Annotated in this window: 62 protein-coding genes and 1 pseudogene (1 of these 63 running past the window's edge); 27 read left to right on the forward strand and 36 right to left on the reverse strand. The window is 66.0% G+C overall.

The genetic code is table 11. The features are described 5' to 3' along the window. The 4 genes from NL1_RS21730 to NL1_RS21745 form a co-directional block, all read left to right on the forward strand. A partial coding sequence (locus NL1_RS21730) for an acyl-CoA dehydrogenase family protein (RefSeq protein WP_281180846.1) occupies positions 1-459 on the forward strand: 459 nt, incomplete at its 5' end. Then, positions 456-1,511: an acyl-CoA dehydrogenase family protein gene (locus NL1_RS21735; protein ID WP_067842249.1), complete on the forward strand. Its 1,056-nt coding sequence runs from the start codon at positions 456-458 to the stop codon at positions 1,509-1,511. The genes NL1_RS21730 and NL1_RS21735, both read left to right, overlap by 4 nt. Positions 1,512-2,034: 523 nt before the next feature. Then, a complete protein-coding gene (locus NL1_RS40280; RefSeq protein ID WP_174553452.1) occupies positions 2,035-2,199 on the forward strand; it encodes a helix-turn-helix transcriptional regulator in 165 nt (54 codons plus the stop codon). A gap of 81 nt (positions 2,200-2,280) precedes the next feature. Beyond that, positions 2,281-2,616 (forward strand): hypothetical protein, encoded by a 336-nt coding sequence (locus NL1_RS21745; RefSeq protein WP_067842255.1) that lies wholly within the window; start codon positions 2,281-2,283, stop codon positions 2,614-2,616. Position 2,617: 1 nt separating this feature from the next. Here NL1_RS21745 and NL1_RS21750 read toward each other — a convergent pair whose 3' ends face one another. Further along, positions 2,618-2,851 carry a DUF6953 family protein gene (locus NL1_RS21750; RefSeq protein WP_067842258.1) on the reverse strand — a complete coding sequence of 78 codons (234 nt, stop codon included), beginning with the start codon at positions 2,849-2,851 and terminating at the stop codon, positions 2,618-2,620. Positions 2,852-2,919: 68 nt separating this feature from the next. Between NL1_RS21750 and NL1_RS37780 the strand changes: the two genes are divergently transcribed. Continuing rightward, positions 2,920-3,381 carry a hypothetical protein gene (locus NL1_RS37780; protein WP_156094981.1) on the forward strand — a complete coding sequence of 154 codons (462 nt, stop codon included), beginning with the start codon at positions 2,920-2,922 and terminating at the stop codon, positions 3,379-3,381. Between the two features lie 59 nt (positions 3,382-3,440). Here the strand turns inward: NL1_RS37780 and NL1_RS21760 are convergent, their stop codons facing one another. The 5 genes from NL1_RS21760 to NL1_RS40285 all read right to left on the reverse strand — a co-directional run bounded on the left by NL1_RS21760 (position 3,441) and on the right by NL1_RS40285 (position 10,508). Next, positions 3,441-8,150 (reverse strand): tape measure protein, encoded by a 4,710-nt coding sequence (locus NL1_RS21760; protein ID WP_067842264.1) that lies wholly within the window; start codon positions 8,148-8,150, stop codon positions 3,441-3,443. Between the two features lie 261 nt (positions 8,151-8,411). After that, positions 8,412-8,741 (reverse strand): hypothetical protein, encoded by a 330-nt coding sequence (locus tag NL1_RS21765; protein ID WP_156094982.1) that lies wholly within the window; start codon positions 8,739-8,741, stop codon positions 8,412-8,414. Then, positions 8,738-8,905 (reverse strand): hypothetical protein, encoded by a 168-nt coding sequence (locus NL1_RS37785; protein WP_156094983.1) that lies wholly within the window; start codon positions 8,903-8,905, stop codon positions 8,738-8,740. Before NL1_RS37785 ends, NL1_RS21765 begins: the two co-directional genes overlap by 4 nt. 153 nt (positions 8,906-9,058) lie before the next feature. Beyond that, on the reverse strand, positions 9,059-9,976 hold the full coding sequence (locus NL1_RS21770) for a hypothetical protein (protein ID WP_067842277.1): 918 nt from the start codon (positions 9,974-9,976) through the stop codon (positions 9,059-9,061). A gap of 187 nt (positions 9,977-10,163) precedes the next feature. After that, complete coding sequence (locus NL1_RS40285) at positions 10,164-10,508, reverse strand: HNH endonuclease signature motif containing protein (protein WP_156094984.1); 345 nt, start codon at positions 10,506-10,508, stop codon at positions 10,164-10,166. 1,582 nt (positions 10,509-12,090) lie between these two features. Here NL1_RS40285 and NL1_RS21780 point away from each other — a divergent pair. Together NL1_RS21780 and NL1_RS21785 are read left to right on the forward strand one after the other, a co-directional pair. Further along, positions 12,091-12,786, forward strand: coding sequence for a hypothetical protein (locus NL1_RS21780; RefSeq protein ID WP_218024468.1), 696 nt, complete (start codon positions 12,091-12,093; stop codon positions 12,784-12,786). Next, positions 12,770-13,243, forward strand: coding sequence for an NUDIX domain-containing protein (locus NL1_RS21785; protein WP_067842283.1), 474 nt, complete (start codon positions 12,770-12,772; stop codon positions 13,241-13,243). The genes NL1_RS21780 and NL1_RS21785 overlap by 17 nt, the downstream gene beginning before the upstream one ends. Positions 13,244-13,739: 496 nt before the next feature. Here the strand turns inward: NL1_RS21785 and NL1_RS37790 are convergent, their stop codons facing one another. From NL1_RS37790 to NL1_RS21800, 3 genes are all read right to left on the reverse strand, one after another. Beyond that, positions 13,740-14,720, reverse strand: a complete 981-nt coding sequence (locus NL1_RS37790; protein WP_156094985.1) for a helix-turn-helix domain-containing protein — start codon at positions 14,718-14,720, stop codon at positions 13,740-13,742. 245 nt (positions 14,721-14,965) lie between these two features. Next, positions 14,966-15,406: a hypothetical protein gene (locus NL1_RS21795; RefSeq protein ID WP_067842289.1), complete on the reverse strand. Its 441-nt coding sequence runs from the start codon at positions 15,404-15,406 to the stop codon at positions 14,966-14,968. A gap of 77 nt (positions 15,407-15,483) precedes the next feature. Continuing rightward, positions 15,484-17,139 carry a recombinase family protein gene (locus tag NL1_RS21800; RefSeq protein ID WP_067842292.1) on the reverse strand — a complete coding sequence of 552 codons (1,656 nt, stop codon included), beginning with the start codon at positions 17,137-17,139 and terminating at the stop codon, positions 15,484-15,486. Between the two features lie 15 nt (positions 17,140-17,154). Between NL1_RS21800 and NL1_RS36755 the strand changes: the two are divergent. The 4 genes and pseudogenes from NL1_RS36755 to NL1_RS21825 form a co-directional block, all read left to right on the forward strand. After that, positions 17,155-17,717: pseudogene (locus NL1_RS36755) on the forward strand (MFS transporter); the annotation flags it as partial. 103 nt (positions 17,718-17,820) lie between these two features. Next, entirely contained in the window at positions 17,821-18,573 is a 753-nt protein-coding gene (locus NL1_RS21815) for a DUF427 domain-containing protein (protein WP_067842299.1), read from the forward strand. A 65-nt stretch (positions 18,574-18,638) separates the two neighbouring features. After that, entirely contained in the window at positions 18,639-18,854 is a 216-nt protein-coding gene (locus NL1_RS21820) for a type II toxin-antitoxin system VapB family antitoxin (protein ID WP_067842302.1), read from the forward strand. Then, positions 18,851-19,279 carry a PIN domain nuclease gene (locus NL1_RS21825; RefSeq protein ID WP_067842307.1) on the forward strand — a complete coding sequence of 143 codons (429 nt, stop codon included), beginning with the start codon at positions 18,851-18,853 and terminating at the stop codon, positions 19,277-19,279. The genes NL1_RS21820 and NL1_RS21825 overlap by 4 nt, the downstream gene beginning before the upstream one ends. 51 nt (positions 19,280-19,330) lie before the next feature. On the opposite strand, the gene NL1_RS21830 is transcribed toward NL1_RS21825, so the two are convergent. After that, entirely contained in the window at positions 19,331-20,248 is a 918-nt protein-coding gene (locus NL1_RS21830; protein ID WP_067842310.1) for an AraC family transcriptional regulator, read from the reverse strand. Between the two features lie 95 nt (positions 20,249-20,343). Between NL1_RS21830 and NL1_RS21835 the strand changes: the two genes are divergently transcribed. Further along, positions 20,344-21,393 carry a saccharopine dehydrogenase NADP-binding domain-containing protein gene (locus tag NL1_RS21835; RefSeq protein WP_067842313.1) on the forward strand — a complete coding sequence of 350 codons (1,050 nt, stop codon included), beginning with the start codon at positions 20,344-20,346 and terminating at the stop codon, positions 21,391-21,393. A 2-nt stretch (positions 21,394-21,395) separates the two neighbouring features. Here NL1_RS21835 and NL1_RS21840 read toward each other — a convergent pair whose 3' ends face one another. Continuing rightward, the gene (locus tag NL1_RS21840; RefSeq protein WP_067842316.1) at positions 21,396-22,220 is read right to left on the reverse strand and encodes an MBL fold metallo-hydrolase; all 825 of its coding nucleotides are present in this window, start codon (positions 22,218-22,220) and stop codon (positions 21,396-21,398) included. Positions 22,221-22,296: 76 nt separating this feature from the next. Here NL1_RS21840 and NL1_RS21845 point away from each other — a divergent pair, with 76 nt between their 5' ends. Next, entirely contained in the window at positions 22,297-22,671 is a 375-nt protein-coding gene (locus tag NL1_RS21845) for a winged helix-turn-helix transcriptional regulator (RefSeq protein WP_218024469.1), read from the forward strand. Further along, positions 22,668-23,078, forward strand: coding sequence for a cupin domain-containing protein (locus NL1_RS21850; protein WP_067842319.1), 411 nt, complete (start codon positions 22,668-22,670; stop codon positions 23,076-23,078). The genes NL1_RS21845 and NL1_RS21850 overlap by 4 nt, the downstream gene beginning before the upstream one ends. Before the next feature lie 84 nt (positions 23,079-23,162). Here NL1_RS21850 and NL1_RS21855 read toward each other — a convergent pair whose 3' ends face one another. Together NL1_RS21855 and NL1_RS21860 are read right to left on the reverse strand one after the other, a co-directional pair. Then, positions 23,163-23,495: a hypothetical protein gene (locus NL1_RS21855; protein ID WP_067842322.1), complete on the reverse strand. Its 333-nt coding sequence runs from the start codon at positions 23,493-23,495 to the stop codon at positions 23,163-23,165. Then, positions 23,495-24,715 (reverse strand): 3-ketosteroid-9-alpha-monooxygenase, oxygenase component, encoded by a 1,221-nt coding sequence (locus NL1_RS21860; RefSeq protein WP_067842325.1) that lies wholly within the window; start codon positions 24,713-24,715, stop codon positions 23,495-23,497. Before NL1_RS21860 ends, NL1_RS21855 begins: the two co-directional genes overlap by 1 nt. 195 nt (positions 24,716-24,910) lie before the next feature. Between NL1_RS21860 and hsaA the strand changes: the two genes are divergently transcribed. From hsaA to hsaB, 4 genes are read left to right on the forward strand one after another with little or no spacing between them, the layout of a single operon-like run. Continuing rightward, a complete protein-coding gene (gene hsaA / locus NL1_RS21865; protein WP_084510839.1) occupies positions 24,911-26,074 on the forward strand; it encodes a 3-hydroxy-9,10-secoandrosta-1,3,5(10)-triene-9,17-dione monooxygenase oxygenase subunit in 1,164 nt (387 codons plus the stop codon). Positions 26,075-26,078: 4 nt separating this feature from the next. Then, positions 26,079-26,960: a 4,5:9,10-diseco-3-hydroxy-5,9,17-trioxoandrosta-1(10),2-diene-4-oate hydrolase gene (gene hsaD, locus NL1_RS21870; protein ID WP_067842331.1), complete on the forward strand. Its 882-nt coding sequence runs from the start codon at positions 26,079-26,081 to the stop codon at positions 26,958-26,960. A 2-nt stretch (positions 26,961-26,962) separates the two neighbouring features. Further along, positions 26,963-27,868, forward strand: coding sequence for an iron-dependent extradiol dioxygenase HsaC (gene hsaC / locus NL1_RS21875; RefSeq protein ID WP_067842333.1), 906 nt, complete (start codon positions 26,963-26,965; stop codon positions 27,866-27,868). A 23-nt stretch (positions 27,869-27,891) separates the two neighbouring features. Then, positions 27,892-28,479, forward strand: coding sequence for a 3-hydroxy-9,10-secoandrosta-1,3,5(10)-triene-9,17-dione monooxygenase reductase subunit (hsaB, locus tag NL1_RS21880; RefSeq protein ID WP_067842336.1), 588 nt, complete (start codon positions 27,892-27,894; stop codon positions 28,477-28,479). Positions 28,480-28,622: 143 nt separating this feature from the next. Here hsaB and NL1_RS21885 read toward each other — a convergent pair whose 3' ends face one another. Continuing rightward, entirely contained in the window at positions 28,623-29,381 is a 759-nt protein-coding gene (locus NL1_RS21885) for an SDR family oxidoreductase (RefSeq protein ID WP_067842339.1), read from the reverse strand. Positions 29,382-29,518: 137 nt separating this feature from the next. On the opposite strand from NL1_RS21885, the gene NL1_RS21890 reads away from it, so the two are divergent. Further along, positions 29,519-30,082, forward strand: a complete 564-nt coding sequence (locus tag NL1_RS21890) for a YdeI/OmpD-associated family protein (RefSeq protein ID WP_084510840.1) — start codon at positions 29,519-29,521, stop codon at positions 30,080-30,082. 48 nt (positions 30,083-30,130) lie between these two features. On the opposite strand, the gene NL1_RS21895 is transcribed toward NL1_RS21890, so the two are convergent. The 3 genes from NL1_RS21895 to NL1_RS21905 form a co-directional block, all read right to left on the reverse strand. Continuing rightward, complete coding sequence (locus NL1_RS21895; RefSeq protein ID WP_218024470.1) at positions 30,131-30,400, reverse strand: PIN domain-containing protein; 270 nt, start codon at positions 30,398-30,400, stop codon at positions 30,131-30,133. Positions 30,401-30,524: 124 nt separating this feature from the next. After that, entirely contained in the window at positions 30,525-30,800 is a 276-nt protein-coding gene (locus tag NL1_RS21900) for a type II toxin-antitoxin system Phd/YefM family antitoxin (protein WP_067842346.1), read from the reverse strand. Between the two features lie 52 nt (positions 30,801-30,852). Then, entirely contained in the window at positions 30,853-31,416 is a 564-nt protein-coding gene (locus NL1_RS21905; RefSeq protein ID WP_067842349.1) for a TetR/AcrR family transcriptional regulator, read from the reverse strand. 136 nt (positions 31,417-31,552) lie between these two features. Here NL1_RS21905 and NL1_RS21910 point away from each other — a divergent pair, with 136 nt between their 5' ends. From NL1_RS21910 to NL1_RS21930, 5 genes are all read left to right on the forward strand, one after another. After that, positions 31,553-31,840, forward strand: a complete 288-nt coding sequence (locus NL1_RS21910) for an antibiotic biosynthesis monooxygenase (RefSeq protein WP_067842352.1) — start codon at positions 31,553-31,555, stop codon at positions 31,838-31,840. Positions 31,841-31,854: 14 nt separating this feature from the next. Next, the gene (locus NL1_RS21915; protein ID WP_067842354.1) at positions 31,855-32,433 is read left to right on the forward strand and encodes a DUF2867 domain-containing protein; all 579 of its coding nucleotides are present in this window, start codon (positions 31,855-31,857) and stop codon (positions 32,431-32,433) included. Positions 32,434-32,552: 119 nt separating this feature from the next. Next, positions 32,553-33,323: an SDR family NAD(P)-dependent oxidoreductase gene (locus tag NL1_RS21920; RefSeq protein ID WP_245673450.1), complete on the forward strand. Its 771-nt coding sequence runs from the start codon at positions 32,553-32,555 to the stop codon at positions 33,321-33,323. A gap of 145 nt (positions 33,324-33,468) precedes the next feature. Beyond that, on the forward strand, positions 33,469-34,125 hold the full coding sequence (locus NL1_RS21925) for an SRPBCC family protein (RefSeq protein ID WP_067842360.1): 657 nt from the start codon (positions 33,469-33,471) through the stop codon (positions 34,123-34,125). Then, positions 34,125-34,514 (forward strand): ArsR/SmtB family transcription factor, encoded by a 390-nt coding sequence (locus tag NL1_RS21930; RefSeq protein WP_067842363.1) that lies wholly within the window; start codon positions 34,125-34,127, stop codon positions 34,512-34,514. The genes NL1_RS21925 and NL1_RS21930 overlap by 1 nt, the downstream gene beginning before the upstream one ends. A 15-nt stretch (positions 34,515-34,529) precedes the next feature. Here the strand turns inward: NL1_RS21930 and NL1_RS21935 are convergent, their stop codons facing one another. The 6 genes from NL1_RS21935 to NL1_RS21960 form a co-directional block, all read right to left on the reverse strand. Continuing rightward, positions 34,530-34,676 carry a DUF1059 domain-containing protein gene (locus NL1_RS21935; RefSeq protein WP_084510846.1) on the reverse strand — a complete coding sequence of 49 codons (147 nt, stop codon included), beginning with the start codon at positions 34,674-34,676 and terminating at the stop codon, positions 34,530-34,532. 57 nt (positions 34,677-34,733) lie between these two features. Beyond that, positions 34,734-35,540: an SAM-dependent methyltransferase gene (locus tag NL1_RS21940; protein ID WP_067842371.1), complete on the reverse strand. Its 807-nt coding sequence runs from the start codon at positions 35,538-35,540 to the stop codon at positions 34,734-34,736. A gap of 198 nt (positions 35,541-35,738) precedes the next feature. Then, positions 35,739-36,776: a 4-hydroxy-2-oxovalerate aldolase gene (dmpG, locus tag NL1_RS21945; RefSeq protein ID WP_067842374.1), complete on the reverse strand. Its 1,038-nt coding sequence runs from the start codon at positions 36,774-36,776 to the stop codon at positions 35,739-35,741. Between the two features lie 12 nt (positions 36,777-36,788). Beyond that, positions 36,789-37,697 carry an acetaldehyde dehydrogenase (acetylating) gene (locus NL1_RS21950; protein ID WP_067842376.1) on the reverse strand — a complete coding sequence of 303 codons (909 nt, stop codon included), beginning with the start codon at positions 37,695-37,697 and terminating at the stop codon, positions 36,789-36,791. A gap of 60 nt (positions 37,698-37,757) precedes the next feature. Next, positions 37,758-38,543, reverse strand: coding sequence for a 2-keto-4-pentenoate hydratase (locus tag NL1_RS21955; protein ID WP_067842379.1), 786 nt, complete (start codon positions 38,541-38,543; stop codon positions 37,758-37,760). Position 38,544: 1 nt separating this feature from the next. Further along, positions 38,545-40,170, reverse strand: coding sequence for an FAD-binding protein (locus NL1_RS21960; RefSeq protein ID WP_067842382.1), 1,626 nt, complete (start codon positions 40,168-40,170; stop codon positions 38,545-38,547). A gap of 105 nt (positions 40,171-40,275) precedes the next feature. Here NL1_RS21960 and kstD point away from each other — a divergent pair, with 105 nt between their 5' ends. Together kstD and chsH3 are read left to right on the forward strand one after the other, a co-directional pair. Continuing rightward, on the forward strand, positions 40,276-42,000 hold the full coding sequence (gene kstD, locus NL1_RS21965) for a 3-oxosteroid 1-dehydrogenase (RefSeq protein ID WP_084510847.1): 1,725 nt from the start codon (positions 40,276-40,278) through the stop codon (positions 41,998-42,000). Between the two features lie 224 nt (positions 42,001-42,224). Further along, positions 42,225-43,085, forward strand: a complete 861-nt coding sequence (chsH3, locus tag NL1_RS21970; RefSeq protein ID WP_067842448.1) for an enoyl-CoA hydratase ChsH3 — start codon at positions 42,225-42,227, stop codon at positions 43,083-43,085. A gap of 151 nt (positions 43,086-43,236) precedes the next feature. Here chsH3 and NL1_RS21975 read toward each other — a convergent pair whose 3' ends face one another. From NL1_RS21975 to zapE, 7 genes are all read right to left on the reverse strand, one after another. Further along, positions 43,237-43,908 (reverse strand): class I SAM-dependent methyltransferase, encoded by a 672-nt coding sequence (locus NL1_RS21975; RefSeq protein ID WP_067842384.1) that lies wholly within the window; start codon positions 43,906-43,908, stop codon positions 43,237-43,239. Positions 43,909-43,941: 33 nt separating this feature from the next. Further along, a complete protein-coding gene (locus NL1_RS21980; protein WP_067842387.1) occupies positions 43,942-44,400 on the reverse strand; it encodes a hypothetical protein in 459 nt (152 codons plus the stop codon). Further along, a complete protein-coding gene (locus NL1_RS21985; RefSeq protein ID WP_067842390.1) occupies positions 44,397-45,680 on the reverse strand; it encodes a DUF58 domain-containing protein in 1,284 nt (427 codons plus the stop codon). The genes NL1_RS21980 and NL1_RS21985 overlap by 4 nt, the downstream gene beginning before the upstream one ends. After that, on the reverse strand, positions 45,677-46,639 hold the full coding sequence (locus NL1_RS21990; RefSeq protein WP_067842393.1) for an AAA family ATPase: 963 nt from the start codon (positions 46,637-46,639) through the stop codon (positions 45,677-45,679). Before NL1_RS21990 ends, NL1_RS21985 begins: the two co-directional genes overlap by 4 nt. Positions 46,640-46,667: 28 nt before the next feature. Beyond that, positions 46,668-47,162: a hypothetical protein gene (locus NL1_RS21995; protein WP_067842397.1), complete on the reverse strand. Its 495-nt coding sequence runs from the start codon at positions 47,160-47,162 to the stop codon at positions 46,668-46,670. After that, a complete protein-coding gene (locus tag NL1_RS22000) occupies positions 47,159-48,124 on the reverse strand; it encodes a DUF4129 domain-containing protein (RefSeq protein ID WP_245673451.1) in 966 nt (321 codons plus the stop codon). Before NL1_RS22000 ends, NL1_RS21995 begins: the two co-directional genes overlap by 4 nt. Before the next feature lie 136 nt (positions 48,125-48,260). Then, complete coding sequence (gene zapE / locus NL1_RS22005) at positions 48,261-49,205, reverse strand: cell division protein ZapE (protein WP_067842403.1); 945 nt, start codon at positions 49,203-49,205, stop codon at positions 48,261-48,263. Positions 49,206-49,284: 79 nt separating this feature from the next. On the opposite strand from zapE, the gene NL1_RS22010 reads away from it, so the two are divergent. After that, positions 49,285-49,863 (forward strand): TetR/AcrR family transcriptional regulator, encoded by a 579-nt coding sequence (locus NL1_RS22010; protein WP_084510848.1) that lies wholly within the window; start codon positions 49,285-49,287, stop codon positions 49,861-49,863. 291 nt (positions 49,864-50,154) lie between these two features. Here NL1_RS22010 and NL1_RS22015 read toward each other — a convergent pair whose 3' ends face one another. From NL1_RS22015 to NL1_RS22040, 6 genes are all read right to left on the reverse strand, one after another. Then, on the reverse strand, positions 50,155-50,592 hold the full coding sequence (locus NL1_RS22015; RefSeq protein ID WP_067842409.1) for an NUDIX hydrolase: 438 nt from the start codon (positions 50,590-50,592) through the stop codon (positions 50,155-50,157). A 69-nt stretch (positions 50,593-50,661) separates the two neighbouring features. Then, positions 50,662-51,840 (reverse strand): lipid-transfer protein, encoded by a 1,179-nt coding sequence (locus tag NL1_RS22020; RefSeq protein WP_067842412.1) that lies wholly within the window; start codon positions 51,838-51,840, stop codon positions 50,662-50,664. Further along, the gene (locus NL1_RS22025; RefSeq protein ID WP_067842451.1) at positions 51,833-52,237 is read right to left on the reverse strand and encodes a MaoC family dehydratase; all 405 of its coding nucleotides are present in this window, start codon (positions 52,235-52,237) and stop codon (positions 51,833-51,835) included. Before NL1_RS22025 ends, NL1_RS22020 begins: the two co-directional genes overlap by 8 nt. After that, the gene (locus NL1_RS22030; RefSeq protein ID WP_067842415.1) at positions 52,234-53,172 is read right to left on the reverse strand and encodes a bifunctional MaoC family dehydratase N-terminal/OB-fold nucleic acid binding domain-containing protein; all 939 of its coding nucleotides are present in this window, start codon (positions 53,170-53,172) and stop codon (positions 52,234-52,236) included. The genes NL1_RS22025 and NL1_RS22030 overlap by 4 nt, the downstream gene beginning before the upstream one ends. Positions 53,173-53,189: 17 nt before the next feature. Then, positions 53,190-54,428, reverse strand: a complete 1,239-nt coding sequence (locus tag NL1_RS22035; protein WP_067842418.1) for an acyl-CoA dehydrogenase family protein — start codon at positions 54,426-54,428, stop codon at positions 53,190-53,192. Continuing rightward, positions 54,413-55,058, reverse strand: partial view of an acyl-CoA dehydrogenase family protein gene (locus NL1_RS22040; protein WP_067842422.1) — the 3' portion only. 419 nt of this gene lie beyond the right edge of the window; 646 of the gene's 1,065 nt are visible here — the last part of the coding sequence; the start codon falls outside the window, past its right edge; the stop codon is at positions 54,413-54,415. Before NL1_RS22040 ends, NL1_RS22035 begins: the two co-directional genes overlap by 16 nt.

A 55,058-nucleotide genomic window follows, 5' to 3' on the forward strand; every position in this document is an offset into this window, starting at 1 on the left:
TTCGACACCGGCACGCTGGCCGCCGCAGCCCAGCTGCTCGGCGCGGGCCGCGCGCTGCTGCACGCGGCGACCGAATACGCCAAGCAGCGCAAGCAGTTCGGCAAGCCGATCGGCGAATTCCAAGCCGTAAAGCAGAAGCTCGCCGATGTGCTGATCGCACTCGACCTGGCCGAGCCGCTGCTCTACCGCGCCGCCCTCACCATGGGCGAGCCGACCCGCAGCCGCGACGTATCGGCCGCGATGCTGGCCTGCGGCGATGCCGCGCACACCGCCGCGCGCGCCGCGCTGCAGGTGCACGGCGCGATCGGCTACACCGCCGAGTACGACCTGTCGCTGTGGCTGACCAAGGTCACCGCACTGCGCGCCGCGTGGGGCGCGCCGGATCTGCACCGCGCCAGGATCGCTCGCGCCCTGCGCGACGAGGCCATCCGGGACCGAGCGCTGCGAGGCACCGCATGACCGCCGCCGAGCACCAGGAATTCGCCGCCTCGGTGCGCGCGCTGCTCACCAAGCACGCGGGCCGCGACGCCGTGCGCGCCGCGATGGACACCGAACTCGGGTACGACCCGAAACTCTGGCGGCTGCTCTGCGAGCAGATCGGCGTCGCGGCGCTGGCCATCCCCGAGGAGTACGGCGGCTTCGGTGCCTCGCTCGTCGAATCCCTGCTCGTGGTCGGTGAATTGGGCCGGACGCTGGCGGGAGTGCCGATGCTCGGTTCGGCCGTGCTCGGCGCGCATGCCGTGCTGCTCTCCGGTGACGAGGAAGCCTGCGCGCGACTGCTGCCCGGCGTCGCGGAAGGTGCGACGACGCTCGCGGTCTGCTGGGCGAGCGCGACCGGCTGGGACGAGCCCGGGGTCCACGCCGAGGGCGAGACCCTTTCCGGCACCGCGTATTACGTGCTCGACGGCGCGCAGGCCGATACCCTGATCGTGCTCGCCCCGACCGGGTTGTTCGAGGTCGAGGCCACCGCCGCGGGCATCACCCGCCGTCCGGTCGCGACCATGGACCCGACGCGCAAGCTCACCGAGATCGGCTTCGACGGTGTCGCCGCACGCAAGCTCGGTACGGCCGATCCGGTGGCCGTCGCGGCGCGGTTGCGGGAGATCGCGTGGGCCGCGGTGGCCGCCGAGCAGGTCGGCGCGGCCGAGCAGTGCCTCGAGATGACGGTCGAATACACCAAGTCCCGCGTGCAGTTCGGGCGTGTGATCGGCAGTTTCCAGGCGCTCAAGCACCGGATGGCCGATATGTACGTGCTGCTGGAGTCGGCCAAGTCCGCGTCCTATGCCGCCACCGCCGCGGTCGCCGCAGGCCTGCCCTCGGCCGCCGAGGACGTGTGGGCCGCCCGTGTGCAGTGCTCCGAGGCACTCACCGAGATCGTGTCCGAGACCGTGCAATTGCACGGCGGCATCGCCATCACCTGGGAGCACGACGCGCACCTGTTCTTCAAGCGCGCGCACGGCGACGCCCAGCTCTTCGGCACCCCGCACCGGCCACTGGCGCACACCAATTAGCTTGGGCACCAAAGGCCCCGGCGAGTCCTCCCCCGGACTCGCCGGGGCCTTTGGCATTCGCGGCCCTGGGCAGCTCCCACACCCTCTCCATACGGATCGCATAGGCACCGACTGTGTGAACCATGCGAACCGTCTGTGTCGTCGGTGGGCTATCTCACGGCAGCCCAAAGCGGTCTGGGCGGTCGCCTTCGCCAGCGTCATCGCCTTCATGGGCATCGGCCTGGTCGACCCGAGTCAAACAGAGCGACCCATAAGCGTGACACCCGAGCTCACGGACACCCACGGGGAAGGTAGGTCGGCTTCAAGGTGCCTGTAGCGTCGCGCCATGGCCGACATGAGGGACTGTTCGCCCTTCAGCGAGATATTCGCTCAGCTCGACAGGATCGAGCAGAAGCTAGACACCCTGCAACGCTCGGTGGACGCCGTGAGTCGACAGAGACCAGAGCACCGGCCGGAGCAACCCTCCCGGCGTGAACGGCCTGTCCGGCGAGAGCTGCCGACGATCGACCAACCAGGCGCATACATGACTCGAAGCGAAGTAGCCGAAATGGTCGGCTTTTCGACCAAGACCCTGGCCAACTGGGGTGCGGAAGGCAAAGGTCCAAAGTTCGTCCGGGTCGGTGGGGGTCATTGCCGCTACCGGCTGTCAGATGTCCTCGCGTGGCAGGAATCCCAACACGGGAGGTAGTTAGTACGTGCCAGCGCAACGCTTTTCGGCGCTAACATGCTCTGACGCGCTCCACAGGCACCGACGACTAGAGGACCCACCTTGACGAACCCAATCCTCCGCTACGCGCTCGATGGCCCCGACGACAACGACTTGGCATGCCCGAACTGTGGGTGGGCGTACACCCACATCGACAAAGTCAGGGCTGGGGTCAGGACTGAGGACGCCCCGATCACCTTCGTGGAACTTGACATCGTGGAAGGGCAGTTTGGGTTCAAGCCCCGACGGTACGAGGGAACCGAGACGCCTTCCGGTCGTCGGCAATGGCTGGAGATCGTTATCGACTGCGAGCAATGTGCTGGGGGGACGTTGGTCCTCGCCCAGCACAAGGGCGTCACGCAGACCCGGTACATCCCAGCCACGACTTCAACTGACTGACCTAGACCACACTCCATGCACGCTCGCTCCTGTCCCACTCGATCGAGCCAGCGTGCAACGTTCGGAACTCCGCGAGCACCTTCTTGTTGATCGCGGGGTTCCCGTTGTCGTTCTCGTACACCCACTCAGGCCCGAAGAGGGTTTCGATGTCAGAGACGATGTCCTCTTGATACTCAACCTGGTTCGCCTTGATTCGGTCGACCATCCACTGTGCGATCTCCACTGCTGTAGCCATCGGATGAGCATAGACCGGCGAAACGCAACGGTAGGCAGCGATTTCGTGAGGTCGATAGCATATACCGCGTGACACTGACTCAACCGTGGGCAACAGTCATCGCAGGACTCTTGGCAGTTATCGCAGCGTCGATCGCGTATGGCGGTGTGCTGGTGAACGTACGCCATCAGCGTCAGGCCGAAATACGGGCGAACCGGCTAGCACTGCTGAGCGAGACCGTAAGCATCACGGAAACACTTGCATTCGGCTTAAACCGTCGCCGCACAGCAATCAAGAACAATAGCAATCGAACGGATATCAATTTGAAGCTGTTCGATTGCTTTGAGCAATTGAACATAGTTATTGCAAGACTGGAAGTGTATGACCTGGGCGAGGTGGCGATATCCGCCGCAGGCTATTTGGCAACAATCAAGATGCCGCCGGATGCCGATAGCGACACTGAGAAGGCATACGAAGTTAAGCAAGCGGAGGCACGCGCGGAGCTTCGCGCTAAGTTGGCGATAGAACGCGCAAAGGTCGAGAAGCAATAGGTAGTTCGACTGGCCACGCCTGCCGGGGGGCAACCCCGGGAGGGTGCAGTCAATACGGACTACCTCCGGTAACTCTTCATAGCTTGTGCTTTCTGATGAGTCGTAAGAGCTCGGACGGCTTCATCAACACTGTCCGTCGTGATATTCACGTTCGGACGAGACATGATCATTTGCTCAATCTCCTGCTGAGACAGGCCGGATTGCGGTTGCCCAAGGGTCGCACCAGCGAACTGCCGGAGTTGCTCAGGGGAGTTGAAAATCGGCTCAGGCGAATTCGACAGGTTGATACCCATCTCACCCGGCATAAGCCAACCGCCGTTGTCGAAGACTTTCGGGCGAAGCATTTCGAACCAACTCGGGGCTTGCCCGTCCGGTCCGGGCGTAAAGCCCAATTGCTTCATAACCTCTTCAGGCGAGAAGGACGGCAGACCGGATAGAACATTGGTGTTCTCTCCGTCTTCCTTGTCCTCGTTCGCCAAGGCGATAGCCTTATCGGCCACACCCCACCAGCGAGAACCGCCGATCTTCTCCGGCAACTGCTCTTTGAAGGCGTCGAAAATGGCACCTACCGCGCTGGACGCGGCATTGGTGAGGACGTCGCGAATCGTGTTCGCGGAATCCTTACCCTTCCCCTTCTTGTTCGCCTCCTGCTGAGCACGAGAGAGCTCGGCATCCGCCTTCGCGCGATCCAAGTCCGAAGACATCGGATCGTCGTAGACAGCGTTCCGCCGCTCGTTCGCATCCTCTACGGCCGCGAACTTGTCGATACGCTCGGCCTCCTCCTCGCTGTATTGGCGAGAAAGCGCCGGAGCTTGCGGCGCGACACGCTGTCCGCCCTCTAGCTGGCCTTGCTTGTCCTTCTGCTCTTGCTTTTTGACGACGCGTGCCTGAGCGTCTTGCACGTCCAGGTCAGCAAGACGACGGTCGTTATCGTCGTACTTATCCTCTGTATCGGCGTAGACTTCGTCACGCTTTTTCTTGGCCTGGTCTACAGCGATAATCAGACGTTGTAGCTCGCGCTCATCCTCGGCGGTCCATTCGATGATTTTGCCGCCCCTCATCTGAGAGCTAATTCCCCGGATGAGCTCATTCGGCAAGTGGAAACGCTGAGCGAATTGCGAGTCGGTGGCGCGGGCTCGGCCTCCGCCGATGCCCGAGGTGCCGAAAGCTCCGCCGGACTCAATCGCCATACCGGCCAAAGTGGCCGCCATATGGTCCGCATTAACGCCGACCTGGAACCAGGTGCCCGAAGGCCCTAGACCGGGCTCTAGGCCCGCTGTAGTGCCTCCTAGAAGGCTTAGCGTGGTGTACAGGCGTTGAGTCGGCTCAACGATGCCCATCAAGATTTGATGGATGTATCCGACGAAGCCAGAGCAGTCGAAACCGCCTTCGGCGAGACTTTCGCCTCCCCAGACGTATTTCTTACCCTCCACGGCTCGAGCCGCTTCGATAGCGCGCTCGACACCGGCCGGAGTGCCGCCCTCCGCGAAGCGGAGGCCGCCAGCAAGCGCCCGAGCTCGAAGCCCGCGCATCTTGCCGTGCCCGCCGACCGCGTCCACCTCCGCAGAGGTCCAGACGTGCTCATTGTGCGACAGCAGCGCCGGAATGGAATCCGACGTAGGACCACCGGCCCCGGAGACGGCACCGAAGATCTCACCGCCGCCCGCGCGGGGGAGACGTGGCACCGGCAACGGCCCCTGAGCACTCGGGTTACCGAGCTGCTCCATACGAGCCGCCGCGTTCTGCGAATCCGCGAAGATCTTGAAACGCTTATCCGGGATCTTGGCGTCAATAAGCTGTTGAACCTTGTTCAACACTTCCTGAATATTGTCAGCCTTGATTTCGTAGACGGTTTCTTTACCGTCTACCTTCTCGATCTCGGCTCCCATCCGCTGCAATTCCGCGATGATCTCGGCGGAATTGGTCAGACGGGTGTCAATAGTGACACCCTCCGGATGGTTGTTCATCAGCGTTTGCATTAGCCGGAGCTTGGCGGTTGCTTCGTCAGCACCCTTCAGCTCCGCAAGGATCTCAATATCCTTCGGGACATACCCGACAGATTCCGCTAGGCCGGTTAGTTCGGCTTCGCTCAGACCGACCGCATTCGCCAACTGGCGGAGGACTTCAGTATTCCTCTGGAACACGGGTCCCATTTCGCCACCAGCGGCAGCGACAGACGCCGTTTCGTCACGGAGGTCTTTCAGGATGTCGCGGAGTTTCGAGCCATTTTCCGACGTGGTATTGATCCCGCCGTTCATGTCGATAAGCTCAGCGCCAATACCCTTGGAAGAATCCCAGCGCTTTTCAGCCGAAGAGATGACTCCTCGAATCGAATCGTTATACGACTGCATAGCGTCTTGCAGCTCGACCGGCTTACCGGCGAGAGCGTCAAGAGCCTTCTTCAGTGCGCTGACACGGTCGTCCGCATCCGCCGAAGTGCTCGACAGAACTTCGATGGATTCCTTCAGGGAACCAACGCCCGCTGTCGAGTTCCGCGACGCGTCCACCATGGCTTGCACTTCGGTACGAGCACTCTTGATCTGCTCCGCGACACGTCCACCAGCGGCGTCCGTTTGCTCCAGTGCGGTAACGAATTTGGTGTACTGCTCTCCGCCCGCGGCCACGATCTTGCCCAGGTCGTCTACTTCGAGCTTTTGAGCCCGGAGGACGGTCATCAGAGCGCGGTTCTCATCGATCGCGCGCTGGGTTACCTCGTAACCCCTGCGGGTCCCGTCGAAGAAATTGCCGCCGACGTTTCGCGTCGGGTCCCAGCTATTGAGTCGGTCGGTAAAGTTGATAAGGGACTCTCCGAACGAGTGTCCTTCTGCCGCGATCTTCCGAATACCGGACAACCGGGCCTCGACTAGATCACCGGCGGCTTGGATGGCCTTCGCATCGAGTGCGCCGTTCGTCTCGGCTAGCGCTGCCTGTAGCTTTCGCTGTGCCTTCTCCGAGGCGATCACCGAGGATGTGAACGCGTCCTGAACCGTCTTGGTTTTGTCGGCGTGGCCCCGGTACACCATGTATCCGGCGAAGGCTCCCGCCATGGCGAGAGCCCACGGACCACCGAGCATGTTGACGGTTCCGGCCACGGCCCTACCCAGGCCGGTAACGGCCGTGGTAGCTGCTGCCTGGATACGTCCGCCGAGTGCAGCAGCACCGGCAGCAGTCCGGAACATCGCACCCGTCAGCGCGTTGGAGCTGGCAGCAGCGGTAGTAGCCGCAGCAGACCAGCGTGTCAGCGCGCTAGTGGCCTGATTCGCCGCGTAGGTCTCCTGTGCCCAGGCCCGCGCACGTGCCAGACGTCCGCTGATCATGCCGGGTGTAGCTGCAACCTCTCGCCCAATGCTCGCGAGATACTCACGGATGGCAGCGTTGTGCATGACGAGCGCACGGGAGAGAGCCGTCTGAGCCGCAATCGTCGCCGGAGACAACAGGTTTCGGAACGCGGTCAGCGCTTCGAAACCGACATGTACGGCCTTCGTAGCAGCCATTGCAGCCACGTAAGCTGCAAGGCCCGCCGAGACGGCCCACGTGTTGTCCGCGAGGAAGCTCAACGCACGAGCGAAGTGCTCCACAAAGACGGCAGCGACAACGCCGGAGTCTCCCAGGATCGAAGCCATGGACCGGCCGATCGTGGAAGCGGCATCGCCTAGCTTCCGGAACGTATCGGTAAGCGTCTCGCCGATACCTTTGATCTCGGTATAGCCGTTCCCGCTGACCTCGCCACCGCGTAGCGAGTTGAAAAAGTCTTTGACGCCCGAAAGGTCTCGGGTCTTGATCGCATTCCAGAGACTGATCACAGCCTCACGGAAGCGCAATAGGTATTCGACCGGCTTCGAGTCTTCCGCGAAGCCGAAAGTCATATTCGCGCCGAGATACTTACCGTCTTTGAGGACGGAGAAGACACCCCGGATACCGTCGACGGCAAAACGAGCCTTGACGCCGAACTTTTCCCAGTTCGACGCCGCACCGGTGATAGATTCACCGTGGGTCTTGAACGCCGCACCCATCTCCGTGAGATTGGTTGCGAGGTATTGTGACGCACGTTCGACGTGCGGTTTGATTTTGTTAGCCCAATCCCGAATAGCTCCGAGAGAGCTTTTCATCATCGGGAGGAACGGGGAAAGCGCGGCTTCGCCGATTCGGCCTAGGGACGCCTGCATGTTTTTCCACGCGCCGCGAAGAGTCTTACCCGACTCGTCCGCAGCACCGCCGATATTCTCTTGAATAACTCGGCGGAAGGTCTCAGCGTCAACCGAACCCTTTTTAACCATCTTGCTCAGAGCGGCGGCGCTAACGCCGTACTCCTCTTGCAACCACTGGAAAATAGGGATACCACGGTCCGCAAGCATCGAAAGGTCATCGGTAAAGGCACGGCCGGAGCTCTGGACCTTGTTGAAGACGTAACCCATTTCGCCCAGCGAGGAACCGGCGATAGTCGACGTGTCCGCAATGAGCTTCAGGTAACCCGTAAGGTCTTCGCCTTGCTTGATACCCGCAGCAACAGCAGACGCAGCGGCCGTAGCCGCTTCACCAAGGCCGAACGCCGTGCCGTCGACAGCGGCTTTCGCGTTGGCCAGAATCTCCGTGATGGCCTGTGCGCTATGGCCCAGACCTGCAAGCTTTCCCTTTGCATCGTCAATAGCGACCATGCGGGAGAAGCCCTTATTCAGCGCGGTACCGATAGCCGCGCCAGCAACCAGACCGACACCAGCGGCAGCAGTCCGAAACACGCTGCCGATACCGGCCGCGAGGCTATTGCCCATGCTTTTGCCGGTCCGTGTCGCCTGTGGCTCTAGGCTCGATAGTGACTTTTGAACTTGGCGGGGAATCTCCGATGCTTCCGCAACTAGGCTGATGTACGCGGTAGCTAATTCTATTGCCACGTTTACAGCCCTCCTCTCTCGCCCTATGCGCGGGCACGGACCAAAGAGGCGGTAATCCTCGCGGTCACTGGGTATCGAATAGGTTTAATGCGCCCTGAAAGGGCAGAAATGGGAGATGTAGCGAGCGGCCTAAGATCTCGCTCACTTCCCTTCGAGCAAAGCCGCGTTAGCGAGTTGACTGAAGATCTCGGTCATTTTCGACACTGCGGCATCCTCGGGGATGCCGTGTTCAGCGAACAGTGCCATGAACGCGGGAAGAGTCACAACGGACATCAGGATGAACGCGGAACTTAATACTTCCTCGAACTGGCCGGATTCTTTCTCGGCAGCGAGCAGGGTTGAAACCTCGTGCGGCTTATCGAGAACATTCGTCCACAGCTTGAAGGCTCGCGCCTCCGCCGGTTCGCATGTAGCAGGCTCCAGGTGCTCCGAAACAAACTTTGCGACGCGCCTCTTGATATCGAAGATCACGCCAACCATCCCCGGCGCTTCATCCACGCCAGCGCGTGACTCTTCGAGCCAGGCTCGGTCTTAATGGTCTCTTCTTTCAGCCAGCCCCGGCGAATCGCTTCTAGCTCTCCCTTTTGCCGTCCCGTCAGGGTGGGTTCCTGATCAGCGCCGTCGTTGTTAGTCATTGCTCTTTGTCTTTCCGATTGGACTAATACCGGCCGGACTCATCAAGAATCTGGTTGATTCCCATAGCGTCGGCCGACGAATGAGGTCTATATGTCGTTTACGTGGTTCCGGATTGTCCTCTGGGGACGAAATCACCAGCGGATACTTTCGATTCACAAGACTCCGGCCTCGCGTAGGGCGATTTGAGTCACTGGGTGAACCTCGCCAGCGTGGAACGCGCGAATCAGCGCATCTCGCCCCGACGCCTGCTGTAGCCGTACAAACTTCCGGAACTCGTCACGGAAGAGCTGGGCTCGAACCTCTAGCCAGTCAGCCAGTTCGCGTGACTTCGGAATCCAGAGATCCAAATTGTTACGCACGACATAGACCAGGAATTCGTCTATCTCGGCAGGCCAGGGCACCGAAGCGGTAGAACGTGTCAATTCCGGGAATGCTTCGTCCAGGTTCTTGATTAGGCCATAATGGGCATAATGCCGTCCGCTAGCTTGCGATGTGTTACGTGCAGCTTCCTGCCATATCGACATACCTCCGTCAGCGGTCATAATCGCTAGCTGACCAGAGCGAATCCGTTGATACTCTTTACCGTAGTCGGCAATCTTCGCCCACTCGCGGCCCGATCCTGCCTCTATCGCTTCACGCGGGTTCGACGCATGGCCGATTTTTTCGACCGCTGTACGAACATCCGCCATCAAAGCGCCTAGCTTGTCATTCAGCGCCGCCAATGCATCGTCAAAGCCGCTACGGAAAATTGAGTCCAACTTGCGTTCGGCGTCTACCTTCAGCGCGTGGGCCGCTTGCTGTTGCGCGTCCAAGACGGCGGTGTTTGTCACACGATCAGCGATAGTCGACAGCCACGATTCGGGAACCGATCCGACTTCTAGGATTGCCTCGTTGTCGAGTTCCGGCGGTTGCTCCCGCCGCCGGAACTCGATCTCCTCGAGTAGCTCGACCGCAGCCTTACGAACATTCTCAGCCTCGTTGAAACCTTCGATGGCGGTCAGTACCTCCACAACCTCCGGCAGACGCCGGAACTGGTTCATGATCGGGGAGTTGTAGTTTTGAAATTCCATATTGCTTCCTCTCTGTTATAGATTGATACGGGCATGCGTAAGCCCCTCTCATTTGCTTTCTAAGCGACTTTTACGGGTTCCCGGTACTCCGGGGACCCCCTCCTCCCCCCTGCGTGCGTGTGAGGCCCGTTTAGTCTGAGTACTGACAATCGGTGTAGGGGGAGGGGTGTATAGCCAGGGTGCAGCGTCAGCGCTGCCGTCCCTTCGATCGGGCACTGTCCCTCGTGCCCTCTGGCACGGAGGAGGGGAGCCAAGAACGAGACGTCGGAAGTTTGTCTTCCCTCACCTCTGTTCGATTACCACGACGAGAGTTGCAATCTCTATGCGCTGCCTTCATCTCCCCGAGGAGATGTCCGCCCTTGGATCTGGGGATGATGTGATCGGCAGTCCATGACCGAGCATCGGTGTAAGGGAGGGATACGTCGATAGTCCCGCCACAGATATGGCACACCTGTGATCGGCTACGAAGCCGATCCCGAGCCTTACGGTATTGCCGGTCATCCAGACCGGGACGCCGCTTACGGCGTCTCATTCGGCCTTACGCGAATACGCCCAACGACGTCGAAACAGTTCGAAGGCTTCTTCGATGTTCGTTGTCCACGGCGTCGCGCCTCCATCTTCGATGGCTGCTAGATACGCCTGATGCTGTTCGGAGTTGTACCACTCATCGAACAATCGCCGTTGTTCCTCTGAGGTAGGCGTAGAGCGCCTACCGAACTCGTACTTACTCATCCATTCCTCTCAATTTTCGACTAGAAGAAGTCGAGTTCATCGGGTTGTACTGCTCGCACCATTCGGAGCGCGGCTCGGCAATTAGCCTGGTATCGCGCATCGTTGGCGCGCTTGCATTGGCGGCAGTGGCCGGAGCGGCATCTAGCGTTTGGGCCGTCTAGCGGGTGCCCCGCTCGACACATGCTCATTCGGAACACCTTTCTATTCGTTTTGACCGATCGGTCATTTGATGGCAAAAGAAAAGCAGCCCGTAGGCTGCGAAGTTCTAGGCGGGTACTCGGAGAGGACGGGGGTACCCACCTAAGGAGCGGGAGCCATCCAACAGAGAAGTTTCCGGATGTCTGCGACCGCACCAACGACACCGCGAGACGTTCGGTGCCGAGCTCTACCCCTCTATATGTATATAGGTGTAACAACACCTTGACTTTTCGACAAAAGACCAGGTGAACAGAAAGAGAGTGACGGAGCTCACATAAATTTCTTCGATCGTTGTCTCATCCCTCATATGTATATACCTTCGACAACACCCGGACTTCTCCGGTGTTTCCCCAGGTCGCTGAAAATGGTGTGACGTACTTCACTCAGACTTTTTTCGTGACCTGGGGTTTGGTAGACAACAAGGAACCTCCGACTTTGCAAAGTCGGAGGTTCCTCGCGGGTAATCGTCAGTTGCGGATATGCACTTGTGTCCGGCGCTCTGTGGACCGGCTCGGGCTACGCCGTAGGGCACGGCCCCCACTGGAGAAGGGTCGGTGACCCTGCCGCGAACTCATCGGTCGAACCGACCGCACGGCCCATCGTGAGATCTATCCCGAACGAGTCCGCGGGTACACCCAGCACTGCCGAGACCATCTGTCGGGCCGTGTCCGTCAGGCCACGCTTATCGGCCGCGATCGTCCATCTGTCCACGGCCGGAACGTGGACGATCCACGCCGAACCGGCGCAGTGAACCTTGGCCAAGTAATACGGCATCCCTACCCCTCTCGTAGTGGGCACGTGGCGCTGGGAAGTGTCGGATCGTCGGCCCATTCGACCAGCGCATCGTGAAAGCGCCGGAGCCGCACAAGCGGCAGAGTCCGGAACTTCGGTCCGGTACGTGGGAAGGGTTTCCGCTGTGGCAGTGTGCTGGACACGTCTCTTCACTCCCCTGAGTCGTTGGTCTCCAGCCGGTACCAGGAGTGTTCACCGGTACCGGCTGGTGAATACGACGGTATGGACAGGTCAGGGACGCCAGAACTTCGCCGGGAACGTTTTGCGGGACATTTGAAACGTCCAGTGTGTCCCCGTGGGACTCCTGGAAAGATGTGCGTATGACATCTCGACTTGAGTCCGCGATGCTTCGAGCCGGACTCGACTCAGCGGCTCTCGCTGCGATTGCGAGTGTGGACGTGAAGACCGTCAACCGATGGCTTGCCGGTCGAATTCCACACCGCCGCACCCGGCTTCGGATAGCCGAAGCACTCCAAGAGGTAGAGGAGACGCTTTGGCCTGCCGCACGCCCGGACCTGCAATCCGGGGCACCGGCTACCGCAGAGGTTATAGGCGCGTACGCCCACCGCGCCGACATCCCCAATGATCTATGGACTTCGTTGGTACACAGAGCAACTGAGCGAATCGACATCATCGGGTACGCCTACCCGTTCGTGTTCGAACTGTTGCCCAGAGCCTCCGAAATCATCGCTGCCAAGTGCCGCGCCGGATGTGAAGTCCGGCTAGGTTTCGCCGACCCGGACTGTGACCATGTCGCCGAACGTGACACCTTGGAACAGATGGGCGGAACCCTTCCAGGCCGGATACGCAACGCGCTGTCGATGCTGGGGCCGCTAGTCGACACCCCGGGTTGCGTTGTGGGACTTCACTCGTCCCACCTGTACAACTCGGTTTTCCGGTTCGATGACGAAATGATCGTCACCCCATATCTGTTCCGTGCCCGGGGCTACCAGCACACTGCCCTGTATCTGCGCCGGTTGTCACAACACGGGATCTTCGACTCCTTCGCCGACCAGTTCGAACAGCTCTGGGGCACTGTTACCCCGTACTCAACGACGCAAGGATTCTCCAATGGGCTCACGGCGTGACTGGTACCGCGATCCGAACGCACCCCGACCTAACTCGCTGAAGCCCGGAGCCGCAGCGCTGATCACCGACGACAACGGGCGCGTGCTGATGCAGCGTCGTGGAGATTCCGGGAACTGGTCTCTCCCAGGGGGAATCATGGAAATAGGCGAGACTCTGGAGGACTGCGCGGTCCGGGAGGCCCGCGAGGAAACCGGACTCGATATCGAGATCACCGGCCTTCTCGGCATCTACACCGACCCCGCCCACGTGATCGAACACGCGGACGGAGAGGTCCGGCAGGAGTTCTCAGTGGTCTACTACGGCAGAGTGACCGGCGGGGAACTCGCCGTGTCCGACGAGTCCACCTCTGTCGAGTTCCTACGGCTCGAAGATCTCGAGACGTTGCCCGTGCACGAGACTGTTCGGCTCCGGTTGCGACACCATGCCGAACAGCGCTCTACTCCGTACCTCGGATGAGAGACAGGCGACCTCATTTTGACCGGATGAGTAAACCGTAAATACCGTCTCTCCAGAGCCTCCCCCAACGCTGGCGTAGCCATTGTGCCTCCGCCAGGTAACCGTGACTCTCCGTGCCAACTAGGAGGCCCGGAAGTTGGTCCGTCGAGCGCTGGACAGCAGGACAGGCGACTAGCCTTGCGCCATGACCACTGCTGACATATCGGCGGAGTTCGCCGCTGTCATTAACTCGCTCAGGGCACTACGCCACGAACTCTTAGAGTGCGGACGGTCCGCGCGTCACCTCCGAGGGGAGGTCCGGTCTCATCACCGGGAGTCATGTCTGCCCTGGAAGAGATTCAACGGCGGTTGGAAGCGCAGTAGGACACCGGGAACCCGGTGTCCTTACCCCGTTTTCACCGGACGGGTTAACCGTAAATCTGCGCCTCTGTGTCGAACGATCATCCCGGACCATACTTCGGATGGGTCCGGGACGGAAAATCATCCCACAGCGTTCCTAGGGGGCAGGAATGGCCTGCCCCCGTCTGTCATCCTGGACAAGCTCCAAGCGTTGGCCGAGATAGCCACTCGGTAGAAGCTCGTCCCAGAGGCTGTGTCCAAATTCCGACAGAAGCGCTCGGTGCGTTTCGTCGGCACCTTTCCCCTGGCAGTTTTCGAGAATGAACCGCTTCGCGCGGTTGAGTTTTTCGTAGTCCGGAGAGAACGGGTCGAAGTCGGACCCGTTCGGATGGACATCGTCCGGCGCATCTGGCCGGACGGTCCACCGGAAAGGAACCGTGCCCGGTTCCGCAGTGGCCAGAAGGGAAGCATCCGCCATCGGCGGTAGAAGCTCCCCGAACGGGTCGAAGTCGGACCCGTTCTTTGCATTGGCTGAGTCAGACAGGCCAACAAGACTGTCTGGCTCGGATTGTTCCTCGCCTCCGTGGGGTGTCCCATTTCCGGACACCCCTTTTTCTTCTACTTCTAGGTAGTGCACTTCTAGTGCACTACTAGTTGTACTACTTAGGTAGGGAGATTTTCCCATGGGGGGTGTGGATATTTTCCCTACCCCCGTGGGGATATTTTCCCCACCCTCATCCGGGAGGATGACGGTCGCGGACAGTTCTGCGATGTCGTCCGGACCGAACGGAGTGTTCGACATCTGAAGGTGCCAGACCTCGAAGGACTGCTTTGAGTTGCCCGGCTTGCTGTGCGGCTGACGCACAAGCCAGCCGTTCTCTTGCAGGTTCCTCAGTCCGCTTCTGACCGTCTTGGTATCGGTCTTCAGCGCCTCCGCCACGGCCCTGGCCGACTGGGTGAAATCGACGGAGTGGGACCAGACGTACAGCGCCACTGAGCGCGCCGCGTGAGTCAGTTTCTCGTCGCGAGCAAGTGTCATAGGCACCGAAACGTAGAGCTGTGATCCGTCTACGTTGGCCCCCAGTTCGCCATGGTGCCGAACTTCGAACCGGGAATTGCTATTGCTTGCTTGTGTCAACGTCGGTGCCTCCTAGCACACGAGTAATCGAATCTGCGAGGCTGTGAAGTTCCTCGGCGTTAAAGATGAGCCGTTTCGAGCCGCCTGCCGAAACGTGGTACAGCGTCCTTCCGTATTTCTCGGACCATCGCTGTTCGATTGTGGGTTTCTTCAACTTGTCCTCCAAATGCGACCGGGGGTAGGCGTACCTACCCTCGACGCTATTTCGTTCGCCTCCGTTGAAAACAGAGGCTATTTTCGGGCCGTTACGGCCGTTCGATCAAGTAGAACGTCCGGACGGCCTTGCCGCCCTGCATCTCCGGATCATCGAAGTTCGTAGAGATGATCTCCGTGTGGCGGTTCTCCCGTAGGTACTCCGCCACCGGGGTGTACAGGTAGCCGTCTGGCCGGATGTCCGCCGACCGATAAACGGTCAGCAGTCGACCCCCGCCGACGTGGGTCACGTCCGCGTAGACCAGTTCGGGGATGTCCGCGATGATCTGGGCTTCGTCGTGGCCCTTGCTGTCGGCATCGGCCGCGACCGGTGCAACCGCGCATCCGTGGCCGGTCGCACATCGGAACAACTGCGCTCCGCGCTCGTCGCGGAGACCATCGGCGGGCACCCACGGACCACGCTGGTTACCGCAGTCCTCGCAGCGCGGAAGGTCGGAGTGGGTACGGCGACCGGCAGCGGTATTCTGGTTCATGGGTTCTCTTTCTCTTCGCACGAGGGTTGGGGTACTCATCGATCGGGGGAGCGTTCACGCGCTCCCCCGATCGCTATCTAGCGAGGGTCTTCGAGCTGTTGTCCGCCACGTGATGTCACGGTGACACCATCCGGCGTTACGGTCATGCCCTGAATATCGCTGTCGTTCATCGCCTGGAAAAGTGCACGTAGAGGTGTGCTTTTTCCGTCCGTGGCGAGGTCTTGAATTTCTACGTCGGTCTTCGACCGGACCAGCACACGAAAGCCGCTGTCTCGAAGCATTTCGCGACGTTCCTCCGTCGTCTTGCTGGTCCACGCTTCCGCGTAGGTCTGGTCCGTGGTTTGGTCCACCCAACGGGAAGGCGTGACCGGTTCGACTTCCAGCTCACGCTTACGCTTTGTCAGTTGACCGAGCCGTTTCACGTACTCGTCGTCTGAAATGTCCAGTAGATCCGCATCGGATTCGGCCTTAAGCCGTTTGATGCTGGACTCAATTCGAGCGAGATCCTGACGGTTGTCCGATCCTGGAATCAGGATGCGCCGAGTAACTTGTTTGGTTCCGTAGTTCGACAGGAAGGTGTTTTCGAGCACGGACAACAAGACATCTTCTCGGATGTTCACACCCGCGCAACGCTTCTTGGCGTTGCCGCACCGGAAGTACCTATATTCCGGTCCGTCCTTTCTGTTCTGAGATACCTTGCGACTCAACGACGCACCACACCGCCCGCAGTAACCGTATCCGAGAACAGGGTTAGCCGAGTGAACTCGCTGTTTTCCACTGTTCTTCCGTTTGGCGACTTCGAGCTGTATCCGATCCCAGTCATTCGCCGAGAACGACGGATCGCACATGATGATCTCGTTCCCTTCAGCGCCCAGAATCGGATTTTTGTGCTTATCGACCTTGATACCCTGTGTGACAGGGCTAGTCATGATGTCGATAAGCGTTGTCGGTGCCCATGCGTTCGGGGTGATCGGCTTCCCACTCTTCAGCCGAGACCTACCCAGATTCGTCAGAACGCCGACACCCGCGCACTCCTCCGGGCATTCCTGGTCGCACAGCGCGTGAATGCACGGAGCCTCATTGAGGTCTTGAGAGATCTTGTTCCAGGAATGCCCGGCGAACAGACGGCGCGCGACTTCGTGCAGCGTCTCTTGCCCGTCCGGATCGTGCACGAGCACGCGCCCCCTGCCGTCCAGCGCGGGCGCAGTGGTGAACCCCATAGAGGGCGTGCCGTTCATCCAACGCTGAGTTTGTCGGAGGTCTCTGTGTGTGTCCTTGATCCGTGCCCGTACTCGCTCCAACTCCATTTCAGCGAAGAACGCCGCAATGGTGAGGAAGAACCTAGCCATCGTCCGGTCAAACGGTGAAGAGTCGTCGCGGAAGTTCAGAACCATGTTGTCGTCAACTAGAACCAGTATCTTGCGATGCGCCTCGAGCCACGCCGTGAGTTCTGCACAGTCGGCAGCCTTGCGGAACACTCGGTCCGTCTTGGCGAACACGAGCGAATCCCACTCGTGCGCCCGTTCCTCCGTGAGCCATTGACCCAGGTCGGGCCGTTTGAACGGGGAGAACTTATCGGCTGACACGTCGAGGTCTTCGAACGTCCCGACTACGACTTGCCCGTTCTTCTCAGCCCAGTCCATAGCCGTCTTGACCTGGGTGACGTTCGATATCTTGCTGTCGCCCCGGTACACGGAGACCCGCGCACCGACCAGGGCTCTTAACTCGCTCATATGGGTCACAGTAGAGGTTTCGGAGACCCGATCCTCAAACCGATCGGCGAGCAGCTGCACGCCTCGCCGTCGCAGGTCTCGCTGCTGTTCACCAGCTACATGCTGGTGACGGGCGTGGCGATGCTGATCACGGGCGTGGTGTCGAGCCGGTTCGGCGCGAAGAAGACGCTGCTCGCCGGCCTGGCCATTATCGTGGTGTTCGCGGCGCTGGCGGGCATGTCCGGCACCGTCGCGCAGATCGTCGGCTTCCGCGCGGGCTGGGGCTGCCCGCGGGTCTGTTCCTCGGCGTGAACAACACCCTGATCACCGAGGCCGTGATGATCTCCGCGCCGGTGGAACGCTCCACCGCCTCCGCGGCCTACAGCTTCGTCCGATTCGCGGGCGGCGCCGCCGCGCCGTGGCTGGCGGGCAAGCTCGGCGAGCACAGCATCGCGCTGCCGTTCTGGGTGGGCGCCGCCTGCACCGCGGCCGCCGTCCTCGCCCTGATCGCCGGACGCGCCGCACTCGCCCACATCGACGACCACGATCCCGCGCCGCACTCGGTGGAAGAGGCGCAGGCGATCACCGTCGGCGACTGAATCCACGGCACGCCACGGGCCCCGCTGTTCCGGCGGGGCCCGTGGGCGTTTCGCGATCCGGCGCTACGGAACCTGTCACCTGTTCGGCGTACCGTCGATTGGTATGACCGATGAGCAGCGAGGCCGCGTCAAGGTCGCGACCAGCCAGAAGCGAGTCCGGGTGTACCTCGGCGGGCACTTGGTGGCCGATACGGACCGCCCGGTGCTGGTGTGGGAGATCCCCTACTACCCGACCTACTACCTTCCCGTCGCCGATGTGCGCGCCAAACTGGAGCCGAACGGCGAGACCACCCACTCCCCCAGCCGTGGCGAGGCCACGGTGTACGACGTGATCGTCGACGGCGTCACCGCGCCGGGCGGTGCGCTGCGCTACCACGATTCCCCGCTGCCGGAACTGAACGAGCTGGTGCGGCTGGACTGGGACGCCATGGGCGATTGGTTCGAAGAGGACGAGCCGGTGTACGTCCACCCGCGCGATCCGTACTCGCGCATCGACATCCTGGCCAGTTCCCGGCACATCCGGGTGGAGATCGGCGGCGTCGTCGTCGCGGACTCGCACAGCCCGCGCATCCTCTTCGAAACCGGCCTTCCCGCACGCTATTACCTCCCCCTCACCGACGTGCGCCTTGACCTGCTGCACCCCTCCGACACCCACTCCCGCTGCCCCTACAAAGGCACCGCCGACTACTGGACCGTCCGCATCGGCGAGAAGGAATACCCCGACATCGCCTGGATCTACCGCACCCCGCTGCCGGAGAGCCAGAAGGTCGCGGGCCTGGCGTGCTTCTACAACGAAAAGGTGGACGTCTGGATCGACGGCGTCCTCGAAGAGCGCCCCCGCTCCCCGTTCAGCTGAATCCCTCGACGCCGTATATACACCCTGATATCTTCGATATACGCGGAGATATCAGGAGGTGCGTCGTGGCGCGGACAGTGATCGACCTCGATGACGAACTCGTCGCCGATGTCGCCAAGGAACTCGGCACCGGAACGAAGAAGGACACCGTCAACGCGGCTCTCCGGGAAGTGCTGGAAAACCGCCGCCGCGCACTGGCGCTCACCCGCCTGCAGGACGCCGTCGCGGAGGGCGCTTTCGATCTGGACCTCCTCGAGCACAAGCGGAACTACCGGCGGTGAGCGCGGCGCGGTTCCTGATCGACACCAGCGCCCTGGTTCCGATCATGCGCCAAGACCCGGGTGCCTTCGCCTGGCAGCGCGCCGTCGCCGCGGGACTGGTCGCCCTCTGCCCGATCGTGGAACTCGAGTTCTTCTACACCGCGCGCTCCGCCGCCGACCGCGAACGCACGATCGACGACATGCGCGTGCTCTTCGGCTGGGAACCGGTCGACGACCGCGCCTACGCGCGAGCCTGGGAAGTCCAGGGCGAACTGACCAAACGCGGAAAGCACCGCAGCGCAGGCCCGGTCGAACTCGTCCTCGCCGCCACCGCCGAACTCCGCGGCCTCACCCTCCTGCACCGCGACCACGACTTCGACCAGATCGTCGCGATCACCGGCCAAGACCACCGCTGGCTGGGCACCGGCGACAACGACCTGGACTGACCGGAGCCTGACGGCGCCCGACCGCCCTGATCGCCGGGCGGTTCTGCTGGCTCACACCGCGACGAGTGGGGTTTGGGTTGGGGTGCGGCGGTAGTGGCCCGGCGCCTGGCCGTATTCGCGTTTGAAGGCTTTGGCGAAGGCGAATTCGGAGGTGTAGCCGACTTTTCGGGCGATGGTGTGCAAGGGGGCGTCGGTGTCGCGGAGGAGGCGGGCGGCGGTGAGCAGGCGCCAGCGGGTGACGTAGGCGAGCGGGGGTTCGCCGATGGTGGCGGTGAAGCGGCGGGCCAGGGTAGCGCGGGAGACGCCGGCGATGTCGCTGAGGTCGGGGACGGTCCAGGGGCGGGCCGGGTTCTCGTGCACGGCGCGCAGCGCGGCGGCGACGGCCGGGTCGGCGAATGCGCCCGCCCATCCGGTGGGGTGGGCGTCGGCCTGTTCGTCGAACCAGGCGCGCAGGATGAACAGCAGCATGGTCTCGAGCAGCGCGGGCACCGCGGCGTCGCTGCCCTGGCGCGGTTCGGCGATCTCGGCGGCGAGCAGGTCCACCGCGCCGCGCAGGGCGGGGTGGCGGCCGGGGCGGGCGGGCAGATGGATGAACTCGGGCAGTTCGTCGAGCAGCGGGTGCGACCGCGCCCTGCCGAGTTCGTATGCGCCGCAGAGAAGTTCGGCGCGCACGCCCGGCCCGGGCAGCTCCCGCGGCTCGCCGGGCAGTGCGGTCTCGGTGACGGGCGAGTCGAGACTGTCGACCAGATCGTGATCGGCGCCGCGCGGCATGAACAGCACGTCGCCGACGCCGAGCGCCAGCGGCTCACCGCCCGGCGGGACGAGCCAGCAGGATCCGCGCAGCACCACGTGGAATCCCGCACCGGGCACCACCGGATAACGGCGGCCCCACGGCGCGTGCCGGATGAACAGGCCGGAGGCGGGGTTGCCGGTGCGGATAGCGGCGATGGTCTCACTGAGGATGTCCACGACCCAACCATACGCTCACATTTTGAGCGTTTCAGACATGAAAGCGAGCATGACAGCCATTCATTTGCTCGAACTGCCGCAATAAGTTGTAAATCATGACAACGCAGACCAGCTCCCCCACCATCGCCGTCTACGGCGCGACCGGCCACACCGGCAGCTACCTGCTCGCCGAGCTGCACCACCGCGGCATCACCCCGATCCTGGTGGGCCGCAACGCCGAACGCATGCGTGCCGCCGCCGTAGCCGCCGACCTCCCGGACGCAGAGATCCGAGTCGCCGATCTCGCCGACCACGCGGCCCTCGTCGCCGCCTTCACCGGCGCCGACGCGGTGATCAGCAGCCTGTCCGCCTACGTGCGCAACGGAGAACCGGTCCTGGCGGCCGCCATCGCCGCGGGCGCGCACTACACCGATATATCCGGCGAGCAGCTGTTCCTGAAGAAGGTCTTCGACGACTACGCCGCAGCAGCCGAAAATGCCGGTGTCACAGTTCTTTCCGGTATCACCGACAACAACGTCCCCGCCGACCTGCTCGCCCACCTCGTCGCGCGCCGGGTGAACGGCCCGGCCGAGATCGTCGTCAGCCACCTGAGCAAGAGCCGGGGCAACGGCTCGAAGGGCAGCGCCGAGACCGTGTTGGCCAGCCTGGACTGGTTCCGCGACGGCGGTTGGCACTTCGCCGACGGAGAACTCAGGACCGGCTCCACCGCAAAGCATTCCGAGATGACCTTCCCCGGAGAGTCGGCCCCCACCGCGGTCCGAAAATTCCCGCAGCCGCCGGTGCTCACCATCCCCAGGCACACCGAAGTCGCCTCCGTCGAGGGCGTACTCGCCGCCGACATCCTCGCCACCCTCGGCTCGTTCACCGAGCAGCTCATCGAGCAGATCCCGGATGCGCCGAGTTCGGACCTGCGCTACGAGGTGATCGTGGACGCCCACGGCACCGACGGCCGCGTGGTGCGCGGTGTCGTCGAGGGCGTCGACTCCTACCGCGATTCCGCGCTGCTCGCCGTCGAGATCGCGACCAGGCTTGCCGCGGGGACGACGAAGCCGGGCGCACTGGCGGTGGCCGAAGCGTTCGACGCCGCGGAGTTCCTGGATTCCCTTGCCCGCTTCGGCATCACCTGGCGCATCGAGGAATTCTGACCTCAGGCCGTGGCGAGTTCCGCCGCTACCGGGTCGGCCCCGAGCGGAACGAGCCAGCCGAGATCCGCGTCGGGCGAGTACCGCGCCATCGCCGCAGCTACCTCTTGCTTCTGCTCCTCGCCGAGGCGGTCCGCGCCGCCGGCGACCCGGCGCACGACCTCGCGGTACATCAGCAGGTACCGCCGCTGCTCGTGCAGCATCCCGACGTCACCCGCCGGACCGTGGCCTGGATACAGCGGCACCCCGGCCAGTTCCTCGGTCAGCCGGTCGAGCGCGGCCAGCCACGCACCGGTGTGCCCGTCGCTCAGATAAGAGTGCACGCCGCCGAAGGCGAGATCCCCGATGAAGGCGGCGCGGCGCCGACCCGCCGACGCCAGGACGTAGGAGTCGGCGTCGCTCTCGGCGGGGCCGACCTCGTGCACCGTGAGACGCACGCCGTCGACGTCGACGTGCGCGCCGCTCGCCAGCAGCCGGTCCGGCACCCGATAGCGATCCGGCCACTCGGCGCCGTAGGTCGGCCCCCACTGCGCACGCTTGGCATCCGCCGTCTCCGCGATCACCTTCGCGACGGCTGCGGTGGCGTAGACGGGAACGTCCTCGGGCACCACGTAGGGCAGGCCGTTGAAATGGTCCGGATGCGGATGGGTCACGAACGCGGCGGCCAGTGGTTTGTGCAGCGCCGCGAGACGCGCGGCCAAAGCCTCGGCGTCGGAGATCAACAGGCCCGCGTCGATCAGCACGACACGCTCGGAGGTCTCGAGCAGATAGCTGTTGACGAAGATGCCTGCTTCACCCGCGCGATAGGTATGGATACGGAAGTCGCTCATTGCAGTCGATCCCTTTCGATTACGGTGAAACCGAAGGTAGGCCGGGGCGACAGTCCCCGAAAGAAGGCACTTCGAAGTGCCCATACCGCTGCTGGAGACCCTGATGGCGCTGGTGATTCCCGAGATTCTGGACGAAACCTGCTCGACGAGACAGGCTTTGGAGCGCCTCTCGGCCAAGTGGCGCATTTTGCTGATCTATTCGCTGCTCGACGGACCGCACCGCCACGCGGATCTGCGCAGGCGGCTGCCCGGCATCACCCAGAAAGTGCTCACCGAGACGCTGCGCGGAATGATCGAGGATGGGCTCGTGCTGCGACAGGTGCACAAGGAAACCGCGCCGCAGCACGTGGAGTATTCGCTCACCGGCCTCGGGAAGTCGTTGGAAGAACCGCTTGCCGCGATCTGCGCGTGGGCCGTCGGACACGGCGACGGGCATAGAGTCGGGGTATGACCGAAGACCGACCGGCACTGGCCATCGCACTCGATTTGGAGCCGCACCCAGAAGGCGGCTGGTATCGCCAAACTTGGCGTAGTCCCGTGGAATTCACGCCCGAGGGCTATCCGGGAGCGCGGGCCGCGGCCACGATGATCCATTTCCTGCTGATGCCGGGCGAGCGTTCGGCCCCGCACACGGTGCGGTCGGACGAGCTGTGGCTGTGGCACCGCGGCGGACCGCTCGTGCTCGACATCGGCGGCGACGAAGTCGTCCTCGGACCCGATGTCGAGCACGGTCAGCTGTTGCAGGCGGTAGTCCCCGGCGGGGTCAGCCAGGCCGCGCGGCCGCTCGGCGACGAGTACGTCCTGGTGAGCTGTCTCGTCGCGCCGGGCTTCGACTTCGCGGATTTCCGGCTCGACTGAGCCCACTCGGCGAAGCCCGCCACGGCCGGAGCGAACGCGGAGGTACGCAAAACGCGCATGGCCGGAGCGAACGCGGAGGTACGCCTACTTCGGGATCTCGAGCACGCCCTCTTCCACCGCCCACTTGATGGTCTTCTCCAATTGCGGGCAGGTGTCCGGCCGCCCTGGCCCGCCGCCGGACTCGGCGAGCTTGGCGAAGACCGGGCAGTGGGTTTCGGGCGGCTCGGTCCACTGCACCGAGGTCTGGTGCGAGCTGGATTTGCGCACCAGCACCTGACTCTGGCAGGCCTGACACCGCAACGGTGTCAGGCCCTCCTCCAGATAGCGCTGCTTGTCGACCACGGTCTGGGCCTGCACCGCCGCCCGCCGCGCGGGCTGGTCGGCGAAGTCCGGCGCCTTGGCCCAGGTGGCTGCCATCAGACGCCTGCCTCGGCTTCCTTCGTCGCCTGCTCGGCCTCTTCGGCCTCGCGCTTGCGACGCAGATTCTCCGCGACCTCGGCCTCCCACGCCTCGTTCGCCTTGGTGGTATCCACCTCGAACTCGAAGCGCTGGGTCATCTTCTCCGTCACGTCGGCGGCGTCCACGTAGAACTGGTCGTACCAGCGGCGCAGCTGGTAGACCGGGCCGTCCTCCTCGCACAGCAGCGGGTTCTCGACCTTGGACTTGTGCTTCCAGATCTCGACGTCCTGCATGAAGCCGACGCTGATGCCCTCGGTCATCTTCTCGGCCAGCTTGTCGGCCATATCGCCCTCGACGCCCTTCGGCTTCTCCAGCGTGATGCCCCACTGCAGCACGAACGAGTCCTGCGTCACCGGGTAGTGGCAGTTGATCAGGACGCTCTTGACCTCGTAACCGCTGTAGATGTTGATCAGTGGGTTGATCATGTACGAGGGCCCGAAGTACGAGGCCTCCGACTTCAGCAGGGTGTCGCCGCCGTACTTGGAGGCCATGCCGATGTCGGGACGACCCTTGGTCTCCAGGAACTGGGTGGCGATGTGTCCCTCGAAGACGTTCTTGAAGTACGTCGGGAACGCGAAGTGGATGTAGAAGAAGTGGGCCATGTCGACCACGTTGTCGATGATCTCGCGGCAGTTGGCGCCCTCGATGAGCATCGAGTTCCACGTCCAGTCGGTCCACCCGCTGTCGAGCTGGTCGGTCGGGTTGCCGTCCGCGTCGGTGTAGGGGCCCTCGATGTGCGGGATGGTGATCTCCGCGGGAGGCTGGTTGCCCTCGTGGTCGTGCCAGACGAACAGCTGACCGTTGCGTTCGAGGGTGGTCCACTTCCTGGTGCGCGCGAGCGGCGGGACGCGCCGCGCGTAGGGGATGGAACTGCACTTGCCGTTGACGCCGGACCAGCGCCAGTCGTGGAACGGGCAGGCGATGTCGTCGCCCTTGACCTCGCCCATGCTCAGGTCGCCGCCCATGTGCCTGCAGTAGGCGTCGAGTACCCGCAGTTCGCCTGCGCTGTCGACCCAGACCACCAGCTTGGTGCCGAACACGTTCACCGCATGCGGCTTACCGTCCCGGAACGTCTTGGCCAGGCCGAGGCAATGCCATCCCCGTGCATAGCGGGTCGGCGCGGAGCCCACATCCAGCTCCCTGACCTTCGCACCGCTCCCTTTCGGGGTAACTGCCATCGCGATTCCTCCTCCTTCTGTACTAGAACACGTTACAAAAATGTCGGGTTCCATGCCAGCGATTCGGCTCACTTCCTGCGCATGTCCATCTACGACCTGCGATGAACGCCGGTTCTCGACAGAAATAAGAACCTGTTCTAGTCTCAGAGGCAAATGAGTACCGGTTACCAATCCGAGGCAGGAGCAGGTCCCGAGATGACGCAAGAAGTGACCGAGCGGGTCGAAGCGCTGTTGCCGACGCTGCGTGAGCGCGCGCAAGAGGCCGAGGACCTGCGGCGCATCCCCGACGAATCGATCAAGGCGCTCCAAGAGACGGGCTTCTTCCGGCTGCTGCAGCCCAAGCAGTGGGGCGGACACGCCGCCGATCCGGTCGTCTTCTACGACACCGTGCGCAAGCTGGCCAGCGCGTGCGGGTCCACCGGCTGGGTGGCGGGCATCGTCGGTGTGCACAACTGGCACCTCGCGCTGTTCGACCAGCAGGCGCAAGAGGACGTGTGGGGCGAGGACACCGAAGTGCGGATCTCCTCCTCCTACGCCCCGATGGGCGCGGGCACCGTCGTGGACGGCGGCTACATCGTCAAGGGCGCGTGGGCCTGGTCCTCGGGCTCCGACCACGCCACCTGGGCGGTGCTCGGCGGTCCGGTCATCAAGGACGGTAAGCCGGTGGACTTCGGTAGCTTCCTCATCCCCCGCACCGACTACCGGATCGACGACGTGTGGAACGTGGTCGGCCTGCGCGGCACCGGCTCCAATACCGTTGTGGTGGAGGACGTTTTCGTGCCGTCGCACCGGTTCCTCAGCTTCCGCGCGATGAGCGAGCTGAAATCGCCCGGCCTGGCACAGAACCCGGACCCGGTCTACAAGATGCCGTGGGGCACCATCCATCCCACCACCATCTCCGCGCCGATCGTCGGCATGGCCTACGGCGCCTACGCGGCGCACGTCGAGCACCAGGGCAAGCGGGTGCGCGCGGCCTTCGCGGGCGAGAAGGCCAAGGACGATCCGTTCACCAAGGTCCGGGTCGCCGAGGCCTCCAGCGACATCGACGCCGCGTGGCGCCAGCTCTCCGGCAACGTCGCCGACGAATACGCGCTGCTGGTGGCGGGCAAGGACATTCCGTTCGACCTGCGGGTGCGGGCCCGCCGCGACCAGGTGCGCGCCACCGGACGGGCGATCGCCTCCATCGACAAGCTCTTCGAAGCCTCGGGCGCCACCGCGCTGGCCAACGGCACTCCGCTGCAGCGCTTCTGGCGCGACGCGCACGCGGGCCGGGTGCACGCGGCCAACGATCCCGAGCGCGCCTATGTCATGTACGGCACCCACGAGTTCGGACTTCCGGTGACCGACGGGATGGTGTGACATCGTGACCACCACCGCTGAACTCACCTACGAATCGACCTCGCGCTACGCGCAGGTCCGCCCGGATCTGCGGCTGCACTACCACGAGGCGGGCAGCGGCAACGGGCCGACGATCGTGCTGCTGCACGGCGGCGGGCCGGGCGCGTCGTCGTGGTCGAATTTCGCACGCAACATCCCCGTGCTGGCGCAGAATTTCCATGTGCTCGCGGTGGATCAGCCGGGTTTCGGGAAGTCGGACAAGCCTGTCGACCACCCGCAGTACTTCGCGCACTCCGCGTCGGCGCTGAAGGATCTGCTCGACCACCTGGAGATCACCGACCGGGTGCACATCCTCGGCAATTCGCTCGGCGGCGGCGCCGCGGTCCGGTTCGCGCTCGACAACCCGGACCGCGCGGGCAAGCTGGTGCTGATGGGCCCCGGCGGGCTGAGCCTCAACGCCTTCGCGCCGGACCCGACCGAGGGCGTGAAGCTGCTCTCGCGCTTCAACTTCGAGCCGACAAGGGCGAATCTCGAAGCGTTCCTGCGGATCATGGTCTTCGATCAGAAGCTGATCACCGAAGAACTCATCGACGAGCGCTTCGAATCGGCCAAGACCCCCGAGGCGCTGGCCGCGACCCGCGCCATGGGCAAGTCGTTCTCCGGGCCCGATTTCGAGCTCGGCATGCTGTGGCGCGACGCCTACAAGCTGCGCCAGCCGGTGCTGCTCATCTGGGGCCGGGAAGACCGGGTCAACCCGCTCGACGGCGCCATCATCGCCACCAAGATGATCCCGCGGGTGCAGCTGCACGTGTTCGGCGGCTGCGGCCACTGGGCCCAGCTGGAGAAGTTCCACGAATTCAACCGGCTGGCAACGGACTTCCTGTCCGGATCCGGCAAGGAGAAGTAGACATGGGCATTCGATCGCTCGGCTATCTGCGCATCGAGGCCACCGATATGGCGGCCTGGCGCGAGTACGGCCTCAAGGTGCTCGGCATGGTGGAGGGCAAGGGTTCGGTCCCGGACGCCCTCTACCTGCGAATGGACGAATTCCCGGCCCGGCTGGTGATCGTCCCCGGCGACAAGGACCGGCTGCAGGTCTCCGGCTGGGAGACCGCCAATGCCGCAGAGCTGCAAGACATCCGGGATCGCTTGGACGCCGCGGGCGTGCCCTACAAGGAGGGCAGCGCGGCGGAGAAGGCCGACCGGCGCGTCTACGAGCTGATCAGCTTCGAAGACCCGTCCGGCAACGTGCTCGAGGCGTTCCACGGCGTCGCGCTGGAGCACCGGCGGGTGGTCAGCCCGTACGGGCACCGGTTCGTCACCGAGGAGCAGGGTCTGGGCCACGTGGTGCTCAGCACCTCCGACGACAAGGCCGCGCTGGAGTTCTACCGCGACGTGCTCGGCTTCCGGCTGCGTGACTCGATGCGGCTGCCACCGCAGATGGTCGGCCGTCCCGCCGACGGCGAGCCGGCCTGGCTGCGGTTCTTCGGCTGCAATCCGCGGCACCACTCGCTGGCGTTCCTGCCGATGCCGACCCCCAGCGGCATCGTCCACCTCATGCTCGAGGTGGAGAACGCCGACGATGTCGGCCTCTGCCTGGATCGCGCGCTGCGCAAGAAGGTCAAGATGTCGGCCAGCCTCGGCAGGCACGTCAACGACAAGATGCTGTCCTTCTACATGAAGACGCCCGGCGGCTTCGATGTCGAATTCGGCTGCGAGGGTTTGGAAGTCGACGACCACGACTGGATCGCCAGGGAGTCCACCGCCGTGAGCCTGTGGGGCCACGACTTCACGGTGGGCCAGCGCCAGCAATGACCGACAGGGTGAGCGAGCCTGCGATGGAGACGAAAGTGACCACTGACGCGAATCCGGTGATCGATCCGCGCCAGTTCCGAAATGTGCTCGGGCAGTTCTGCACCGGCATCACCGTCATCACCGCCTTCGGCGATGACGCGGCGCCGATCGGCTTCGCCTGTCAATCGTTCGCCGCCCTGTCCCTCGAACCGCCGCTGGTGCTGTTCTGCCCCACCAAGGCATCACGCTCCTGGGCGGCGATCGAGAAGGCCGGACGCTTCTGCGTCAACATTCTCGCCGAGGAGCAACAGCAGCTGTGTGCCCGTTTCGGTTCCCGCGAACCCGACAAGTTCGCCGGAATCGCTTGGCACACTTCTGAACTGGAGCTCCCGGTTTTGGACGACGCGCTGGCCACGATCCAGTGCACGGTGGACAGCGTCGTCGACGGCGGCGATCACTACATCGTGATCGGCCGCGTGCAGGTCCTGTCGGAGTCCACGGACTCCGGCAGGCCCCTGCTGTTCTACCGCGGTCAGTACACCGCCATCGAGCCGGAGAAGACTGTGCCCGCGCCGTGGCGCGCCGATCTCGACCACTTCCTCACCACGACCACGCTGGACACCTGGTTGTAGGCGTACCTCCGCCCTCGTTCCGGCCGTGCGCGGGCTGGGGCGGATCGCGTCCGATCGGCGTACCTCCGCTTTCGCTCGGCCGTGGGCTGCCTCTGGCAGTGTCAGTACAGCCGTAGCTGCGGCCGTGCTCGGGCCGGATTGCGTCAGAAGTAGGCGTTCCCCTGGTCGGCGGCCACGAACTGCGCCCACGTCTGCGTGCCGTCGGTGTGGTCGGGGCAAGTGTTCCGGCCTTCGCGGAACGCCCGCGCGATCTCGCCCGGCGCGGGAATGCGGACGACACGGCGCGGCCGCGACCTGATCGTGCGCCAGGTTTGCGCAAGCTCCCCCAAAGTCAGCACCTCGGGGCCGCCGAAATCGGTTGCGCGGCCGAGCGGCGGGCCCTGGATCAGTTCGGCGGCGCGTGCCGCCACGTCCGTCGCGGCGACCGGCTGGAATCGAAAGTCGGTGGGCAGCGGCGCGATCGGCAGACGTTCCACGCGGTACATGATGGCGGCGATCAATTCGTGGAACTGGGTTGCACGCAGAATCGTGTGCGGCACAGCGCTTTCGGTGATCAGCTGCTCGCAGGCGAGCTTGTTGCGGTAGTAGCGGTACGGAATGCGCTCGATGCCGACGATCGAGATGTAGAGCAGGTGATCGACGCCCGTCGCGGCCGCGAGGAGATTGCGGGTCTGCTCGACATCGGGTCCGCCGGATTTGCGGAAATCCGAGGCCGCGTGCACGACGGCGTCCACACCCGCGACAGCCTCCGCCACGCCTTCGCCCGTCCGCAGGTCGCCCACATGCGTGCCGGCACCCGGGCGGCGCGAGAGAACCCGCACGTCGTGCCCCTCCCGGCGCAGCAGCGCCACGATGTGCTTGCCCAGCGCGCCGGTGCCCCCGGCGACAAGAATGTTACCCATGAGTAACTTCTACTCCGCAACCCTCGGGCGACACAAGTGCCCGGCGGCGCAAATTCGGTAACAAAGTGCTCAATCGGTGAGCAGTTATGAGCGGAAAATCGTTAAGTGAGACCGCCCCTCGCACCACGGGAGACGCCATGAACGACACCGAGATCTACACCTTCACCGACTCCGCCCACTGGGAGTCGTGGCTCGAGGCCAATTACGACGGGTCGACCGGCGTCTGGCTGAAGATCGCGAAGAAGCACGCGGCAGGCGCCACGATCACCATCACCGAGGCACTCGACGGCGCCCTCTGCTACGGCTGGATCGACAGCCACCGCCGCGGCCTCGACGACGATCACTACCTGCAGCGCTACTCCCCGCGCCGCCCGAAGAGCCCGTGGTCGCAGGTCAATGTCGGCAAGGTGGAAGCCTTGATCGCCGCGGGACGGCTGCGCGAACCCGGCTGGGCGGCGGTTCGCGCGGCGCGCGCCGACGGCCGATGGTCGGCCGCCTACGAACCCCAGCGCAGCGCGACCGTTCCCGCGGATCTGTCGGCCGCGCTGGCGGGAAACCCGCGGGCACACAAGAGATTCGAAGAACTCGACCGGACCGGGCGATACGCGCTGTTGCTCCAGCTGATGAAGACGCGCACGGACGCCGAACGCGCCGCGCGACTGGGGCGCATAATCGACGAACTCGAGCGCGCCGCCTGCTGATCCGCGCACCCGGGCGACGTCAACCCTCGCGCCCTCCGCATCGCGCGGTCATACCGCGATGATCTCCACCATGCTGTCGAGTCCCCGGAAGTCCGCGCTGTTACGCGTGAACAACGGCAGATTGTTCGCGGATGCGATCGCCGCGATCAACAGATCCATCCGCCTGGGGCGTGGGTCTCGATTGGCGGCGATGGTGAGCGCCACCAGGGTTCCGTATCGGGTCGCGGCATCCTCGTCGAAAGGAAGTGGGTCGAAGTCGACGATCGCAGCACCCAATTGCTCCGATCGCGCCGCCCGAGTCACAGCGTCTTTCGCCATGGCGACACCCTGGTTGAGCTCGGCCAAGGTGCCTGGTCAGGTGCCGAAGGCAGCACCTCGGGATCGAGATCTGCCGAGTCCAGGTAAGTGCAGGTGTCCAGCACTCCAACCGACCGGCGCTCGCTCACCGGCCGGCGCCCCACGGATCCTCGTCGCCGATCCGATCCTCGGATCCGAAGAATTCATCCGCCTCGCGGCGCATCGCCGCATAGTCCACCCGCGGCAGTCTGCGATGCCGAGCCACCAACTCCTCTGCCGTGCGCCACCGCTTTCGGCTGACCGGCCGCACCTCGGCGACCTCGATACCGTTGCGCGTCACGCGGAAGGTTTCACCGGCCTCGACCGCGTCCATCACCGCCGCGAAATTGTTGCGGAACTCCCGCTGCGTGATCAGCTTCATTGCACCAGTGTGGCCCCTGTTGCGACATGCGGCTGCGCTGGACGCCACGGCCTCAGCGCTCAGGACGTTCGAGCAGGAACGCCGACGCCAGGGCAACCACCTCGCGACGACTGCGATCGCCGTGGTCGGCGGCCAGCAGGTGTTTGCCGACAGCGAGGCAGAACGCGAGCATGCTGCGTGCCTCGATGTCGTCGGGGTCGGTGCAGTAGGTCCCGAACAATCGGCGCAGATAGCCCATCCGCTCGTTGTCCACCCGGCGCAGCCGCTCGGCGACTGCCTCGTCGCGCCGGGCCCAGTCGCGCACGGCCAGGTCGATCGGTCGCAGGCGATCGTCGGAGAAGGTGAGCAGGCCCGCGCGCTGGATCTTCGTCCGCGCGTCGCCGCCCTCCTGCTCGACCTGCTCGATCACCGCCTCGGTGCTCTCGCGTTCCCACGTGTCGAGCATTTCCTCCAGCAGGGCGTTGCGGTCGGCGAAGTGGCCGTAGAAGCCGCCCTTGGTGACGCCGAGCGCCGTGGCGAGGCTCTCGATCCGTACGGCGTCGGGGCCGCCCGCCGCGAGGGCGGTGAGCCCCTGCTCGATCCATCGGCTGCGGGGTGTCCGTGTGACGGCGACCATGCCATCAGTATCGCCGAGGGTGTCGACACCGCGGCGGCAGCGGTCTACGATCGATGTATACGGCAACGTATATTTGAAACCTGTTGCGGCATAATTGAATTCATAATGTCGCAGGCTGCCGCGAAAGGAGTCCGACATGACCGTCGGCATGATCGCCGTGCACTACCCGGAGGCCGAGCACTTCGAGGATTTCGTCGCCCGCGTGCGGAAGGTCGCGGCGGTGATGCGAGCCACCCCGGGATGCCTCTCCGCGACCTACTGGGCCAACGACACGGGCGACGCCGTCGTGTCGACGGTGGAGTGGGAATCCGACGAAGCCGTCGCCGCGACCTACGCCGCCATCCAGACCGCGGACGTGGACGTCGAGTTCGACGCCCGCGAGCGACGCCCGCGCGAGATCCTCCGACTCCGCTCCCTGTCCTGAGAGCGAGGCCCGAGATGAAGATTCCCAACACCGAGCACACCGAGCGCCCGTGGCGAATCCACGAGATCGCCCCCGATTTCGTGTTGGAGGACGTGTGGGCACTGCCGACGCCGGGCGGTCCGGACGACCTGCCGCGCCTGGTGCGGTTCATCGCGACGGACGACGAAACCCCGCAACCCCTCGTTTTCCGCGTCCTGTTCGATATCCGTTGGAAACTCGGCGCGCTGTTGAAGTGGGATCGTCCGGACTCGAAAGTAGGCGCTCGCGTCCCGTCGCTGCGCGAGCGGCTGCCGGACGACCTCCGCGCAGGGCCCCGCGGCCCCGATACCGAAAACCATCCGTTCACGTCGGTCTACCTCACCGACACCGAATGGGCCGCCGAGATGGCCAACCGCACCATGCACGGTGTGATGCACATCGGTTGGGTGCCGGACGGATCCGGCGGCTACCGAGGGCAGATGGCCGTGCTGGTCAAGCCGAACGGGCTGTTCGGAAAGGCGTACATGGCGGCGATCAAACCGTTTCGGTACGCGCTCGTGTACCCGGCGTTGATGCGCATCCTCGAGCGCGGCTGGCAGCGGCAGACCACGTAGTACGCCGCACCCCTCCGGGTGGGCGGCGGAAGCGCGGCAAGCGGACGGCGGAATCGTGGCGGGCCGTCGGCTGTTCGTAAATGTTCGTACCAGCAACCGTTCCCTCGGAGGTTCCGGCCGTGTCCGCCAGCAACTCTCGTTTCGACGACAAGATCGCCCTCGTCACCGGCGGCACCAGCGGGATAGGGCTCGCGGCCGCCCGCCGCCTCCTCGACGAGGGCGCGCGGGTGATCGTCACCGGCCGCGACAAGTCCCGCCTGGACGCGGCCGTCGAAGAACTGGGCGGCGGTGAACGACTCCTCGGCCTGCGCAGCGACGTCGCGGACCTCGGCGACATCGACGCGCTGACCGATACCCTCCGCGATCGCTACGGCCGCCTCGACGTGCTCTTCGCCAACGCGGGCGTCGCCGCCTTCCAGCCGACCGCCGACATCACCGAGGCCGAATTCGACAAGGTCGTCGACATCAACTTCAAGGGCGTCTTCTTCACCATCCAGAAGACCCTCCCGCTGCTCGCCGACCACGCGGCTGTCGTCGTCAACGCCTCATGGGCCCTGCACCGTGGAGTCCCCGGCGCTTCCCTCTACTCCGCGACCAAAGCCGCCGTGCACAACCTGACCCGCACCCTGGCCGCCGAATTGGCGCCGCGGGGAATTCGCGTCAACTCCGTCAGCCCCGGCTACATCGAAACCCCCTCCTACCGCGACAACGTCTCCCCCGAAGCCAAAGCCGCCGCCATCACCGCCGTGGCCGCGGGCCGCCTCGGCACCCCCGAAGACATCGCCGACGCCGTCGCCTTCCTCGCCTCCCCCGCAGCCTCCTACATCAACGGCCAAGATCTCCTCGTCGACGGCGGCCTCATCACCGCCATCCCCGAACGCATGCTGTAGGCGGGGGTCGTAACGACCACCACGAAGGCCTCGATGCATCGAAATCAATTCGATTCGATGCATCGTCGGCCCTGGCTGCGGACTTGCTGGGCAACGGCGCAATAGGTCGTCTAATATAAGTAAAAACTTATTGAAGGAGGTTGTCATGCCCTTGTTGACCGATCCCACCGGGATCGCCGGGCTGGTGGTTCGTGAGGTTCGTACCGGGTCGAGGGGTGGGGAGGTTACGCGGATTGCGGTCGCTCGGCGGAGTTATCCGACCGATCAGGCCGATCTGTGGGACGCGTTGACGAATGGGGAGCGGATTCCGCGGTGGTTCCTGCCGGTGAGCGGGGAGCTGAAGCCGGGCGGGCGGTACCAGCTCGAGGGGAACGCGAATGGGGTGGTCGAGGAGTGCGAGGCGCCGCGGCGGTTCGCGGTGACCTGGGAGATGGGGCCGCAGGTGTCGTGGCTGGCGGTCACGCTGAGCCCGAGCGAGGACGGGACGCAGCTGGAGCTGGTGCACGAGGCGCCGGTGGATCCCGAGTTCTGGACGCAGTACGGGCCGGGGGCCGTCGGCGTCGGCTGGGATCTCGCGCTCATGGGTCTCGGCCTGCACCTGGCGAGTTCGGCGGTGCTGGACCCGGCGGAGGTGCTGACCTTCCACACCACTCCCGAGGGCGTGGCGTTCATCCGCGCGGCGGCCGAGGGCTGGGCGGACGCGGCGGTCGCGGACGGCGACGACCCGACCGCGGCGATCACGGCCGCGGACCGGACGGTCACCTTCTACACGACCGAGCCCGAGGAGGGCGCCGAGCACTGATGGCCGCGTCCCCCGCGAAGATCTTCGAGGCGCTCGGCGATCCGATCCGCCGCTACATTCTCGAACTGGTGGCGGCGGGCGAGCAGCCCGCGGGCGCGGTGGTCGCCGCGGTGCAGCGGCACACCACGATCTCCCAGCCCGGCGTCTCCCAGCACCTGAAAGTGCTGCGAGACGCCGAGCTGGTGAGCGTGCGGGCCGAGGGCACCCGGCGCCTGTACGCTCTCGACCCCGCGGGCCTGGACGCAGCGCGCGCCTGGCTGACCGCCCTGGCCGAACCGCTGCATCAGTTCGCCCAGCCCCTCGACGCCCTCGCGACCGAAATCGCCCGCGGCAAACGAACCCGCCGCGATACCGCGCCGCCCGCCGACGAGGCGAAGCGGATCAGCTGAGCGGCGGCGAGGCGATCAGTAGGCGATGAAAAGGATCTCGTCGCGCGAGTACTCGTGCCCCGGGTGCTTCTCCGCCAGATGCGCCTGCGTCTTCGTGACGAGATCGTCCTCGTCGGTCCCGACGATGGCTTCGCCGCAGGGGCAGTTCAGGTTTCGCTTCATCATCCGTCCTAGGTAGAAGTCGTAGGTGGTGGACCGGTGGCTTCGCAACCGGCAGCGCTAGGGTTTGCGGGCCAGGCCCGCGACGATGAGTTGCTCCCAGACCGTGAGTTCACGGACCGCGGTCGGGCGTTCGATGGGGTCGGGCCGCCACTGCGGAACGGCGACGATACCCGGGTCGAGGATCTCGAGATCGCCGAACAGGGCCGCGATCTCCTCGTCGGTGCGCCAGCGTCCGCGGCCGAAGGTGGACTGGAGCTTCGCCTCGACGGCTTCCGTCTCGGCGTTGTGACCCGAGCGGAAGTGCGAGATGAATACCGCGCTGCCGGAGGGGATCTGATCGCTCCAGAAGCGAACGATGTCGGCCGGGTCCTCGTCGTCGTTGAGGTGATGCAGGATGGCGCTGAAGATGACGGCGACCGGCTCATCGAAATCGATCAGCCGGGTGAGGTCGGGATGCTCGCGAATCGTCTTCGGGTCGCGGACATCGGCCTGGATGACGACGGACTGTTCGTCGGCCTCCAGCAGCGCGCGCCCGTGCGCGAGCACGATGGGATCGTTGTCGATGTAGGCCACCTTGGCATCGGGGCCGTGACGCTGCGCGACCTGGTGCACGTTGTCGGCGGTCGGCAGACCGCTGCCCAGGTCGATGAACTGCCGCAGGCCCGACCGCGCCAATTCACCTACGGCGCGCACCAATACCTGCCGGTTGGACGTGGCGATCACCACCGAACCGGGCAGGTTGTTCTTGAAGTGGTCGCCGATCTCCTGATCGACCGGGTAGTAGTCCTTGCCGCCGAGCAGGTAGTCGTAGACCCGAGCGATGCTGGGCTTGGACGGATCGATCACGTTCGAGCTGTCTGTCACGTTCGCACCCCCGATTCATCGGACAATGTTTGCCCAATAGTAGGAGATCGCGCCGGGCACGGCAGACGCTCGGGCGTCCGACTGTCCACTACCGCAGGTGAATTCGACTGCCGCAGCACCGGTTCACCGGTGTCGCGACAGTCGAGTGCTCAGGCCCGCGAGCGGTGAAAACCACCCGCGGGCCTGCTGATTCGCCGGTCAGGCGGAGACGGCCTGCTGTTCGCGCTGCAACTCCAGCGCGATGTCGATCAGCTGGTCTTCCTGGCCGCCGACGAGCTTGCGCTTGCCCGCGCGCACGAGCATCTCGGCGGCGGAGACGCCGTAGCGTTCGGCCTGGCGCTCGGCGTGCTTGAGGAAGCTGGAGTAGACGCCCGCGTAGCCCATCATCAGGGCCTGGCGGTCCAGCAGGCATTCCTGCGGCATGGCAGGACGGACGACGTCTTCGGCGGCGTCGGCGATGGCGAAGAAATCGATGCCGGTCGCGATGCCGAGCTTGTCGCAGACGCCGACCAGCGCCTCGACGGGGGTGTTGCCCGCGCCCGCGCCGAAACGCCGTGCGCTGCCGTCGATCTGAGTGGCGCCCGCGCGAATGGCGTAGATGGAGTTCGCCACGGCGAGATCCAGGTTCTCGTGGCCGTGGAAGCCGACCTGGGCATCGTTGTCGAGTTCGGCGACGACGGCGGCGACGCGATCGGACACCTGCTCCAGGACGAGGGCGCCCGCGGAATCGACGATGTACACGCACTGACACCCGGCGTCGGCCATGATGCGCGCCTGCTTGGCGAGCACCTCGGGCGGCTGGGTGTGCGACATCATCAGGAAGCCGACGGTTTCCAGCCCGAGTTCGCGGGCGAGGCCGAAGTGCTGGATGGAGACGTCGGCCTCGGTGCAGTGGGTGGCGATGCGGCAGATGGACGCACCGTTGTCCTGGGAGACCTTGATGTCTTCCTTGACGCCGACGCCCGGCAGCATGAGCACCGCGATCTTGGCCTGCTCGGCCGTCTCGGCGGCGATCTTCACCAGTTCCTGCTCGGGGGTCTTGGAGAAGCCGTAGTTGAACGAGGACCCGCCGAGCCCGTCGCCGTGGGTCACCTCGATGACCGGAACGCCCGCGCCGTCGAGCGCGGCGACGATGTCGCGCACCTCGGTGGCGGTGAACTGGTGGCGCTTGTGGTGCGAGCCGTCGCGCAGCGAGGTATCGGTGACGCGGATGTCGAGTTCTGCTGAATAAGCCATGGGGAACGCTCCTTACACCCGGGCCGAGGTGATCTGCTTGGCCATGACCTCGCCGACCTTCGTGGCCGCCGCGGTCATGATGTCGAGGTTGCCCGCGTACGGGGGCAGGAAGTCGCCCGCGCCCTCGACCTCGACGAAGACCGAAACCTTCGCAAGGCCACCGGAAACCACCGACGGCTCGTCGAACTGCGGTTCGTTCAGCAAGCGGTAGCCGGGCACGTATTGCTGGATGTCGGCGACCATCCGGTGGATGGAGTCGGCGATCGCGTCGGTGTCGGCGTCCTCCGGGATGGCGCAGAAGATGGTGTCGCGCATGATCATCGGCGGCTCGGCCGGGTTCAGGATGATGATCGCCTTGCCGCGCTCGGCGCCGCCGATGGTCTCCACGCCACGGCTGGTGGTCTTGGTGAACTCATCGATGTTGGCGCGGGTGCCCGGTCCGGCGGAGACCGACGACACCGAGGCGACGATCTCGGCGTAGGGCACCGGCACAACGCGCGAGACGGCCGCCACGATCGGGATGGTGGCCTGGCCGCCGCAGGTGATCATGTTGACGTTCGGCGCGTCCAGGTTGGCGCCGAGGTTCACCGGCGGCACCACGGCGGGGCCGACCGCGGCCGGGGTGAGGTCCACCGCGCGGATGCCCGCCTCGGCGTACCTCGGCGCGGCGGCGCGGTGCACGTAGGCGGAGGTGGCCTCGAACACCAGGTCGGGCAGCTCGGATTGCCCGAGCAACCAGTCGACGCCCTCGTGCGAGGTCTCCAGCCCGAGCCCGCGAGCCCGCTTCAGGCCCTCGCTCTCCGGATCGATGCCGATCATCCAGCGCGGCTCGATGACCTCCGAGCGCAGCAGCTTGTAGAGCAGATCGGTGCTGATATTGCCGGACCCGACGATCGCGGCGGTTACGGTCCTGTCGGACACGGTTGGCCTCCTTGGGGATGGCGGCCGGCGAAGCCGGCGGGGGTGGGCTGGGGGGTTGGCTCAGGTGAATTGCAGGCGGACCGAACCGAGTCCGGCGAACTCGGCATGGAACTGGTCGCCGGGACGGGCATCGATGGCGCGGGTGCAGGAGCCGGGCAGCACGATGTCGCCCTTTTTCAGCCGCACCCCGAACGAGGCGACCTTGCGCGCCAGCCAGGCCACCGCGATGACCGGGTCGCCGAGCACCGCGTCGCTGCGGCCCTCGGCGACGACCTCGCCGTTGCGGGTGAGCACCGCGTCGATGGCCTTGATGTCGATGTCCTTCGGCGCGACCCGCTCGGGTCCGAGCACGTAGCCCGCCGAGGACGCGTTGTCCGAGATGGTGTCGCACAGGCCGATGTTCCAGTCCTTGATCCTGGAATCGATCAGCTCGATCGCGGGCGCGTAGGCGACAGTCGCGGCGAGCACGTCCTCCTCGGTGCAGTCCGCGCCGGGCAGGTCGGCGCCGAGCACGAATCCGACCTCGACCTCGACGCGCGGGAACAGATAGCGGCCCGCCTCGACCGGAACATCCTCGAACACTTGCATTTCCGCGAGCAGGTGCCCGTAGTCGGGCTCGTCCACGCCCATCATCTGCTGCATGGCCTTGGACGAGAGGCCGACCTTGTGGCCGACCACGCGCGCGCCGCTGTCGAGGCGGCGGCGGATGTTGATCAACTGGATCTCGTAGGCGTCGACCACGTCGATATCGGGGTATCGCGCGACCAGCGGGTCGATGGCGACCCGATCGTTCTCGGCCCGCTCGAGTTCGTCGGCGAGTTCGGTTCGTACCGCGTCGGTCAGCACGCTAGTTTCCTTCCACTGTTGCTTTTTCGAGGACGGCCTGTTCGCCCGCCGCGGACCGTCCCGCGCGGCGACCGGAGAAGACGCAGTCGGCCAGCGACAGACCGCTGACGTAGGAGTCCGAGCAGATGCCGACGGCGGTCCGGCCCGCGGCGAACAGGCCAGGAATGTCGTCACCTTCGGCGGTTTTCACCGCGCCGGTGTTCTCGTCGACGACCACGCCGCCGAGGGTGAGCATCGGGCACGGGTTGGTCAGGCTCGGTTTGATCCCCACATCCAACAGCCAGAACGGTCCGCTGCGTACGGGTTCGGCGAATTCGGCGGGCTTGCCGGCCGGGTCCGGCGTGCCGTTCGCGATGGCGGCGTTGTGCGCGTCGACGGTCGCGCGCAGTCCGGCCGGATCGATGCCCGCCTTGGCCGCGGCGGCTTCCAGCGTCGCGCCGCGCACCGCGCTGCGGCGCATCACCTCGAACTGGGCGCGCTGGAACCAGGTGGCCTGGGTGCGGATCTGCTGGATCGCGGTGCGCATCAAGTTCGCGTCGGCGAGCAGCCAGCCCTTGCCTTCGTGCTCGTTGATCAGCTGGTGGCCGACCGCGGCGCCGTAGCGGGTCTCGTCGATCACCCGGCGGCCGTGCGCGTCGACGAGCACCGAACCGGTGAAGGCGCTGGGCGGCAGGATGAATCGCCAGGCCGAGACGTTGCCCATGCGGTCGGTGGCCGCGCCCGCCTGCCGTGCCATCAGGATGCCGCTGCCGTCGTCGCCGGTGGTGCCGAGCGCGAGACCGGCGCGGTACTGCGGGCCGTATTCGGCGAGCATGGCGCGGTTTGCGATGAAGCCGCCCGCGCTGACCACGACACCGCGCCTTGCCCGCACCCGAATCGTCTTGCCGTAGCGGCGATCCAGCAGGTCGAGGCGCTTCTCGAGCGACTTGCGCAGCGGTGGGTAGTAGATGCCCGGCTTGGCCGCGGCCTTGGCCATGCGGCTGTAGCGGTCACGCACCCGGCCGGGGGCGTCGCACAGCGACTGACATTCGACGCCGATCACCGCGCCGTTGTCGTCGGTGATCAATCGCGTGGCCCTGGTGAGGGTTTCGACGCGCACGCCGCGGCGCGAGGCGGAGGCCGCGAGCGGCCCGGTGAGCTGCTTGCCCGAGGTGCCCTTGCCCTTGACGCGGTGACCGCGCTGCGCGGGTTCGGCGACCTCGCGGCCGTACCCGGAGACCTCACTGCCGGAGTAGTACAGGTAGTAGCTGTCGTTCGGGTACGAGGTCTTGTACGGGCAGAGCGAGGCCTCGAAGGGCACGCCGTGCCCCTTCAGCCACTCGATCATCGCCGGGCTCTCGTCCACGAACCGGCGCAGGGTGGCCGGGGTGACGGCCGTGCCGACCTCGCGTTCGAGATAGGCGAGCATCTGCTCCGGGGTATCGCGCACTCCGGCTTCGCGCTGCACCGATGTGCCGCCGCCCGCGTAGATGATGCCGCCGGACAGGGCGGACGCGCCGCCTCCGGTGAACCGCTCCAACACCAGTACCTGCGCACCCGCGTCCGTCGCTTCGAGCGCGGCGGACGCCCCCGCGGCGCCGTATCCGACGACGACCACGTCAGCGGTCAGGTCCCATTCGAGGCCCATGTACTTCACTCCGGTCCGAAACTGAAACAAGTTTCCTCGACAAATGGAACGCCGAGCAAGTCTTCTGCCACACAACATAGACCAATGGCGCGTCCATTCTATAACGTGTTCTACATGACAGATCCGGTTCTCGAGCCACACAGCTACGACGTGGTGGTCGTCGGCAGCGGTGCCGCGGGCATGACCGCCGCCCTCACCGCCGCCCACCACGGCCTCAGCGTGGTCATCATCGAAAAGGCCGCGCACTACGGCGGGTCGACCGCGCGCTCCGGTGGCGGCGTGTGGATCCCCGGCAACAAGGCGCTGCGCGCGTCGGGCCGTCCGGACGACAGGGAGGACGCACGCACCTACCTGCACAGCATCGTCGGCGACGTGGTGCCCAAGGATCGGATCGACACCTACATCGACCGGGGAGCCGAGGCCTTCGACTTCGTGCTCGACCACACCCCGCTGAAGATGAAGTGGGTGCCCGGGTATTCGGACTACTACCCGGAGGCGCCCGGCGGTCTCGGCGAAGGGCGCTCCTGCGAGCCCACGCCGTTCGACCTCAAAGCCTTGGGCGCGGAAAAGGACAAGCTGGAGCCGCCCTACGCCAAGGCGCCGCTGAACGTGGTCGTCATGCAGGCGGATTTCGTCCGCCTCAACCTCATCCGCCGCCACCCGAAGGGCATGATGCGCGCCATGCGCGTCGGCGCGCGCACCTACTGGGCCAAGTTCACCGGCAAGCACATCGTCGGCATGGGACAGGCCATCATCGCCGCCATGCGCAAAGGGCTGATGGACGCGAATGTGCCGGTGCTGCTGAACACTCCGATGACGAAGCTCGTCGTGGAGGACGGCGTGGTCACGGGTGTCGAGGCGCTGCAGGACGGCAAGCCCGTCGTGTTCACCGCGCGCCACGGCGTCGTGCTCGGCAGCGGCGGCTTCGAGCACAACCCGGAGATGCGCGCGAAGTACCAGCGCCAGCCCATCACCACCGAGTGGACGACCGGCGCGGCGGCGAACACCGGCGACGGCATCCTGGCGGGGATCGAGGCGGGCGGCGCGACCGGCTTCATGGAGGACGCCTGGTGGGGGCCGACCGTTTTCAAGGGCGGCAGGCCGTGGTTCGCCCTGGCCGAGCGCAATCTGCCCGGCTGCGTCATCGTCAACCACGACGGCAAGCGATTCGGTAATGAGTCCGCTCCTTACGTCGAGGCTGGGCACACCATGTACGGCGGCGAATACGGGCAGGGCGAGGGTCCCGGCGAGAACATCCCCGCCTGGCTGGTGTTCGACCAGCGCTACCGGAACCGCTACATCTTCGCCGGATTGCAGCCTGGTCTGCGCTTTCCGTCCCGCTGGATGGAAAACGACAACATCGTCAAGGCCGACAGCCTGGAAGAGCTGGCCGCCGCGATCGGCGTGCCCGCCGAGAACCTGACCGCGACGGTCGCGCGGTTCAACACCTTCGCCGAGACCGGCAAGGACGAGGACTTCGGCCGCGGCAACAGCCACTACGACCGGTACTACGGCGACCCCACGGTGAAGCCGAACCCCTGCCTCGCCGGACTGGTGCAGGGCCCGTTCTACGCGGCCAAGATCGTGCCCGGCGACCTCGGCACCAAGGGCGGCCTGGTCGCCGACTCCTCGGGCCGGGTACTCCGCGAAGACGGCAGCACCGTCGAGGGCCTCTACGCCTCGGGCAACTGCTCGACACCGGTCATGGGCCACACCTACGCGGGCCCCGGCGCCACCATCGGCCCCGCCATCACCTTCGGCTACCTCGCCGTCCTCGACATCGCCAAGCGCAAACAGGACCAGCCCGCCGCGGCGGCCTCCGAGGCGTAGCGGAATGCCTTTGCCACACGGGTCCCACACGGTCCACACAGGCAGCGCCTCTGTGGACCGTGTGCGCCGTCTGTGGCAGCCACCCTCTCGCCCGGGGCGAGGGCCGCTGTCCCGGCGAGTGGGTACGGCATTGCCAGCGCGGTGTGCTTGCCCGCAGGATCGATTCGTGGGTGACGCGCGCCGGGGCGACTGAATTCGTCCACAACCATGCACAAGGAGAACTGATGCCCATCGACCCGAAGATCGCGCTCGGCGCGGAACTGCCGAGCCGGGAGTTCGCGTGGACGCCGTCGGATGTGCAGCTCTATCAGCTCGGGCTCGGCGCGGGTGCGCGGTGGACCGACGCTGCCGAGCTGCGCTATCTGGACGACCGGGAGCCGCAGGTGCTGCCGAGCTTCGCGACCGTGGCGCAGACCCTGCACGAGACCGAACCGCCCAAGGTGAGTTTCCCCGGCATCGACATCGACCTGGCGAAGGTGGTGCACGGGCACCAGGAGGTGGAGGTGCACCGGCCGATCCCCGCCGCGGGCAAGGCGACGAGCACCGGCCGGGTCAGCGAGATCTGGGACAAGGGCTCGGCCGCGGTGGTCGTGCAGGAGCACACCATCATCGGCTCCGACGGCGCGCCGCTGTGGACCACCCGCTCGTCCATCTTCGCCAAGGGCGAGGGCGGCTTCGGCGGCGAGCGCGGGCCGAGCACCAAGTCGGAACTGCCCAATCGCGCACCGGATTTCGATGTCACCACGCGCACGCTGCCGCAGCAGGCGCTGCTGTACCGGATGCTCGGCGACCGCAACCCGCTGCACTCCGATCCCGAGTTCGCCCGCGCCGCCGGATTCCCCAACCCGATCCTGCACGGCCTGTGCACCTACGGGATCGTCTGCAAGACCGCGACCGACACCGCGCTGGACGCCGACGCGAGCCGCGTCACCGGTTTCCGCGCGCGCTTCGCGGGGGTGCTCTACCCGGGCGAGACCATCCGGACCCGGATCTGGCGGACCGACGGCGAACTCGTCATCACCGCGACGGTGGTCGAGCGCGAGGACGCGCCGGTGCTCGCGGACGTCAGCCTGAAGTTCGAGTAGGCGCCTGCGCGGCTCGTTCGGACTACCGCCATAGCTTGTCGGCCGAGCAGAGCCACTCGGCCGCCGTCGCGTTGTTGCGCACGAATCACCGCGACGGCGGCCCGGAGCACCCGGCCCCACGCACTCGGGCCTGCTTCAGGCGCATTCGGCTCTAGTTCGCGGAATTGGCACCACGGCCCGCGGGGGCGTCGTAGACCAGGGTGTAGCGCCAGAACAGGCGACGCCGGATTCGGGCCCCGGGCAGTTCCAGTGCGGCGGCGGCCCGGATGTCGGCCAAGGTTTCCTTTGGATCGGCGGCGGGTGCCGTCATATGCGGAGGTGGCTGATCAGCGCGGGCCGGGTGCTTGATCATTCCGATGACGGGGTTGGCGGCTATGGCAGGTAGATCGGCGAGCAGGTCCACGGGGCCCGCCGCGCGGTAGCAGCCGACGACCACCAGCCGACCGCCCGGGACGAGACAGTCGCGTAGTTCGCGCAAGGTCGGTACCAGCGGGAGGTGGTGCAGGACGGCGACGAGGACGACGGCATCCCAGCGCCGCTGCGGGTCGCGCCTGGCGAAGTCGGCGTGCACGATGGTCACCGCAGGGTCGTCGGCGAAGCGCTGCGCCACCATTCGGACAATCTTGGGGTCGGGTTCCAGCGCGGTGACAGTAGTAGCGCAATCGCGGAGCCGGGCGACGAGATTGCCTGTACCGCACCCGACATCGAGGACGTGACGGGCTCCTGCCGCTGCCACCTGGGCGACGACCCATGGGCCGTAGTGGTCGTTGTGGCTCCACGGATGTTGCTGGTTGAACCGGTCGAGTCGAGACAGCAGTACCACCGCACTCTCCCATCCGTTGAAGTCGTCCGCAGCCTAACCGGCCGGCGGTCCGGCAATCGGCTCTGGCCGATCAGAGCGTGGGCCGAGTCCTTGGATCACCAAGGCGTACAACACGATCACGACGACCGGTGCGACCGCGGGGGCCCAGGCCAGGCGGAGCGGGAGCAGTGCCGCGCCCACCGCGCATACGGTGAAACCGACGGCTCCGACTACCGAGGGCAGCGTCGTCGGGACGACGCCGATCGGTGCTGTCACGGTGGCCGCGTTCAGCAAATAGGCGGTAGCCACCAAACCCGTTGCGGCAGCGGCGAGCACACCGGTGTCGGCCCAGGCGAGCACACCGATCGCGACGAGTACGGCGGCGACAGCGGCGGGGCGGAACCACCAGCCCGCCGCCACCAGAATCAGCGCGGGAAGCGCCGCGAGCGGCGCCATCAGCAAGATCGACGTGACGAGCAGGACGCCCGCGAGCACAGCGAGGAATCTGGTCATCGGCGCACCCGCGCTGTTCTCCGGTGTTCGGGCAGCAGGCGCATGATCTCGTCGAGCCTGGCGTCCTTCGTCCACGGCACGATGTCGACGCCGACGGTGCCCATGTCGCGGTACATGGAAGCGCGTTCCAGCTGCCACATGCGGGCCAGCGTCTGATCGAGCCCGTCGCGAAACGGCGTGCCGCGCAACACGTCCACCACCACGACGACGTGCCCGCGTTTGCGCAGATCGATCAGCGCCAGCGCGAACTGGGTGTCGAGCAGCGTGGAGAAGGCCACCACGATCGCGCCGATCGGCACCGCGGCATGCGGGGCCAGGGTGCCGGTGGTGAGAATGTGTTCGTCGCCCACGTCGAGCACGGTGTCGACGATGCGGTAGAACTGGCGCCGCCCGATGTCGGGACGCAGCCAGCGCGGGCTCTGGCCGAGGCAGACCACGGCGGTCCGATCGCCCGCCTGCAAGGTGGACTGCACGACCTGCGCCGCGCCGCGCACCGAGAGTTCGAGCGAATCGGTCGCCGGGCCCGGCGCCTGCTGCGAGGTGTCGACCAGCACGACGACGTCGGCGGACCGGTTGGTCAGCCGTTCGGTGACGTAGAGCCGTCCGCGCCGGGCGCTCACCGGCCAGTTCACGATCCGCAACTGATCGCCCGGCGCATAGGCGCGGATGTCGGCGTATTCCACGCCGGGCCCGTGGCGGCGGGTCAGATGGGTGCCGAGCCGTTCGGGAAGTTCGGTGCGCGGCATACGCATTCGCTGCGGATCGGTCACCGGGTAGACGAACAACTGCCCCGCGGGCAGCGTCGCGGTGGCGATGGCAAGTCCCGCCGGGCTGAGCGCGGAGACTCGCACCGACACCGGGTAGCGCCCCCAGCGGCCGGCCGCCAGTGCCAGCCGTAGCCCGGCGGGGGCGGCCCCGGAGTCGCTCGCCTCCTCGATGTCGACCCCGAGTCCCTGCACCGTCTGCGGTTTCAGGCGCAGCAGCGCGTGCCCCGCCTCCACGAAGGCGGCGGCGGTGAGCACCACCTCCTCGCTCTCGAAGCAGCGCAGCGTGCCGCCGCCGTCGACCTGGATCCTGGTCCGCGACTGCTGCCACGGCGCGGTGGCGAGCACGCCGAGCAGTGGCGCGGCGAAGACCACCAACTGCCACCGCGCGGCGACCACCGCGACCACCAGCGCCACCGCCGCGCAGCAGGCCAGCATGTACACCAGAGGTGCGGGGCGCCACCGCAATTCGGCATCGACCGTGGCGCTCGCATCGCGGTGCCTGGAGCGGGTCATGTCACGGTGGCGCGCGGGACCGGCAGGCGGCGCAGCAGTTCGGCGATCACGTCCTCGCCGCGGATGCGGCGCACCCACATCTCGGGGCGCAGCGTGATCCGGTGCGCCATGGCCGGAATCGCGAGCGCCTTCACGTCTTCCGGGATCACGTAGTCCCGGCCGAGCAGCAGCGCCCGGGCCCGCGACATCTGCACCAGATCCAGTTCGGCGCGGGGGCTCGCGCCGACCTCGACCTGCGGATGCCCGCGGGTGGCGCCCGCCAGTGCGACGACGTAGCCGACCACGTCGGGGTGCACCGTGACGTATTCGACCGACTGCCGCATCTCCAGCAGCCCGTTGGCGTCCACCACCTGACCCACCTGCGGCGGGGTCGCGCCGCGTTCCAGGCGCCTGCGGATCATCTGGGTCTCGTCGTGCTCGGAGAGGTAGCCGAGCCGCAACTGAATGGCGAAGCGGTCCAGCTGCGCCTCGGGCAGCGGGTAGGTGCCCTCGTATTCGATGGGGTTGTCGGTGGCGAGCACGATGAACGGCTGCGGCAGCGGGTAGGTCTCGCCGTCGATGCTGACCTGCCCCTCCGCCATCGCCTCCAGCAGCGCCGCCTGGGTCTTCGGCGGGGTGCGGTTCACCTCGTCGGCCAGCAGCACGTTGGTGAACACCGGACCGCGGCGGAAGTTGAAACGGCCCGAGTTCATGTCGTAGATGGTGGAGCCGAGCAGGTCGGCGGGGAGCAGGTCGGGGGTGAACTGCACCCGGGTGAAGTCCAGGCCGAGCGCGGCGGCGAAGGATCTGGCGATCAGTGTCTTGCCGAGTCCGGGCAGATCCTCGATGAGGACGTGCCCGCCGGACAGCACGGCGATCATGATCAGCTGCAATTCGTCGCGCTTGCCCACGATGACGCGGCCCAGCTCCCGCAGCACCGCCTCGGATCGCTGGACGGTCACGTCCAGTGGCATCGTCATATGTCTACTCGCACTTGCTCAACCCATTTCACATTCTCTGCAGGCGGCGCAGGATCTCGTCCAGCGCCGCCCGGCCCGGTGCGCGCGTCGTCTCATCGCGCAGTGCCGAGTTCGCCGGATCCACCCAGCGCCACAGTTCCGGTCCGAACTGCAGAATCCCGGCCGCTTCGGTCGCCCTGCGGTTCTTGGCTACCCGCATACCCGTGGACAATTCGAATTCTTTGGCGAGCAGCGGACGCAGATGCCGATCCCAGTCGGCCCTGCTGCCCTCGGCTCGGTCGGCAAGCATCTGTGCCCTTGCCTGCCAGCGGTTCAGCATTTCCAGCGGGCCGTTCTCGATGTCGTCGGCGTGGTCGTCCTCCGCGGGTTGGCGCTCGCGCAACGTCAAGATCAGCTGGAAGAGCGCGAGGGCGACCGGGACGGCGGCGAGCAGCAGCATCGCCTCGCGCGCCCTGCCGAACGCGATCAGCTCGAGCACCACCACCACGCATATCGCGGCCACCGCGATCCCCGCCCTGTTCATTCGGCCATCACCTCTCCTTGCAGGTCGGCGAGCACGATGCGCAGCAGTTGTTCGGCGCGCATACGCTGCCACTCCAGCATCGAGTGCGGGCTGAATCTGGCCTCCTCGAACAGTGCGACGAGTTCGCGCGCGGAGGCGTCGTGCAGCGCGCCGCGCTCGAACGCGCGCGCCAGCACTTCCATCGGGGTGTCCGAGGCCAGCGGGGCCGCCGCGCGATCGACGGCGAGGCCGCGCTCCATCGCGACGTAGCAGGCGATGATGGCGGTGCGTGGCTCCTGGCCCGGCGCGTTCATCGCGGCCAGACCCATTTCGGCGGCCCTGGCCAGCGAGTCGACGACGGTCGGCGGCGCAGCGGTTTCCGGCGGCGGCGCGGCAACGGGCTTGCGACGGGCCGTCGCCGCGACCACCACGAGACCGACCAACGCGACACCGACCAACACACTCGCGGCGACGATCGTGAGAACCAGGCCGGTCCCGGTCAGGCTCTCGGCGCCGCCGGGCGGGGGCGGCGGTGTGGTCGGAAGGTATTCGGGCGGCGTGCCCTGGCCGGTGGCGGGCGTGGGCGCCGCGGGCTGAACTTCCCGGCGCACGCCGACGAAGAACACGGCGGAAGCGGCGGCCAGCACCAGCGAGAGCCCGGCCAGCGCCGCGAGCACCAGCAGGCCGACGCGGCCGAGCCGCCACTGCCGCCGCTCGCGATCGCGATCGCGATCGGGTTCGGGCATGGCGAGCGGCAGCCGGTGCTGGCTGGCGATCACGCCCGCCAGCAAGATCACCACGGAGACCGTGAGCAGCACCGGCATCAAGGCCACGGCGAGCGCGGAGGGAGCCGAGGGACGATCGGTGGTCTCGATCGCGCCGGGGATGTGCCCGCGCAACGCGATCGCGGCAATCGCCAGCAGCGTGATCAGCACGATCACGCGCGATATCGGCGCTCGCGCCCGGACCACCAGCGTTACCACCAAACCTGAGTACTCGAATCAGGCACATAGTTACATGCCGGACGGTCCGCTCGGGAGCGAATCGAATACTTCGCCAATGCGTCCGGTTTAACCCGGTTACCGGCGAGTCGTCGCAGGTAGGCCGGGAAAAGGGCGACTACCCAGCCGCTGCGCTCACCGGTTGTGAGATCTCACAGAGGCGGCTGGCGGTGCGTGAAATGTCCGGAACGCCGACCACCCCGTCGATCAGCTCCGGCAGCGGCGCGGCGGCGCAGAGGGTCAGCTCCAGATCCGCGTCGTAGAGCACGTCGACGAGGTTCACCAAGCGCATCGCCCAGTCCGGCGGCACCTCGCGCAACCGGGGCACGTCCTCGATCGTCCAGCGCCGGAACCGCTGCGCCAGCCGCACGTAATCGGCGGCCGAGGTGGCGGCGCCGCAGAGCGCGGCGAAATCGATGGTGATCGCGTCGCCGTCCACCGTGCGCGCCCGCAGCGTGCGGTCGCCGATCGGGACCTCGACCATGCTCGCGGTGGGCGTGCCTCCGATCAGATAGCGACCCGCCGTGAAACCGCTCGCCACGCGCGTGCGCAGCGCGCGGTAGTCGGTGGGGCCGTCCACCGAGATCACGTCCAGGTGCTCCACGATGCGCGCGATGGTCGGCAGGAACCGGTCGTGGAACAGCGGATTCGGCAGCAGCTGCTCGGGCGGGTAGTTCGAGGTGAGCACGAGCGCGATGCGGCGGGCGAACAGGGCGTCGAGCATGCGGGCGATGAGCATCGCGTCGCCGATGTCGTGCACGTGGAATTCGTCGAAGCAGACCAGGCGGGCGGAGCCCAGCAGACGCTCGATGGCGATGTCGATGGAGCCGGTTTCGTGTGCGGCGCTGTGTAATTCGGCGAAGAACCAGTGGAAGTGGTAGCGCTTCACGCGGTCGGCGTCGACCGTGGCGAGGAAGCGGTCCATCAGCATGGTCTTGCCGCGGCCGGGTCGTCCGTGCAGGTAGACGCCGCGCGCACCCTTGATCGGACGACCACGCCGGTCCACGAGCCGCTCCAGCCGGTCGGCCGCCGCGCGCTGATCCGGGTCGAGTTCGATCGTCATCCCAGCCTCCTCGCTCTACAGATGTAGAGTCCTCTACAGTTGTAGAGGACCGAGCTGGATGCGATCAAGAAAGGTGATGATGTCCACAACCGACCGGCGCACCCTGATCGTGGACGCGGCCATCGAGTTGATCGCCCGCCGCGGGATTCGCGCGCTCACGCACCGGGCGCTGGACACGGCGCTGGAGCTGCCGCCCGGATCGTCCTCCTACTACTTCCGCACCAAACGCGCACTCGTCGAGGCGATCACCGACCGGATTTCCTCTCGTTCCCGCGCCGATTTCACCGCCGCAGGTTTCGCCGCCCCCGACGCGGCCGACCTCCCCGCCATCGCGCACGGCATCGCGGTCTGGCTGGACCGCCTCCTCCTCGAACGCCGCGACCATTTGATCGCCCGGCACGCACTGATCGTCGACCTGATCGGCGACCGAGAGCTACACGCCCGGCTCGCCAACAGCCTCTTCTCCATGGACCGCGCCCGAGCCCTCTTCCGCGCCAACAACTTCCCCGACCCGGACACCGCCGCCGCCGACTTCATCGCGGTCCTGGAGGGCGCGGTCTTCGACCGCTTCGCAGGCAACCGCAGCGATCTCCCCGCAGGCACCCCTGCCAGCATCACCCAACTGACCACCCTCTTATCCAAGTACCTCCGCCCCTGACCCCGTCACGGCCCTAAACCGCTTCGCGGGCAACCACAGTGCTCTGCCTGCGCACCCCGCCCCAACTCACCACCCTCCTATCGCCCACCTCCGCAACCCCGCCCTCGCAGATCGTCTAAACGCCTCGCAGACCGCACAACCTCTGCGAGGCGTGTAGACGGTCTGCGAAGTCGGCGCCCGCCGCCACAATGACGTTCACGGCGCACCGCGGCGAACATGCCAGCGCCACACAACTTTCGCACGCCTCACACAGGCACCGGCTGTGTGACGCATGCGAGAGGATTGTGGGAGCTAGACGGGCCAGCCGCGTTGGGAGTAGGTGGCGCCGGTGAAGTAGGCGCGGATGCCTGCGGCGGGGTATTCGATGAGGTTCTTCGGCAGCGCCGTCAGTGCGAACCAGGCCAGTTCGTAGCACTTGTCGGGCTCGCGGTTGACCGGTTCGCCGGACCAGTTCACGGCTTCGAAGAACAGGCCGAGGCGGGATTCGCGGCCCGGGGAGACGACGTGGGCGGTGTGGATGTGGCGCAGATCGGCGGGGTCGACGACCACGCCGATCTCCTCCATCGCTTCGCGGGCCGTGGCCGCGGTAGCCGACTCCCCCGACTCGAGCTTGCCCGCGGGCAGGTGCCAGCGCCCGTCGAACTCGTCCGCGCTGCGCCGCTTGCTCAACAGCACTTCGCCCGCGCGGACGAGCAGGATGTGGACGTCGACGATGTGCCGGTCGGTCATGAGACTCCTCCCGTGGCGGCGAACGTGCCGCTCCAACCTACGGGTTGTGTCCCCCGTCGTTCCGGCAAATCAGTTGGCGCTGAGGACCAGGCCGGAGGTGGGGACGCCGGTGCCCGCGGTGACCAGGATGTTGTGCAGCGCGTCGACCTGGTTGACCGAGGTGCCGCGGATCTGGCGTACCGCCTCGGCGATGCCGTTCATGCCGTGGATGTAGGCCTCGCCCAGCTGGCCGCCGTGCGTGTTGAGCGGCAGCCTGCCGCCGAGCTCGATGGCTCCGTCCTTGATGAACTCCTTGGCTTCGCCGCGGCCGCAGAACCCGAGTTCCTCGAGCTGCATGAGCACGAACGGGGTGAAGTGGTCGTAGAGGATGGCGGCCTGCATGTCCTGCGGGCCCAATCCGCTTTGCGCCCACAGCTGTTCGCCGACGAGCCCCATTTCCGGCAGGCCGGACATGGCGTCGCGGTAGTAGCTCGTCATCACGTACTGGTCCGCGCCGGAGCCCTGCGCGGCGCCGGCGATCACCGCGGGCCGCTGCGGCAGGTCGCGCGCCCGCTCGACGCTGGTCACCACGATCGCCACGCCGCCGTCGGATTCCTGGCAGCAGTCGAGCAGGTGCAGCGGTTCGGCGATCCAGCGCGAATTCTGGTGGTCTTCCAGGGTGATCGGCTTGCCGTAGAAGAAGGCGTCCGGGTTCACCGCGGCGTGCTTGCGGTCCGCGACGGCGACCCGGCCGAAGTCCTCGCTGGTGGCGCCGTAGACGTGCATGTAGCGGCGCGCGACCATGGCGACCTGGGCGGCGGGCGTGCCGAGTCCCTGCGGATAGGACCAGCCCGCGTCGATGCCCGAGGAGGTGGGCGCGGTCGCCAGCGCCGTGGAGAACTGGCCGAACCGCGAGACCGAGCGCTCGTTGAAGGCGCGGTAGGCCACCACCACGTCGGCGACACCGGTGGCCACCGCCATGGCGGCCTGCTGCACGGTCGCGCAAGCCGCGCCGCCGCCGTAGCCGATGTGGCTGAAGAACTTCAGCTGCGGAATACCCGTCGCCCTGGCGACCGCCGCCTGGGTGTTGGTGTCCATGGTGAAGGTGGTCAGGCCGTCCACGTCGGCGGGCGTCAGGCCCGCGTCGGCGAGCGCGGCCGTGACCGCCTCGGCCGCCAAACGCAACTCGCTGCGACCGGAGTCCTTGGAGAAATCGGTGGCGCCGATGCCGACGATGGCGGCACGTCCCGACAGTGTCTTCTCAGTCATTGGAACCCCGCAGAGCGATAACGACTTTCGCCGTGATGTGGTCGCCGAGGCTGTCGCGCCCGACGACGTCGATGTGGATGTCCTCGCCCTCGACCGCGCTCACCGTGCCGGTGAGGGTCAGCGTGTCGCCCGCGTACAGCGGCACCCCGAGGCGCAGCGCGATCGACTTCACGATGGCGCGCGGGCCCGCCCAGTCGGTGACGAAGCGCTGCACCAGGCCGGTGTCGGTGAGGATGTTGACGAAGATATCCTTGGATCCGCGCGCGACGGCCTTGTCCCTGTCGTGGTGCACGTCCTGGAAATCGCGGGTCGCGAGGGCCGTGCTGATCACGAAGGTCGGATCGGCGTGCACGACCAGCTCGGGCAGCGTCGCGCCGACCGCGGCAGTCGCTGTCATGCGGTCACCGTCCAATAAGGCAGGGCGGCCTCGTCGTCGAGCTTCTCGAACTCCACCCGCACCGGCAGGCCGACCTCGACCTCGGCAGGGTCGATGCCCCGCAGTTCACCGAGCATGCGCACGCCCTCCTCCAATTCGACCAGCGCGACCACGAACGGCAGTTGCCGCCCAGGCACTTTCGGCGCGTGGTGCACGACGTAGCTGAACACCGTGCCGCGCCCCGAAGCGACCGCGTACTCGGTCGGCTTCGACTTGTCCTGCCACAGCGCGGGGATCGGCGGATGCCGCAGCGTGCCGTCCGGCAGCTTCTGGATCCGCAGCTCGCCGAGCTTCGTTCCTTCCCAGAAGAATTCGGTGTCCAGGGAGACCAGCGGCTTGACCCGCTCACCCGCGGGCTTCGGAGCCGCGGCGGCCGTGCCCGGCGCGAATTTCAGGATGCGGAACAGCATTTCGGTGACGAGCTCGTCGCCCACCCGCCACGACGTGCGGAAAGTGACGAACCAGCCGTCGCCGAGCCCGGTGCGCTTGGGCCCCGTGATGCTCTCCAGGCGACTGGTGACGATCACCTGTTCGCCGGGCACCAGGTAGCGGTGGTAGATCTGCTCGCAGTTGGTGCCGACCACCGAGGTGAAGCCCGCCTCGTCGAGCAGCTCTGTGGTGCCCGCCAGCGGATCGTCCGGCGGGCGAACGCCGTTGAGCCCGAACATGGTCCACACTTGCGCCATGGCGGGCGGCGCGACGATGCCGGGGTGGCCCGCGGCGCGGGCGGCCTCCTCGTCGACGTAGATCGGGTTGGTGTCGCCGATGGCCTCGACCCAGTTGTTGATCATCGGCTGGTTCACCGGGTCGCGCGCGAGGCGCGGTGCGCACTCGCCCGCCGCGATGATCTTCTCGGCGGCGGCGACGATCGCTTCCGGCGTTGACGTGTCCGGCACGACGCGGCTCCTTCTTCTTATCGGGGTACTCGCGGCAGGTTCAATCCGGCGGTGGCGACGAGTTCACGCATGATCTCGTTGACGCCGCCGCCGAAGGTCACCACGAGGTTCTGTTTGGTGCGCCGGTCCAGCCAGGTGAGCAGTTCGGCGGTGGCGGGCTCGGCCGGGTCGCCGTGGCGGCCGACGAGCTCCTCGGCAAGGCGGCCCGCTTCCTGGAGGGACTCGGTGGAGAACACTTTGGTGGCCGACGCGTCGGCGATGACCTGGGATTGGTCGCCGTCGACTCCGGCGGCGTCAGCGACGGGCCCGGAGGCGGTAGCGGAGCGTGACCACGCAGGGCCCCGCTCGCGCCGCCCATCAGACGCTGCGGCGACCTGCCAGTTCAGCAGTTCGTTGAGCCGGACCATGGCGTGCATGCGGCCCAGCGAGCGCTGCACGTCGGATTCGGCGAGCAGCCCGCGCGGTCGCGCCCAGTCGCGCACCCGGTCGTAGAGCTGTTCGATCTTGCCCGACGGGCCGAGGCTCACCCGCTCGTGATTGAGCTGGGTGGTGATCAGCCGCCAGCCCCGGTTCTCCTCGCCGACCAGCATGTCGGCCGGGACGCGGACGTTGTCGAAATAGGTGGCGTTGGTGTGGTGGGCGCCGTCGCAGGTGATGATCGGCGTCCAGGAGTAGCCGGGGTCCTTGGTGTCCACGATCAGGATCGTGATGCCGCGGTGGCGCGAATCCACCGTGCCGGTGCGGCAGGCCAGCCAGACGTAATCGGCCTCGTGCGCGCCGGTGGTGAAGATCTTCTGCCCGTTGACGATCCAGTCACCGGAGGCGTCGCGGACGGCGCTGGTGCGCAGCGAGGCCAGGTCGGTGCCCGCCTCCGGCTCGGAGTAGCCGATCGCGAAATGGATGTCGCCGGAAAGGATTCCGGGCAGGAACTTCTGCTTCTGCGCGTCGGTGCCGTAGGACTGCAAGGTCGGGCCGACGGTCAGCAGCGTCACCAGCGGCAGCGGGACATCCGCCCGCACCGCCTCGTTGAAGAAGATCTGCTGTTCGACGGGCCCGAAACCCTGCCCGCCGTATTCCTTCGGCCAGCCGACGCCGAGCCAACCGTCGCGGCCCATGCGCCGCACGACGGCGCGGTAGGCGTCGCCGTGCCGGTTCACCTGCATCTCGGCCTCCTCTTCGGGAGTGACGAGATCGGCGAAGTACGTGCGGAGTTCGTCGCGCAGCGCGCGCTGCTCGGCGGTCAGATCGATGAACATCTTGCTCCTAAGCGATCCAGACGGAACGACGCGCCGCCGAGCCAGCGGGCGATGTCCTTGGCCTGGGAGTAGTAGCGGTGCATCGGATGGGTCACGTCGACGCCGAGACCTCCGTGCAGGTGATGACACTTCTGCATGGCGGCGGGCAGCTCGGAGGCCACGGTATAGGCGAGCACGTCGAGGTCGTCGTCGACGCGCTCCATGTGCGCGGAGCCGGTATCGGACTGCGACAGCGCCCAGTTCGCCGAGACGGCCGCGGCGTGCAGGGTGCGGGAGACCACGTACAGGTCGCCGATCTGCTGGGCCACCGCCTGGAATTCGGCGAGCGGCCTGCCGAACTGACGGCGCACCCGCAGGTGTTCGGCGGTGAGCACCAGCGCGCCCTTCAGCAGGCCGTCGGCGACCGAGCCGATGCTCGCGACCGCCAACCGATGCAGCTGCGCGAGGTCGCCGGGGAGCAACTGCTCGGCCGGGATCTCCACGTTGTCCAGCAGGACGCTGCCCTCGGGCAGGCCACCCGAGGACGGTGACGCCGTGCGGGTCAGGCCCGCGGCGTCGCCGTCGACGAGCGCGATGCCGGAATCGGTCGGGATCAGCAGCCAGCGCGCCTGCTCGGCGTAGGGCACCGCG

Source organism: Nocardia lijiangensis NBRC 108240 (genome assembly GCF_001613045.1).
Taxonomy (GTDB): domain Bacteria; phylum Actinomycetota; class Actinomycetes; order Mycobacteriales; family Mycobacteriaceae; genus Nocardia; species Nocardia lijiangensis.

Excerpts from the sequence above, each read along its gene's own strand:
- NL1_RS21840 (WP_067842316.1), bottom strand. The coding sequence starts at position 22,220 with ATGAGCGACTTCCGTATCCATACCTATCGCGCGGGTGAAGCAGGCATC.
- NL1_RS21905 (WP_067842349.1), bottom strand. The coding sequence starts at position 31,416 with ATGGTCGCCGTCACACGGACACCCCGCAGCCGATGGATCGAGCAGGGG.
- NL1_RS21785 (WP_067842283.1), top strand. The coding sequence starts at position 12,770 with ATGGGCTCACGGCGTGACTGGTACCGCGATCCGAACGCACCCCGACCT.
- NL1_RS21915 (WP_067842354.1), top strand. The coding sequence starts at position 31,855 with ATGAAGATTCCCAACACCGAGCACACCGAGCGCCCGTGGCGAATCCAC.
- NL1_RS21770 (WP_067842277.1), bottom strand. The coding sequence starts at position 9,976 with ATGGAATTTCAAAACTACAACTCCCCGATCATGAACCAGTTCCGGCGT.
- NL1_RS21815 (WP_067842299.1), top strand. The coding sequence starts at position 17,821 with ATGACCGATGAGCAGCGAGGCCGCGTCAAGGTCGCGACCAGCCAGAAG.
- NL1_RS40280 (WP_174553452.1), top strand. The coding sequence starts at position 2,035 with ATGACTCGAAGCGAAGTAGCCGAAATGGTCGGCTTTTCGACCAAGACC.
- hsaC (WP_067842333.1), top strand. The coding sequence starts at position 26,963 with ATGGGCATTCGATCGCTCGGCTATCTGCGCATCGAGGCCACCGATATG.
- hsaB (WP_067842336.1), top strand. The coding sequence starts at position 27,892 with ATGGAGACGAAAGTGACCACTGACGCGAATCCGGTGATCGATCCGCGC.
- NL1_RS22010 (WP_084510848.1), top strand. The coding sequence starts at position 49,285 with ATGTCCACAACCGACCGGCGCACCCTGATCGTGGACGCGGCCATCGAG.
- NL1_RS21990 (WP_067842393.1), bottom strand. The coding sequence starts at position 46,639 with ATGACGATGCCACTGGACGTGACCGTCCAGCGATCCGAGGCGGTGCTG.
- NL1_RS21960 (WP_067842382.1), bottom strand. The coding sequence starts at position 40,170 with ATGGGCCTCGAATGGGACCTGACCGCTGACGTGGTCGTCGTCGGATAC.
- NL1_RS22020 (WP_067842412.1), bottom strand. The coding sequence starts at position 51,840 with ATGACTGAGAAGACACTGTCGGGACGTGCCGCCATCGTCGGCATCGGC.
- NL1_RS22015 (WP_067842409.1), bottom strand. The coding sequence starts at position 50,592 with ATGACCGACCGGCACATCGTCGACGTCCACATCCTGCTCGTCCGCGCG.
- NL1_RS21795 (WP_067842289.1), bottom strand. The coding sequence starts at position 15,406 with ATGAACCAGAATACCGCTGCCGGTCGCCGTACCCACTCCGACCTTCCG.
- NL1_RS21855 (WP_067842322.1), bottom strand. The coding sequence starts at position 23,495 with ATGGCAGCCACCTGGGCCAAGGCGCCGGACTTCGCCGACCAGCCCGCG.
- chsH3 (WP_067842448.1), top strand. The coding sequence starts at position 42,225 with ATGCCCATCGACCCGAAGATCGCGCTCGGCGCGGAACTGCCGAGCCGG.
- dmpG (WP_067842374.1), bottom strand. The coding sequence starts at position 36,776 with ATGGCTTATTCAGCAGAACTCGACATCCGCGTCACCGATACCTCGCTG.
- NL1_RS22035 (WP_067842418.1), bottom strand. The coding sequence starts at position 54,428 with ATGTTCATCGATCTGACCGCCGAGCAGCGCGCGCTGCGCGACGAACTC.
- NL1_RS21995 (WP_067842397.1), bottom strand. The coding sequence starts at position 47,162 with ATGAACAGGGCGGGGATCGCGGTGGCCGCGATATGCGTGGTGGTGGTG.
- NL1_RS21910 (WP_067842352.1), top strand. The coding sequence starts at position 31,553 with ATGACCGTCGGCATGATCGCCGTGCACTACCCGGAGGCCGAGCACTTC.
- NL1_RS21985 (WP_067842390.1), bottom strand. The coding sequence starts at position 45,680 with ATGACCCGCTCCAGGCACCGCGATGCGAGCGCCACGGTCGATGCCGAA.
- zapE (WP_067842403.1), bottom strand. The coding sequence starts at position 49,205 with ATGACGATCGAACTCGACCCGGATCAGCGCGCGGCGGCCGACCGGCTG.
- NL1_RS21885 (WP_067842339.1), bottom strand. The coding sequence starts at position 29,381 with ATGGGTAACATTCTTGTCGCCGGGGGCACCGGCGCGCTGGGCAAGCAC.
- NL1_RS21835 (WP_067842313.1), top strand. The coding sequence starts at position 20,344 with ATGACAACGCAGACCAGCTCCCCCACCATCGCCGTCTACGGCGCGACC.
- NL1_RS21860 (WP_067842325.1), bottom strand. The coding sequence starts at position 24,715 with ATGGCAGTTACCCCGAAAGGGAGCGGTGCGAAGGTCAGGGAGCTGGAT.
- NL1_RS21895 (WP_218024470.1), bottom strand. The coding sequence starts at position 30,400 with ATGGCGAAAGACGCTGTGACTCGGGCGGCGCGATCGGAGCAATTGGGT.
- NL1_RS22025 (WP_067842451.1), bottom strand. The coding sequence starts at position 52,237 with ATGACAGCGACTGCCGCGGTCGGCGCGACGCTGCCCGAGCTGGTCGTG.
- NL1_RS21750 (WP_067842258.1), bottom strand. The coding sequence starts at position 2,851 with ATGGCTACAGCAGTGGAGATCGCACAGTGGATGGTCGACCGAATCAAG.
- NL1_RS21890 (WP_084510840.1), top strand. The coding sequence starts at position 29,519 with ATGAACGACACCGAGATCTACACCTTCACCGACTCCGCCCACTGGGAG.
- NL1_RS21760 (WP_067842264.1), bottom strand. The coding sequence starts at position 8,150 with ATGGGCAATAGCCTCGCGGCCGGTATCGGCAGCGTGTTTCGGACTGCT.
- NL1_RS21930 (WP_067842363.1), top strand. The coding sequence starts at position 34,125 with ATGGCCGCGTCCCCCGCGAAGATCTTCGAGGCGCTCGGCGATCCGATC.
- NL1_RS21900 (WP_067842346.1), bottom strand. The coding sequence starts at position 30,800 with ATGAAGCTGATCACGCAGCGGGAGTTCCGCAACAATTTCGCGGCGGTG.
- NL1_RS21800 (WP_067842292.1), bottom strand. The coding sequence starts at position 17,139 with ATGAGCGAGTTAAGAGCCCTGGTCGGTGCGCGGGTCTCCGTGTACCGG.
- NL1_RS21925 (WP_067842360.1), top strand. The coding sequence starts at position 33,469 with ATGCCCTTGTTGACCGATCCCACCGGGATCGCCGGGCTGGTGGTTCGT.
- NL1_RS37785 (WP_156094983.1), bottom strand. The coding sequence starts at position 8,905 with ATGACTAACAACGACGGCGCTGATCAGGAACCCACCCTGACGGGACGG.
- NL1_RS40285 (WP_156094984.1), bottom strand. The coding sequence starts at position 10,508 with ATGAGACGCCGTAAGCGGCGTCCCGGTCTGGATGACCGGCAATACCGT.
- NL1_RS21735 (WP_067842249.1), top strand. The coding sequence starts at position 456 with ATGACCGCCGCCGAGCACCAGGAATTCGCCGCCTCGGTGCGCGCGCTG.
- NL1_RS21980 (WP_067842387.1), bottom strand. The coding sequence starts at position 44,400 with ATGACCAGATTCCTCGCTGTGCTCGCGGGCGTCCTGCTCGTCACGTCG.
- NL1_RS21935 (WP_084510846.1), bottom strand. The coding sequence starts at position 34,676 with ATGAAGCGAAACCTGAACTGCCCCTGCGGCGAAGCCATCGTCGGGACC.
- NL1_RS21850 (WP_067842319.1), top strand. The coding sequence starts at position 22,668 with ATGACCGAAGACCGACCGGCACTGGCCATCGCACTCGATTTGGAGCCG.
- hsaA (WP_084510839.1), top strand. The coding sequence starts at position 24,911 with ATGACGCAAGAAGTGACCGAGCGGGTCGAAGCGCTGTTGCCGACGCTG.